General features: G+C 59.1%; 54 protein-coding genes and 2 pseudogenes (1 of these 56 running past the window's edge). 20 read left to right on the forward strand and 36 right to left on the reverse strand.

The window, feature by feature from the left end; all coding sequences use genetic code 11:
- Window positions 1-141 precede the first annotated feature (141 nt).
- From folD to J5M56_RS02100, 7 genes are all read left to right on the forward strand, one after another.
- Window positions 142-996, forward strand: coding sequence for a bifunctional methylenetetrahydrofolate dehydrogenase/methenyltetrahydrofolate cyclohydrolase FolD (gene folD, locus J5M56_RS02070; RefSeq protein WP_186476762.1), 855 nt, complete (start codon window positions 142-144; stop codon window positions 994-996).
- 152 nt (window positions 997-1148) lie between these two features.
- Window positions 1149-5951 (forward strand): DUF6543 domain-containing protein, encoded by a 4803-nt coding sequence (locus J5M56_RS02075; RefSeq protein ID WP_207869361.1) that lies wholly within the window; start codon window positions 1149-1151, stop codon window positions 5949-5951.
- Between the two features lie 322 nt (window positions 5952-6273).
- Window positions 6274-7578 (forward strand): C4-dicarboxylate transporter DctA, encoded by a 1305-nt coding sequence (locus J5M56_RS02080; RefSeq protein ID WP_060476757.1) that lies wholly within the window; start codon window positions 6274-6276, stop codon window positions 7576-7578.
- Window positions 7579-7622: 44 nt separating this feature from the next.
- Window positions 7623-8327 carry an FCD domain-containing protein gene (locus tag J5M56_RS02085; protein ID WP_186476760.1) on the forward strand — a complete coding sequence of 235 codons (705 nt, stop codon included), beginning with the start codon at window positions 7623-7625 and terminating at the stop codon, window positions 8325-8327.
- Window positions 8328-8343: 16 nt separating this feature from the next.
- Entirely contained in the window at window positions 8344-9024 is a 681-nt protein-coding gene (locus J5M56_RS02090; RefSeq protein ID WP_186476759.1) for a GntR family transcriptional regulator, read from the forward strand.
- A gap of 211 nt (window positions 9025-9235) precedes the next feature.
- A complete protein-coding gene (gene mcpA, locus J5M56_RS02095; protein ID WP_186476758.1) occupies window positions 9236-11122 on the forward strand; it encodes a methyl-accepting chemotaxis protein McpA in 1887 nt (628 codons plus the stop codon).
- A 212-nt stretch (window positions 11123-11334) separates the two neighbouring features.
- Window positions 11335-12120, forward strand: a complete 786-nt coding sequence (locus J5M56_RS02100) for a sulfite exporter TauE/SafE family protein (protein WP_060476753.1) — start codon at window positions 11335-11337, stop codon at window positions 12118-12120.
- An 18-nt stretch (window positions 12121-12138) separates the two neighbouring features.
- Here J5M56_RS02100 and J5M56_RS02105 read toward each other — a convergent pair whose 3' ends face one another.
- Window positions 12139-12678, reverse strand: coding sequence for a histidine phosphatase family protein (locus tag J5M56_RS02105; protein ID WP_186476757.1), 540 nt, complete (start codon window positions 12676-12678; stop codon window positions 12139-12141).
- A gap of 140 nt (window positions 12679-12818) precedes the next feature.
- Here J5M56_RS02105 and J5M56_RS02110 point away from each other — a divergent pair, with 140 nt between their 5' ends.
- Entirely contained in the window at window positions 12819-13424 is a 606-nt protein-coding gene (locus tag J5M56_RS02110) for a biliverdin-producing heme oxygenase (protein WP_207869363.1), read from the forward strand.
- A gap of 39 nt (window positions 13425-13463) precedes the next feature.
- Here J5M56_RS02110 and J5M56_RS02115 read toward each other — a convergent pair whose 3' ends face one another.
- The 5 genes from J5M56_RS02115 to J5M56_RS02135 all read right to left on the reverse strand — a co-directional run bounded on the left by J5M56_RS02115 (window position 13464) and on the right by J5M56_RS02135 (window position 20548).
- Complete coding sequence (locus tag J5M56_RS02115) at window positions 13464-15269, reverse strand: ABC transporter ATP-binding protein/permease (RefSeq protein WP_207869365.1); 1806 nt, start codon at window positions 15267-15269, stop codon at window positions 13464-13466.
- Between the two features lie 176 nt (window positions 15270-15445).
- On the reverse strand, window positions 15446-15649 hold the full coding sequence (locus tag J5M56_RS02120) for a formate dehydrogenase subunit delta (protein WP_186476754.1): 204 nt from the start codon (window positions 15647-15649) through the stop codon (window positions 15446-15448).
- Window positions 15646-18516 (reverse strand): formate dehydrogenase subunit alpha, encoded by a 2871-nt coding sequence (fdhF, locus tag J5M56_RS02125; protein ID WP_207869367.1) that lies wholly within the window; start codon window positions 18514-18516, stop codon window positions 15646-15648. Before fdhF ends, J5M56_RS02120 begins: the two co-directional genes overlap by 4 nt.
- Complete coding sequence (locus tag J5M56_RS02130) at window positions 18513-20072, reverse strand: formate dehydrogenase beta subunit (RefSeq protein WP_186476752.1); 1560 nt, start codon at window positions 20070-20072, stop codon at window positions 18513-18515. Before J5M56_RS02130 ends, fdhF begins: the two co-directional genes overlap by 4 nt.
- Complete coding sequence (locus J5M56_RS02135; protein ID WP_186476751.1) at window positions 20066-20548, reverse strand: formate dehydrogenase subunit gamma; 483 nt, start codon at window positions 20546-20548, stop codon at window positions 20066-20068. The genes J5M56_RS02130 and J5M56_RS02135 overlap by 7 nt, the downstream gene beginning before the upstream one ends.
- A 441-nt stretch (window positions 20549-20989) precedes the next feature.
- On the opposite strand from J5M56_RS02135, the gene J5M56_RS02140 reads away from it, so the two are divergent.
- Both J5M56_RS02140 and J5M56_RS02145 read left to right on the forward strand, forming a co-directional pair.
- Window positions 20990-22747, forward strand: a complete 1758-nt coding sequence (locus J5M56_RS02140) for a phosphoethanolamine transferase CptA (RefSeq protein WP_207869369.1) — start codon at window positions 20990-20992, stop codon at window positions 22745-22747.
- Between the two features lie 182 nt (window positions 22748-22929).
- Window positions 22930-23532: a phosphatase PAP2 family protein gene (locus J5M56_RS02145; protein ID WP_060476744.1), complete on the forward strand. Its 603-nt coding sequence runs from the start codon at window positions 22930-22932 to the stop codon at window positions 23530-23532.
- Window positions 23533-23692: 160 nt separating this feature from the next.
- On the opposite strand, the gene J5M56_RS02150 is transcribed toward J5M56_RS02145, so the two are convergent.
- Window positions 23693-24169 carry a nuclear transport factor 2 family protein gene (locus J5M56_RS02150; RefSeq protein WP_207869371.1) on the reverse strand — a complete coding sequence of 159 codons (477 nt, stop codon included), beginning with the start codon at window positions 24167-24169 and terminating at the stop codon, window positions 23693-23695.
- Between the two features lie 53 nt (window positions 24170-24222).
- Entirely contained in the window at window positions 24223-24798 is a 576-nt protein-coding gene (locus tag J5M56_RS02155) for a TetR family transcriptional regulator (protein WP_186476904.1), read from the reverse strand.
- A 573-nt stretch (window positions 24799-25371) separates the two neighbouring features.
- On the opposite strand from J5M56_RS02155, the gene J5M56_RS02160 reads away from it, so the two are divergent.
- The gene (locus tag J5M56_RS02160; protein ID WP_243430410.1) at window positions 25372-25965 is read left to right on the forward strand and encodes an MliC family protein; all 594 of its coding nucleotides are present in this window, start codon (window positions 25372-25374) and stop codon (window positions 25963-25965) included.
- A 116-nt stretch (window positions 25966-26081) separates the two neighbouring features.
- Here J5M56_RS02160 and J5M56_RS02165 read toward each other — a convergent pair whose 3' ends face one another.
- Together J5M56_RS02165 and J5M56_RS02170 are read right to left on the reverse strand one after the other, a co-directional pair.
- Window positions 26082-26837 (reverse strand): hypothetical protein, encoded by a 756-nt coding sequence (locus tag J5M56_RS02165; protein WP_207869373.1) that lies wholly within the window; start codon window positions 26835-26837, stop codon window positions 26082-26084.
- Window positions 26838-27042: 205 nt separating this feature from the next.
- Window positions 27043-27492 (reverse strand): helix-turn-helix domain-containing protein, encoded by a 450-nt coding sequence (locus J5M56_RS02170; RefSeq protein ID WP_207869375.1) that lies wholly within the window; start codon window positions 27490-27492, stop codon window positions 27043-27045.
- 98 nt (window positions 27493-27590) lie between these two features.
- Between J5M56_RS02170 and J5M56_RS02175 the strand changes: the two genes are divergently transcribed.
- Together J5M56_RS02175 and J5M56_RS02180 are read left to right on the forward strand one after the other, a co-directional pair.
- Entirely contained in the window at window positions 27591-28532 is a 942-nt protein-coding gene (locus J5M56_RS02175) for an aromatic alcohol reductase (RefSeq protein ID WP_207869377.1), read from the forward strand.
- A gap of 194 nt (window positions 28533-28726) precedes the next feature.
- The gene (locus tag J5M56_RS02180) at window positions 28727-29347 is read left to right on the forward strand and encodes a tyrosine-type recombinase/integrase (RefSeq protein ID WP_207869382.1); all 621 of its coding nucleotides are present in this window, start codon (window positions 28727-28729) and stop codon (window positions 29345-29347) included.
- A gap of 55 nt (window positions 29348-29402) precedes the next feature.
- Here J5M56_RS02180 and J5M56_RS02185 read toward each other — a convergent pair whose 3' ends face one another.
- The 5 genes and pseudogenes from J5M56_RS02185 to J5M56_RS26660 all read right to left on the reverse strand — a co-directional run bounded on the left by J5M56_RS02185 (window position 29403) and on the right by J5M56_RS26660 (window position 32542).
- Window positions 29403-29915 (reverse strand): GrpB family protein, encoded by a 513-nt coding sequence (locus J5M56_RS02185; RefSeq protein WP_207869384.1) that lies wholly within the window; start codon window positions 29913-29915, stop codon window positions 29403-29405.
- 80 nt (window positions 29916-29995) lie between these two features.
- On the reverse strand, window positions 29996-30538 hold the full coding sequence (locus J5M56_RS02190; RefSeq protein ID WP_207869386.1) for an AAA family ATPase: 543 nt from the start codon (window positions 30536-30538) through the stop codon (window positions 29996-29998).
- A gap of 144 nt (window positions 30539-30682) precedes the next feature.
- Window positions 30683-31465 carry a VOC family protein gene (locus J5M56_RS02195; RefSeq protein ID WP_243430412.1) on the reverse strand — a complete coding sequence of 261 codons (783 nt, stop codon included), beginning with the start codon at window positions 31463-31465 and terminating at the stop codon, window positions 30683-30685.
- Window positions 31466-31640: 175 nt separating this feature from the next.
- Window positions 31641-31951: pseudogene (locus J5M56_RS26655) on the reverse strand (site-specific integrase); the annotation flags it as partial.
- Between the two features lie 321 nt (window positions 31952-32272).
- Window positions 32273-32542, reverse strand: coding sequence for a hypothetical protein (locus J5M56_RS26660; protein WP_243430414.1), 270 nt, complete (start codon window positions 32540-32542; stop codon window positions 32273-32275).
- Window positions 32543-33127: 585 nt separating this feature from the next.
- Here J5M56_RS26660 and J5M56_RS02200 point away from each other — a divergent pair.
- From J5M56_RS02200 to J5M56_RS02220, 5 genes are all read left to right on the forward strand, one after another.
- Window positions 33128-34339, forward strand: a complete 1212-nt coding sequence (locus J5M56_RS02200) for an AAA family ATPase (protein ID WP_207869388.1) — start codon at window positions 33128-33130, stop codon at window positions 34337-34339.
- Window positions 34340-35008: an HNH endonuclease gene (locus J5M56_RS02205; protein ID WP_207869390.1), complete on the forward strand. Its 669-nt coding sequence runs from the start codon at window positions 34340-34342 to the stop codon at window positions 35006-35008.
- Between the two features lie 350 nt (window positions 35009-35358).
- Window positions 35359-35592 (forward strand): hypothetical protein, encoded by a 234-nt coding sequence (locus J5M56_RS02210; protein ID WP_207869391.1) that lies wholly within the window; start codon window positions 35359-35361, stop codon window positions 35590-35592.
- Between the two features lie 233 nt (window positions 35593-35825).
- Window positions 35826-36176 (forward strand): hypothetical protein, encoded by a 351-nt coding sequence (locus J5M56_RS02215; RefSeq protein ID WP_207869392.1) that lies wholly within the window; start codon window positions 35826-35828, stop codon window positions 36174-36176.
- 98 nt (window positions 36177-36274) lie between these two features.
- The gene (locus J5M56_RS02220) at window positions 36275-36547 is read left to right on the forward strand and encodes a hypothetical protein (protein WP_207869394.1); all 273 of its coding nucleotides are present in this window, start codon (window positions 36275-36277) and stop codon (window positions 36545-36547) included.
- 462 nt (window positions 36548-37009) lie between these two features.
- Here J5M56_RS02220 and J5M56_RS02225 read toward each other — a convergent pair whose 3' ends face one another.
- A complete protein-coding gene (locus tag J5M56_RS02225; RefSeq protein ID WP_207869396.1) occupies window positions 37010-37342 on the reverse strand; it encodes a hypothetical protein in 333 nt (110 codons plus the stop codon).
- A gap of 157 nt (window positions 37343-37499) precedes the next feature.
- Complete coding sequence (locus J5M56_RS02230) at window positions 37500-38096, reverse strand: hypothetical protein (protein ID WP_207869398.1); 597 nt, start codon at window positions 38094-38096, stop codon at window positions 37500-37502.
- A 269-nt stretch (window positions 38097-38365) separates the two neighbouring features.
- Between J5M56_RS02230 and J5M56_RS02235 the strand changes: the two genes are divergently transcribed.
- Together J5M56_RS02235 and J5M56_RS02240 are read left to right on the forward strand one after the other, a co-directional pair.
- On the forward strand, window positions 38366-38662 hold the full coding sequence (locus tag J5M56_RS02235) for a helix-turn-helix transcriptional regulator (protein WP_243430466.1): 297 nt from the start codon (window positions 38366-38368) through the stop codon (window positions 38660-38662).
- A 6-nt stretch (window positions 38663-38668) separates the two neighbouring features.
- Complete coding sequence (locus J5M56_RS02240) at window positions 38669-38944, forward strand: hypothetical protein (protein WP_207869402.1); 276 nt, start codon at window positions 38669-38671, stop codon at window positions 38942-38944.
- A gap of 526 nt (window positions 38945-39470) precedes the next feature.
- On the opposite strand, the gene J5M56_RS02245 is transcribed toward J5M56_RS02240, so the two are convergent.
- From J5M56_RS02245 to J5M56_RS02330, 19 genes and pseudogenes are all read right to left on the reverse strand, one after another.
- Window positions 39471-40265, reverse strand: coding sequence for a DNA adenine methylase (locus J5M56_RS02245; protein WP_207869404.1), 795 nt, complete (start codon window positions 40263-40265; stop codon window positions 39471-39473).
- 152 nt (window positions 40266-40417) lie between these two features.
- Window positions 40418-40945, reverse strand: coding sequence for a lysis system i-spanin subunit Rz (locus J5M56_RS02250; RefSeq protein WP_207869406.1), 528 nt, complete (start codon window positions 40943-40945; stop codon window positions 40418-40420).
- The gene (locus J5M56_RS02255) at window positions 40942-41493 is read right to left on the reverse strand and encodes a glycoside hydrolase family 19 protein (RefSeq protein ID WP_207869408.1); all 552 of its coding nucleotides are present in this window, start codon (window positions 41491-41493) and stop codon (window positions 40942-40944) included. The genes J5M56_RS02250 and J5M56_RS02255 overlap by 4 nt, the downstream gene beginning before the upstream one ends.
- Before the next feature lie 25 nt (window positions 41494-41518).
- Window positions 41519-42571: a contractile injection system protein, VgrG/Pvc8 family gene (locus J5M56_RS02260; RefSeq protein WP_207869410.1), complete on the reverse strand. Its 1053-nt coding sequence runs from the start codon at window positions 42569-42571 to the stop codon at window positions 41519-41521.
- A gap of 58 nt (window positions 42572-42629) precedes the next feature.
- On the reverse strand, window positions 42630-42836 hold the full coding sequence (locus J5M56_RS02265) for a tail protein X (RefSeq protein WP_207869412.1): 207 nt from the start codon (window positions 42834-42836) through the stop codon (window positions 42630-42632).
- A complete protein-coding gene (locus J5M56_RS02270; RefSeq protein ID WP_207869414.1) occupies window positions 42811-43656 on the reverse strand; it encodes a phage tail protein in 846 nt (281 codons plus the stop codon). Before J5M56_RS02270 ends, J5M56_RS02265 begins: the two co-directional genes overlap by 26 nt.
- A 9-nt stretch (window positions 43657-43665) precedes the next feature.
- Window positions 43666-46890: a phage tail tape measure protein gene (locus tag J5M56_RS02275; protein WP_207869417.1), complete on the reverse strand. Its 3225-nt coding sequence runs from the start codon at window positions 46888-46890 to the stop codon at window positions 43666-43668.
- Window positions 46891-47021: 131 nt separating this feature from the next.
- Window positions 47022-47327 carry a phage tail assembly protein gene (locus J5M56_RS02280; RefSeq protein ID WP_207869419.1) on the reverse strand — a complete coding sequence of 102 codons (306 nt, stop codon included), beginning with the start codon at window positions 47325-47327 and terminating at the stop codon, window positions 47022-47024.
- 30 nt (window positions 47328-47357) lie between these two features.
- Window positions 47358-47867 (reverse strand): phage major tail tube protein, encoded by a 510-nt coding sequence (locus J5M56_RS02285; protein WP_207869421.1) that lies wholly within the window; start codon window positions 47865-47867, stop codon window positions 47358-47360.
- Between the two features lie 13 nt (window positions 47868-47880).
- Entirely contained in the window at window positions 47881-49047 is a 1167-nt protein-coding gene (locus tag J5M56_RS02290; protein ID WP_207869424.1) for a phage tail sheath family protein, read from the reverse strand.
- 86 nt (window positions 49048-49133) lie between these two features.
- Window positions 49134-49829 (reverse strand): tail fiber assembly protein, encoded by a 696-nt coding sequence (locus tag J5M56_RS02295; RefSeq protein WP_207869427.1) that lies wholly within the window; start codon window positions 49827-49829, stop codon window positions 49134-49136.
- A gap of 9 nt (window positions 49830-49838) precedes the next feature.
- Window positions 49839-52748, reverse strand: coding sequence for a tail fiber protein (locus J5M56_RS27200; protein ID WP_347709412.1), 2910 nt, complete (start codon window positions 52746-52748; stop codon window positions 49839-49841).
- Window positions 52749-53546, reverse strand: a pseudogene (locus J5M56_RS26670) (phage tail protein); the annotation flags it as partial.
- The gene (locus J5M56_RS02305) at window positions 53539-54147 is read right to left on the reverse strand and encodes a phage tail protein I (protein WP_207869431.1); all 609 of its coding nucleotides are present in this window, start codon (window positions 54145-54147) and stop codon (window positions 53539-53541) included. The pseudogene J5M56_RS26670 and the gene J5M56_RS02305, both read right to left, overlap by 8 nt.
- Window positions 54147-55034 carry a baseplate J/gp47 family protein gene (locus J5M56_RS02310; RefSeq protein ID WP_207869434.1) on the reverse strand — a complete coding sequence of 296 codons (888 nt, stop codon included), beginning with the start codon at window positions 55032-55034 and terminating at the stop codon, window positions 54147-54149. The genes J5M56_RS02305 and J5M56_RS02310 overlap by 1 nt, the downstream gene beginning before the upstream one ends.
- Complete coding sequence (locus J5M56_RS02315) at window positions 55031-55357, reverse strand: GPW/gp25 family protein (protein ID WP_207869436.1); 327 nt, start codon at window positions 55355-55357, stop codon at window positions 55031-55033. The genes J5M56_RS02310 and J5M56_RS02315 overlap by 4 nt, the downstream gene beginning before the upstream one ends.
- 3 nt (window positions 55358-55360) lie before the next feature.
- Entirely contained in the window at window positions 55361-55570 is a 210-nt protein-coding gene (locus J5M56_RS02320) for a hypothetical protein (RefSeq protein WP_207869438.1), read from the reverse strand.
- A 41-nt stretch (window positions 55571-55611) separates the two neighbouring features.
- Window positions 55612-56172, reverse strand: a complete 561-nt coding sequence (locus J5M56_RS02325; RefSeq protein WP_207869440.1) for a phage baseplate assembly protein V — start codon at window positions 56170-56172, stop codon at window positions 55612-55614.
- A protein-coding gene (locus tag J5M56_RS02330) for a hypothetical protein (RefSeq protein WP_207869442.1) crosses the window boundary here: on the reverse strand, window positions 56169-56643 show its 3' portion. It continues 56 nt past the right edge of the window; the window shows 475 of its 531 coding nt (coding positions 57-531); its start codon lies beyond the right edge, outside the window; it ends in the stop codon at window positions 56169-56171. The genes J5M56_RS02325 and J5M56_RS02330 overlap by 4 nt, the downstream gene beginning before the upstream one ends.

The raw sequence follows: 56643 nt of genomic DNA on the forward strand, positions 1-56643 counted from the left end.
CCGTCAACACCTTTATCGAAAAAATTTAAATTATTTAAGGGCTTAGGGCATTTGGCCGACCACTCGCCTTTGCCCTTTAGCGATGACGTGCGAGAATGCGCCCTCTTTATTGTTCCTTTCTCGATGGTTAATCACGCGTCTATGACTGCACACCTAATCGATGGCAAGGCGATCGCCGCCAACCTGCGCAAGCAGATCGCTCAACGTGTCGAGGAGCGTCGCCAGCAAGGCCTTCGCACGCCGGGCCTGGCTGTGATCCTGGTCGGCACCGACCCCGCCTCCCAAGTCTATGTCTCGCACAAACGCAAGGACTGCGAAGAGGTCGGTTTCATCTCCCAGGCATTCGACCTGCCCAGCGAGACCACGCAGCAAGCGCTGACCGAGCTGATCGACCGCCTCAACGACGACCCGGCCGTCGATGGTATCCTGCTGCAACTGCCGCTGCCGGCGCATCTGGATGCTTCGCTGCTGCTCGAGCGCATCCGCCCCGACAAAGACGTCGACGGCTTCCACCCCTACAACATCGGTCGCCTGGCTCAGCGCATTCCGCTGCTGCGCCCCTGCACGCCCAAAGGCATCATGACCCTGCTCGAAAGCACCGGGCAAGACTTGTACGGCATGAACGCGGTCATCGTCGGTGCTTCCAACATCGTGGGCCGTCCGATGGCCATGGAGCTTTTGCTCGGTGGCTGCACCGTAACCGTCTGCCACCGTTTCACCAAGGACCTGGCCGGCCACGTTGGCCGTGCCGACCTGGTGGTGGTGGCGGCAGGCAAACCTGGCCTGGTGAAGGGTGAGTGGATCAAGGAAGGCGCCATCGTCATCGACGTCGGCATCAACCGCCAGGAAGATGGCAAGCTGGTTGGCGACGTGGTCTACGAAACAGCGCTGCCACGCGCTGGCTGGATCACACCGGTGCCAGGTGGCGTTGGCCCAATGACCCGCGCGTGCCTGCTGGAAAACACGCTGTACGCAGCCGAAGTGCTGCACAAGTAACACCGCGCAAAATGATAACGGCACCTCAGGCAGGTGCCGTTTTTTTGCTTGTGATTCAGCGCATGGCGCTGCAAAGGTGTGGTAGCCCTGCACCCCATGCCCATCGTTGCCTTCAATAGGCTCGCCGTTTTCCCGAACTGGAGAACGGCGCCATGTCCCAAGCCCCCTCGCCCCACTTGGCATTCATCCAGCGACGCATGCCTGGATGGCTGCAGTCGTGCACCGCGCAGCAGCGCCAGCAGCTCGAGCGACGCCTGCGCGACAGCCATCGCGCCAGCCACCGCCTGCGCAAGCAGCTAGCCCGCCTGCAGGCCCCAGAGACGTTCTGTAGAGCGCAGCTTGATCAGGCATTGGCTCACTGGTTTGCCGACCGCGAACTCCCTGACGTCGATCAGGGTTGGCTGTGGCATGTGGCACAACGGCGCGGTATGTCATGGCTGGAAGCGGCCATGCTGAACTTCGATGAGGCCGATCAGATTCGCTTGTACCTGCGCAAAGGAACAACTGCCGCTACCGCTATCGATACCGACCGTTTCGTGAAAACCGTACGCAATCTCGACCTCGGCGGCCGTTATCAGGCGCATGTGGCCGAACTCCTTGATTCACGCCTGACCCACCAACTGCAACAAGACCAAGATCGCGCAGCCTTCGCTGCAGAGCTGACCCTTGCCCTGCCGCGCGGGCGTATCGACAGCCGTGGCGCGACCTTGGGTGAGGCGGCCCTGGCAGGGGCCGAGCAGATCACCCTCCCCGATGGCAGCCAGCGCCGATTGCAATGCTGTTACCTGGCGCTGTTCGACTGCGCGCTGAATGGCCCTTTGCTCATCAGCCTGCAAGCACACGATGAAACCCAGCCATGCCTGCTTTACCTGCCTGGGCACCCAAGCGAACCAATGCGCCAGTACCCCTCGCTTGCAGCAATGGGCCAGGCGCTCACGCACATGCTTTGGGACGACCACGAACGGCAGTTTTTCGTGCGCTACGTAAGCCACGGGCAGCAATTGCAGTTCGCGTTGCGGCTACGTGAAACCCTATTTCCGCGCTACCCCTACCCCACATTGCACTCCGGCACACCGGTGCTCGAGAAAGGCCAACAGGTCAGCTTGATAACCCGGCTGTTCCCCAACCCTCGCCACATTTGGCAAGAGACGCTGGACAAGAATGCACGGCTGGCCTGGAGCGCTTCACCCTGGCAGCAGGACTGCTTCGCTGCACGCACCCGTACCCAGCTCGAACGCAAGCTGCAAGACGCAGCCGACATCGTGGTGCCCACCGCAAAACGTGATGCGCAAGCCCTCTGGGAGCGTATCGAAGGCTGGCTGCAAACGGGCCTGAATGTGCTGAATATTGCCAGCTTGTTCATTCCCGGCCTGGCGCAGGTCATGCTGGTGGTCGGCGGCGCGCAGTTGGTCGATGAATTCCTTGAGGGGGTGCATGCCGCCAACGAAGAGCAGGCCGACGCTGCATTGGTGCATCTGTTCGCCGTGTTCGAAAACCTCGCGCAATTCGCGGCACTGGGTGCTGCCGGGCGGTTTGCCGAACCCATTGGGCCGTTGCACGAATGGCAGCGTATTGGCAGCGGCGATAGCGAGCGGCTGTGGCATGGCGACCTGTCAGCGTTCGCTCAGGCCCGGCCATGGCCTGCGCAAACTGTGCCAAACGCCGAGGGTCTGCATACCTGGCAAGGCCAGCAGTGGTGGCTGCACGATGGCCAAGCGTACCCCCTGCAGCGCGAAGCGAAAGGCGGCTGGCGCCTGGCGCTCGGCAAAGGCCACCGCCATCAACCAAGGCTGCTTGGCAATGGCAATGGCAGCTGGCTGCTGGAGCATGAGCAGCCCCTGGCCTGGCGCAGCCCGGCGCTGGAGCGGCGGCTTGGCCCGGCGTGTGAAGGCCTGGAAGATACCGCAATGGCAAATGCCTTGCGCAGCAGTGGCTACGGTGACGACGCTTTACGCCGCCTGCTGCTCGATCACCGCCCATTGCCCGCTTTGTTGCTCGACACCCTTCAAGCCTTCGGCGCCACTCCCCTGCCGGTGATCGAGGCCGCCGACAGCACCCTGCTGGCCAGGGATTTCCCCTCGCTCAGCCCTCGTGCATGTCATGAAATCCTGGCAACAGCATCAGCGGCCGAGCTTGCGCAGATGAAGCGAACAGGCCGCTTGCCGTTGCCCATGGCCGAACAGGCCCGCCTGTACCTGCGTGAAGCCAGGCTCAACCGGGCACTGGGGCATCTGCGCCAAGCCACGGCCAGGAGCAGCGACCGCGACACCTTGGTGTTTGCCAATCTGCCAAGGCTACCAGGCTGGTCCGGTACGGTGCGCGTGGAGCTGGTCGAGCATGGCAGCCTGATCGCGGCGGCCGGTGAGCAAGGCGCTATAGTCAAACGCGTACAGCGCAGCGCCCAAGGCTATCAACCGCTCGATGCGGCCGGGCAAACCCTGGGGGGACAGGACGAGTTGCTCAACGCCATCTTGCGCGCCCTGCCTGACAGCGAGCGCGATGCGCTGGGGCTGGCCATTCACGATGCGCCCGCCCTGCGAGACGCGCTATTCGACCGGGCCTGCGCTAACCGTGAAGCGAGTGCTCGTGATCTGGGCATGGTGCCGGTGCGCCCGCTGTTCAATCCACCCAGTCGAATCCCCGGCAGCCAGCGCCTTGGCTATCGACTCAGTGGCCATGGCAACCCTGCGCAGACTGCCGACAGCCTGTTCGATCAGCTCTACCCAGCAGGCGACCGGCAGGAGCGCCAGTTGCTGCGTCAACGCCTGCAGCATGAAGCAGGCCCTGGGCCAGGTGCTTTTCTACGCCTGCTGGAGCGCCTGCGCGGTGAATATCGACGCCTGGACGACGAACTGCAGAATTGGGTCGAACAGGGCTCGGGATCACAACGCACCGCACGCGATCGCCAAGCCCAGCGCATACGCCACGCATGGCGCCGGCAAAACCCCGAAGACTTTGGCGCAGGGCATGATTCCGTCACCCTGGACATAGACGGCGCGCAACTGGAGACATTGCCCGTCTTACCCGTGCCCCTTTCTCACGTGCACCAGCTTCGCATCATAGGGCTCGCTGATCATGCCAACACCGGGCTGAACGGGTTTATCAGGGCCTTCCCCGAACTGCGCCACCTGGACCTTGAAGATAATGCTCTGCGCAGCCTCCCACCAGCATTGGCCGACCTCAGCGAGCTCGAGTCTCTGGACCTTTCGCACAATGTACTCGACCTCTCCCAGGAAGCCGACCTCTCGACACTGACAGGCTTGCGCAACCTAGAGCGCCTGAACCTTTCACAGTGCCTGCAGACACTTTCCGCCAGCACCCTACAACGGCTTGCCGACCTCCCAGCGCTGGGCTATCTGCAGGCAGACTTCAATACCCTACAGTTTGAGGCTGCACATTTTCAGGCGCTGCAACGCTGGCCGAGCCTGACCCACCTAGAACTTGGCCATAACCAAATCGTGCTTACCCAAGCAAGCCTTACGGCTTTGAACGGCCTAAACCGACTGCGCTTGTTATCGCTGCGTTACAACCCTCTGGTACTGGCACCAGACTTCAGCGGCTGGACTGCGCTGGAGCAGGTGGACCTGGAGCATACAGGCATCTTCGAGTGGCCAGCCGGGTTGACCACGTTGATGAACCAGCAGCCGCTCAACCTTCGTGAGATTGACCTGAGCCTCAATGAACTGAGCGATGCCCCCGCCCTGCGCGATACCCTATTCGCGCAGGGGTTGCGCCAAGGTGACCAGCAACTCCATTACGCATTCGACGACAATCCATTCAATGACCTGGCGCTGCAACGCCTGGAAGAAGCTGGGATGCCCGTCATTCAGGACGATGCTGACGCCCAGGAGTGGTCTGCCGGCTGGCCTGCCAACTTGCGCGAGCATTTGGCCGAATTCTGGGCCGACCCTAACTGGCAGCCGTTGTTCGACCTTTACCAACGCCTGCCCGATACCCAAGCCTATCGCGCCAGCCCGGCTGCCATGGATGCCCGCATGCGCCAAGTGCTGCAGACGCTGGTGGACGCCACCAGGCACGATGAGGCCGGCACGGGTATCGCCCAACTGCAGCAACAGGTCCGTGAGTTCTTGGTCGATGCCGGCCAAGCCTGTGTCGATCAGGCCAGCCTGCTGTTTCAACAGGTCGAAACCGACGTTACGCTCTGGCAATCGGTGGCCAACGCAGCGCCCAGTGACGGCCACGAGCAAGTTGCCATCGACAGCGCAGCTAGCCTGATGCGCCAAAGGTTGCTCGACGAGCAGATCGGCCAGATGTTCAATGCCCGGCGCGCACGGCGCCGGGCATTGGGTGAAGCCGGCAATGAAGCTGAGCGGCAAGCCGCGCCAGGGCTGTCCAACCTCGACGACCTCAGCGATGAGCAACTGACCGAGGCGAATTTCCTGCTCGATGAACTGGAAATGGCGCTTTACGCACGCATTCGCCTGCAGCAGCGGCTGCGGCTGCCGCCACAACCGGACGGCATGCGCTTCGAGTATCTGGCGCGCCTGAGCGACATCACTTTGCAGCGCCTTGAGCAGACTGTGTGGTCGCAAGCCACTGCCGATCGCCTCAAGGCCTGGGCGGGCGACCAGCCCTTCTGGCAACGCTGGTTGCAGCGTCTACGCCCCCAGGCGTTTCAACTGTTCGACCTACAGTGGGAAGGTGCCTCGCAATACTTCGACTCGCTCAATGACAGTGCAGCGCCTAGCGGCGCTTACACCGGCCCTGAGGTGCCACAGGTGTACATCGACAATTTGGAACAGCACATTGATCAGATTGCCTGGCGCCACGCAGGTGCGTTGCAACATGTCGATCTGACCGGCGACAGCGCTCTCTACCTGAGGGCCTCGCAGCTGTTACTGCAAAGCCGCGAACAGGCGCGCGAGGCTCTGCTGCGTACATTGACTGTGGCCTTGAGCGAGGCCAACCCGCACGCCTTCTCCCCCGGCGTGTGACCGCTCACCCCGTGTCAAAAGTCGGCACGGGGTGCCCCCATCCTGAAAACTTGGCAAGGCCATTGCTAAAACCCGGGCAGGCCTTGGTCAAGCTGTCGGCGGCAGGCGCCCGCGAACGTCTGCGTGCACCGAAGTAGAGCTGCTGCCTGACTAATGCCCCACAACTGGTCAGACCGGTAAGGCCAAAATGTCTTGCAATGTCGGATTTTTCGCGGTTTTATGATCTGGCGCTGAACAAACCGGTAAGACCACAATAATTAAGTCCTGCGCTCTTTCGCCCCGTGCGGCACCGAAGCAAGGACACCGATCTGAGATCCCTCCCATGCTCAAATGGTGCTCGCGTTCGATCTTCCTGCAAGTTGTGCTCGGCCTTGTCCTCGGCATCGCCTGCGGCCTCAGCTTCCCCGAAATGTCCCTACAGCTAAAACCACTCGGCGACGGCTTCATCAAGCTGATCAAGATGCTCATCGGCTTGATTGTGTTCTGCGTGGTGGTCAGCGGTATATCCGGTGCTGGTGACTTGAAGAAGGTCGGGCGCATCGGCCTGAAATCAGTGATCTATTTCGAAGTGCTGACGACCATCGCCCTGGTCATTGGCCTGGTGTTCGCCTTCAGCAGCGGCATCGGCAGCGGGGCCAACATCCATCTCGACCAGCTTTCCAGTGCCGATGCCAGCAGCCTGGCCGAGCGCGGGCAGCACATACACGGCGCGACTGCGTTCTTCATGGACCTGATTCCGACCTCGGTGGTCGGTGCCTTCGCCGACAACAACATTCTCCAGGTACTGCTGTTCTCGGTGCTGTTCGGCAGCGCCCTGAACCTGGTCGGCGAAGCGGCGGCCGGTATCTCACGGCTGATCAACGAACTTAGCCATGTGATCTTCCGCATCATGGGCATGATCGTGCGACTGGCGCCGATTGGGGTGTTCGGCGCCATCGCCTTCACTACCAGCAAATACGGCCTGGAATCGCTGCAGCACCTTGGTGGCCTGGTGGCGCTGTTCTACCTGACCTGCGCCGGCTTCGTACTGATCGTGCTGGGCACCGTGATGCGTGTGTCGGGCCTGAAACTGCTGCCGCTGATCAAGTATCTGCGTGAAGAGCTGACCATCGTTCTGGGTACCGCCTCGTCCGACGCGGTGCTGCCGCAGATCATGCGCAAACTGGAGCACCTGGGTATCGGTAGTTCCACTGTTGGCCTGGTGATCCCCACCGGCTATTCGTTCAACCTCGACGGCTTCTCCATCTACCTGACCCTGGCGATCGTGTTCATCGCCAACGCCACCGGCACTCCACTAGAAATGACCGACCTGCTGACCATCCTGCTGGTGTCATTGGTGACCTCCAAGGGCGCGCATGGCATCCCAGGCTCGGCACTGGTGATCCTCGCCGCGACCCTGACCGCTGTGCCGGCCATTCCGGTAGTGGGCCTGGTGTTGGTGCTTGCGGTGGACTGGTTCATGGGCATCGGCCGTGCACTGACCAACCTGATTGGCAACTGCGTGGCAACCGTGGCCATTGCCCGCTGGGAGAAAGACATCGACCTTGAGCGTGCGCAGAATGTGCTCGATGGCAAACCTGGTTTCGCCGTGCCGCGCAAGCATAACCCCCATCAACAGGAATTCTGAGCCCATGTGGCCGGCGCTGGCGCCGGCCCTTCAAGGAGCGAACCGTGATCAGTTCATCGACCGTCGTCAACTCTGTGGTTGAGAAGCTACGCACTGCCCTGGCCCGCGGCCAGTGGCGCCGCGGCGAAATGCTGCCCGGCCAGCGCGAACTGGCCGAACAACTGGGCATCAGCCGCCCTAGTCTGCGCGAAGCCGTGACTGTGCTGGAAACACTGGGTCTGGTGCGCTCGCTGCCCGGCAAAGGTGTGTTGGTGCTCGATGCCGAAACAGCCGTACCCGACCTGCCTGTCGAAAGCGCGGCGCAGGCCAGCCTGGCCGATGTATTGGAGCTGCGCTACACCCTTGAGCCGTTCATCGTCGGCTTGGTCGCGCAGTCGGCCAATAACCAGGAGATAGGCCAACTGCGCCTGACCCTGATGGACATGCGCGAGGCACTGGATGCCGAGGACAGCGAGGCAGGGGCCAAGGCCTACATCGCGCTTCACGAAGCGTTGTTCGCCCTGACCACCAACCCGATCTTCCAAAGCGTGGTGCAGCAAACGGGTGATGCCCTCAAGCAAAGCGCAAGCATGCTGCGCAACTCGCCTGAACACTTGGCCGCCCGGCTCAAGGAAAACGAAGCCGTGGTGCGGGCCATTCGCGAGCGCAACAGCGCCCTGGCCAGCGCCCAGATGCGCCAACACATCCTCGCCGAGGGCCAGCGCATGGGCATAGAACTCAATATCCCGGACGACCAGCCCGGCCAATGACCCCAGGAGAGCGACCATGACCGCCTGTGCCCAAGCCGCCCCCCAACTGCCTGCCCTGCTCGCCGTCGGCGAAACGCGCCTTTCGGCCGAGCAGATCTACCCGCGCCTGTTCGATGCCATCCTCGAACAGCGCCTGCCGCCGGGTAGCCTGCTTCCAGAGCAGGCATTGGGTAATGCTTTCGGGGTCAGCCGCACCGTAATCCGCCGAGTGCTAGGGCGCCTTTGCGATCAGCAGGTGGTGGTGCAGCGCCCAAGCCACACTGCACACCTGGCCGCCCCCGACCCCGAGCAGGCCCGCCAGGTGCTCAGCGCCCGGCGCCTGGCCGAAACCACCCTGATCAGCCTGGCGGCGCAGCGCGCCAAGCCCACGCAGATCCGCCAGTTGCGTCAACTGGTGGAGCGCGAGCGCCAGCACCATGAACATGGTGAGCGCTGCGCCGCCATCCGCCTGGGTGGCGAGTTTCACCTCAAACTGGCCCAGGTTGCAGCCAACGCACCGTTGGCACGTTTTCTCAACGGTTTGGTGCCGATGACCTCATTGATCATCGCCCGCTATGAATCGCCGTGTTGCGAGCACTGTGCCTGGGAAGAACACGCGGCGATCATCGATGCCGTGGAGGCCGGTGACGCCGAGGCCGCCCTTGCCTTGATGCATGAACACCTCGACCGCCTGGAACACAAGCTGGACTTCGACTGACCAATCCCAGGGGCTGCAACGCAGCCCCTCCCGCGCCCCTAGCCCCCGACTTTCCCGAGACACGCCCGAACACCGTCTGTCGACCTGCACGGAATAAAATAGGTAGTTGTTTCAACCTTTTACCGGCCACGCCGATAGTTCTGAGGTAAGGTTTTGCCATCGCGCCACAAGCGCGCGGCGCTCATCCCTCCCTGGCTCAAGGTCTCGAAACATGAACCTGAAATTTCGCCACAAAATTCTGCTCAGCGCCTGCGGTGTCGTGGTGCTGGCCTTTGCGTTGTTCACCCTCTACAACGACTACCTGCAACGCAATAGCCTGCGCCAGAACATCGAGTCTTCCGTGCAACAGGCCGGTGCCTTGACCGCCAGCAGCGTTCAGAACTGGATGAGCGGGCGCATTCTGGTGCTGGAAAACCTGGCTCAGGACATTGCCGAACAAGGGGCAGGCGCTACCCTGGGTGGGTTGATCGAGCAGCCCTCCTACACGCGAAACTTCCTTTTCACCTATTTGGGCCAGGCCAACGGCGTTTTCACCCAGCGCCCTGACACTCAGATGCCAGCCGGTTACGACCCACGCCAGCGGCCGTGGTACACCAGCGCGGCCAGCGCCGGTCAAACGCTGCTTACCCCGCCCTACCAGGGCGCAGTCGGTGGCCTGATGGTGACCATCGCAGTGCCAGTGAAAAGCAGGCAGAACGGCGATTTGATCGGCGTGGTCGGCGGCGACCTGACCCTCGACACCCTGGTACAGATCATCAACTCGGTCGACTTCGGGGGCATTGGTCATGCCTTCTTGGCCGACAGCAGTGGCCAGGTCATCGTCAGCCCAGACAAAGACCAGGTGATGAAGAACCTCAAGGACATATACCCCGGCAGCGGCTTGCGCGTAGCGCCGGGCATGCAGGACGTCACCCTCAACGGTGAGCAGCGGCTGATTTCGTTCGCCCCGGTCGCCGGCCTGCCCTCTGCACAGTGGTACATCGGCCTGTCGATCGACAAGGACAAGGCCTATGCGGCACTGACCCAGTTCCGCACCTCGGCGATCATCGCCATGCTCATCGCCGTGGTGGCCATCGCCGTGCTGCTGGGCCTGCTGATTCCAGTGCTGATGCGCCCACTGACTACCATGGGCCGCGCCATGCGAGACATCGCCGAAGGTGAAGGCGACCTGACCCGCCGCCTGGACGTACAGCACCAGGACGAATTCGGTGAACTGGCCAGTTCGTTCAACCGCTTCGTCGAACGCATTCACGCGTCGATCAGCGAGGTGTCGTCAGCCACTCGGCTGGTCCATGACTTGTCGGAAAAAGTGGTCAATGCCTCCAATGCCTCGATCATCGGTTCCGAAGAGCAAAGCATGCGCACCAACAGCGTGGCGGCGGCAATCAATCAATTGGGGGCCGCCACTCAGGAGATCGCGCGCAATGCGGCCGATGCCTCGCAACACGCCAGCGGTGCCAGCGAGCAGGCCCACGGTGGCCGCGAAGTGGTCGAGCAGGCGATCGGCGCCATGACTGCGCTGTCGCAACGTATCAGCGAGTCGTGTGAACAAATAGAAACCCTCAACGCCAGCACCGACGAGATTGGCAAGATTCTCGACGTGATCAAGGGCATCTCCCAACAGACCAACCTGCTGGCGCTCAACGCCGCCATCGAGGCGGCTCGTGCAGGTGAAGCGGGGCGTGGTTTTGCCGTGGTCGCGGATGAGGTGCGTAACCTGGCGCACCGCACCCAGGAGTCAGCCGAAGAGATCCACCGCATGATCACCAGCCTGCAAGTAGGCTCGCGCGAGGCGGTGCATACCATGAACACTAGCCAGGTCTCCAGCGAGCAAACCGTGCAGGTGGCCAACCAAGCCGGCGAGCGCCTGGCCAGCGTCACCCAGCGTATCGGCGAAATCGACGGCATGAACCAGTCGGTCGCAACCGCTACCGAGGAGCAGACAGCAGTGGTCGAGAGCCTCAACCTGGACATCACACAAATCAACGCGCTGAATCAACAGGGGGTGGAAAACCTCAACCAGACCCTGCAGCATTGCGACGCGCTGGCTCAGCAGGCCGGGCGCTTGAAGCATTTGGTGGGCAGCTTCCGCATCTGAGGCCTGCAAACGGTCATTCAAAGAACCCTATCGAGCGCTATGGTTGCGGCGCTCGGTAGAAGGTGCACGCATGGCCGTTAAACCTGCAACCAACCTTTCGAATACCGCCCATGGTTATAACCTAATAACGAACAAGTCTATTTGGCTATAAAAAACTCCCTATATGCTGGCACCCATCCGATAACGGGCAAAGCTGGGCAGTCGAGTAGCGTATGGATGTAGGATCTTTTGGTTTCACCATTGCCGGACTGGTTGTGGGTTTCATCGTAGGCATGACTGGGGTTGGCGGCGGATCGTTGATGACCCCGATCCTGCTGTGGTTCGGCATCAACCCGGCCACTGCCGTAGGCACCGACCTGCTATACGCCGCCATCACCAAGGGTGGTGGTATCTGGGTTCACGCCCGTAACAAGAACATCGACTGGAAGATCACCGGCCTGCTCAGCTTGGGCAGCGTACCGGCAGCGGCCCTGACGCTGTGGTTTCTCAGCACCCTGCATACCGATACCACGGCGCTGAATGCGATCATCAAGCAGGGCCTGGCGATTGTGTTGATCCTCACCGCCCTGGCCATCCTGTTCAAGTCGCGCCTGCAGGCTTTCGCCAGCCGGCACGCCGGCGATCACTATCACCTCAGCGACCGCAGCCTGAACACCCTTACCGTAATCACCGGTGTGGTGCTGGGCATCATGGTCACACTCACCTCGATCGGCGCTGGCGCTTTGGGCACCGTGGCGCTGTTCCTGCTGTACCCGTTTCTTGCCACGCGTCGGCTGGTAGGCACCGAAATCGCCCACGCCGTGCCCCTGACCCTGGTTGCCGGTATTGGCCACGCCGGCATGGGCAACATGGACTGGTCGCTACTGGGTTACCTGCTGCTGGGCTCGCTGCCGGGCATCTACCTGGGTAGCCACCTCACCGGGCGTATTTCTGACCGTGTGCTGCGCCCTTGCCTGGCGACCATGTTGCTGCTGATTGGCTACAAATTGGCCTTCTGACCCGCAGCCGGCGCTTGCTTAGCCCAGCCGCAAGCGCCATCGCCCAGCGCGGCTGAGCGCAAGCTGCGACAGAGGCATTACATCGATATGCTGCGCGCTGACCATGGGGCACTCTAGTACGCTGACCAATGCTGCGCGAATAACCCAAGGGTGAGTCACCGCCCACCAATCACCGGGCCTGTCGAAGGCGCTCAACCAGGCCCCCACTCGTTCGCACACCTGGACGAACGGCTCCCCGTGAGGGGGAGCACATAATGGGTCCGCAAGCCACTGCGCCAGTGCCTCCGGCTGCTCGGCCTGCACTTGCTTGAGCGGCAAACCCTGCCAGTGGCCCAGTGCACCATCAGCCAACGCGGGCTCGATGTGCACGCTTTCACCCAGCCAGGTCGCGGTCTGCACCGTGCGCCGCTCCGGTGCGGCAAGCAGTTGTGTACCCTGTGGCAACGCCAGCGGATCGCCCGACACAGGCACAATGCAGTCGTTGGGCTGCGCCAAGTACCCCTGCTTCTGGGCCTGGGTCAGGGCATGGCAAACCAAGGTCAAACGTACGGCTCTCACCAGGGCATTCTTCTTTGCAAGTCGGGCCGACTGATTTAACACGCCGGGGACATTTTTACCGCTACAACGTCGCGCCCACACGGAACATCAGGTTAGCATCGTCACTCCTATTTCGGCTGAATGCCACCAGAGCGAGATCGATGCCCGCCAATCCCCCCAGCCCCATGCTCCTCGCTTTGCGCGAAAGCACCCGCGATTGTCACAAGGCGCTGGAGGCGCGCCTACCGTTTTTCAGCCCCCGGTTCGATGAGGCCGCCTACCGTCGCCTACTGCAGGCCTACTACGGTTTTCATGCCCCACTGGAACATCTACTGGGTGTTTATCAGGAGCCGGAACGGCGCAAAGCACACATCCTGGCTCGCGATTTGAGGGCATTGGGCCTGAGCGACGCCGATATCGACGCCCTGCCCCTGTGCCAAGCACTGCCCTTAGCCGAGGACGAGGCCTGCGTGCTGGGTGTGATGTACGTGGTGGAAGGCTCGACCCTGGGCGGGCAAGTGCTCAAGCGAGCGATGGCCGAGCGCCTGGGCATCGGCCAAGAGCGGGGCGGGGCCTTTCTCGACGTGTACGGCGAGCTCACCGGTAGCTATTGGCGAAGCTTCCTCGACCGGCTTGGCAAGGCATCAGGTGCTCAAGCCACCACCGTACAGGCCGCTATCGACACGTTCAGCTGTTTCCAGGCCTGGCTGGAACAGCGCAACGTTCTCAATGAATGCTCGGGCGGCCAGCCTGAGGGCCAAGCTTAAATGAACACGCTCGCGTAGGTTAAAGAGGCCTGCGCAGAGTCAGGCCAAAACCTCTTGCTGGCGCAACGACCAACCGCCCTGCCCGTCCACTTCCAGCCGGTGGGTATGGAAATCGGCCAGCGTGCTGCGATGTCCGACACTCACCAGCAAGGTTTCGGGCATCTGCTGGCGCAACAGCGTATACATCGCATGTTCCAGCCCCTCATCCATCGCCGAAGTGGATTCGTCGAGGAACACCACCTGCGGCCGGTTGAACAACACTCGTGCAAATGCCAGACGCTGCTGCTCACCGACCGACAGAATGTTCGACCAGTCCGCACTCACCGCCAGGCGCTCGGCAAGGTGTGCCAAATTGACCTTGTGCAAGGCCTCCTGCATCCGCACCTCATCACCGGGCTGAATGTCGGCCGGGTAAGCGATTGCGGCACGCAGGTCGCCCAAGGGCAGATAAGGCCGCTGCGACAGGAACAGCGCTTGAGTGCCTAACGGGCGCCGCACTTGGCCTTCGGCATAGGGCCAAAGGCCTGCCAAAGCGCGCAGCAAGGTAGTCTTGCCGCTGCCCGACGGCCCTTTGATCAGCAGCGCCTGACCACTGTGCAGGCGCAGGTTGAGGTCGGCGATCAGCGCATGGCCGTCCGGACGCATTACTTGCAGGCCAGTGATGTCCAGCGCCCGCGCCTGGTCTTGGGTCGTCACGCTTGGCAGCGCGGCAGCCTGGTCGTTGGCATCAAGGAAACCGGTCAAACGATCAAGGGTGGCACGGTATTGGGCGAATGTGTCGTATGACTCACGGAAGAACGATAACGCATCCTGCACTTCGCCAAATGCCTTGGAGGTTTGCATCACATCGCCCAGCTTGATCGCCCCACTGAAGAAACGCGGCGCTTGCAGGATGAAGGGGAACACCACCGCCATCTGGCTGACCCCAAGGTTGAAGCCGCTGAACTTCAGGTTCCGGAATACCAGCGCCCAGACGTTGGCGATCAATGCACCAAAGCGGCCCAGCAACGTCGCCCGCTCAACCGACGCGCCTTGGTAAAAAGCGATGTTCTCGGCATTCTCGCGCAAGCGCATCAACGCGTAGCGAAAGTTGGCGGTGAGTTTTTCGTTGAGGAAATTCAGGCGAATCAGCGGCTTGCCGAGGCGAAAGGCAATCCACGTGGCGATCAGCACGTACACATAGACGGCAAACACCATCGCCCGAGGGATCTCGTACCCAGCAATCGTCAACGGCGCCGACAGCCCCCAAAGAATGCCGGTGAAAGCCACCAGCGACACCAATGCACTGACAGCCCCCAAAGCCAGGGATACCGAATTGCCGACGAACGCGTTGACGTCCAGTTCGATACGCTGGTCAGGGTTGTCCACCGGCTCAGGCAGGAAGCGGCCCCGGTAGTAGGCATCGCCTTTCATCCAGTCACCGGTCAAGCGCTCTGTCAGCCAGATTCGCCACTGAATACTGAAGGCCTGGGTGACGTAGAACGTGAACAGCGAGCGCAGCACGTGGATGGTGGCCAATACCGCAAACACCCCCAGCAGGTACCAGAATGCCTTCTGGTCCAGTGCCTGCAAGGCGCTGTAGAAGCCGTTGTACCAGAACGAGAACAGCACGTTCAGGCGAACCGAGAACAGCGTCAACACCAGCAGCAGGCCGAACACCAGCAGCGGGCGCCAACTGCGCCGGAACGTGAAATATGGCCCTGCCAACTGCCAGAACTGGCTGCCCCAGCGCGTGTAGCGCACCGCCAGGGTGGCGGCGGCAAGAAAACCGATGAGGGTGATGAACGAGGCGATTGCAAGCCAGCCTAGGCTCGCTTGCAGGGCCTGGTGCCAGTTCATGTCCATAGCCGTTATCCATGACGAGTGATGCCGCGAGGTTAGCATCGCGGCGGGTTTCGCCCTGCATACATGACGGACATTTCATGTTGCTACATCTGCGCCCTCGCGGGTGAACCCGCGCCAACCAGGGCGTGCCCCCGCCGGAGCGGCTTCACCCGTGAAAGCCATCAATCAGGCAGGTGCTAGCCCAACGCCTCCACCACCTTGGCATCCAACCCGTCATGGCCGTGGTCAGTGATCCATTGGGTGAGCTGCCGGCGCATCGCTGGTGTCCAGAAGTTCTGGATATGCTGCCTCACACCTTGCACCGCCAGAGCCCGGTTCGGCTCGCTGTCGAAGTAGTGGGCGATCTGGTTGGCCATCTTGACCAGGTTTTCACTGCTCATCGGCGTACCTCGGCTTTTTCCGCACTACGGCGTTCCTTGAGCAGGCGCCGCTGCTCGTCGCTGAAGTCCTGGTACCGCTTCTGCCACTCTGAGGGGTGGAACACTTTGCTGACTTGCACCGCCGTGACCTTGTATTCCGGGCAGTTGGTGGCCCAGTCGGAATTGTCGGTGGTGATCACATTGGCGCCAGACTCAGGGAAGTGGAAGGTGGTGTACACCACCCCAGGTGCCACTCTTGCGCTGACCCTGGCACGCAGTACGGTCTGCCCCGCACGGCTGCCGATACCGACCCAGTCGCCCTCCTGGATACCCCGGCTTTCGGCGTCGCTGGGGTGTATTTCCAGCCGGTCGGCGTCATGCCAGGCGGTGTTAGCGGTACGTCTCGTCTGCGCGCCGACATTGTATTGGCTGAGGATCCGCCCGGTTGTCAGCAACAGCGGGAAGCGGCTGTTGATCTTCTCGTCGGTGGGCACATAACCGGTCAACATGAAGCGCCCCTTGCCGCGCACGAACTGGTCGATGTGCATGGTCGGAGTGCCATCGGGGGCGGTTTCGTTGCACGGCCATTGCAGGCTGCCGCGTCGATCGAGCTCGGCATAGCTCACGCGGTGGAAGCTTGGAGTCAGGCGGGCGATCTCGTCCATGATCTCGGCCGGGTGGCGGTAGTTCATCGGGTAGCCCAAGGCATTGGCCAGGGCCACCGTGGCCTGCCAGTCAGCCTTGCCTGCCAGCGGCTCCATCACCTTGCGTACGCGCGAGATGCGGCGCTCGGCGTTGGTGAACGTACCGTCTTTCTCAAGAAATGAGCTGCCCGGCAGGAACACGTGGGCGAACTTGGCCGTCTCGTTGAGGAAGATGTCCTGCACCACTACGCATTCCATCGCCATCAAGGCAGCGGTCACATGTTGGGTGTTGGGGTCGCTTTGGGCGATGTCTTCGCCTTGGCAGTACAACGCCTTGAAACTGCCGTCCAGCGCCGCTTCGAACATATTGGGGATACGCAAGCCCGGGTCAGGTTGCAGGGTCACGCCCCAAGCCTGCTCGAACTGGGCGCGCACACCTTCGTTGGAGATATGCCGATAACCGGGCAGCTCGTGGGGGAATGACCCCATGTCGCAGGAGCCCTGCACGTTGTTCTGCCCGCGCAGAGGGTTTACACCTACGCCTTCCCGGCCAATGTTGCCGGTGGCCATGGCCAGGTTGGCGATGCCCATCACCGCCGTACTGCCTTGGCTGTGCTCGGTCACACCCAAACCGTAGTAGATCGCGGCATTGCCGCCAGTGGCATACAACCGTGCAGCGGTGCGGATCTGCTCGGCAGGCACGCCGCACACAGCCGCAAGGGCCTCTGGAGCATTTTCTGGGAGGCTGACGAAATCGCGCCAGCGGGCGAAGTCCTCGGTCTCACAGCGCGAATCGATGAACTGCTGCGCCAACAAGCCCTCGGTGACTATCACATGAGCCAGGGCGTTGAGCATGGCCACGTTAGTGCCCGGGCGCAGTTGCAGGTGCAGCTCGGCACGGGCGTGGGGCGAGTCGACCAGGTCGATACGCCGCGGGTCGATGACGATCAGCCGCGCGCCCTGGCGCAGGCGACGCTTGAGCTGCGACCCGAATACCGGGTGGGCATCGGTGGGGTTTGCGCCAATCACCAGGATGACGTCGGCTTTCATCACCGAGTCGAAGCTTTGGGTACCCGCCGACTCGCCTAGGGTCTGCTTCAGGCCGTAGCCGGTTGGCGAATGGCAAACCCGGGCGCAGGTGTCGACGTTGTTGTTGCCGAAGGCGGTACGTACCAGCTTCTGCACTAGGTAGGCTTCTTCATTGGTGCAGCGGCTGGAGGTGATGCCACCGATGGAATCGCGCCCATACTTGAGCTGGATGCGGCGCAACTCGCTGGCGGCGTAAGCCACCGCTTCTTCCCAGCTCACCTCCTGCCACGGGTCTTGCAAGCGCTTGCGGATCATCGGTTTGGTGATGCGGTCTGGGTGGGTAGCGTAGCCCCAGGCGAAACGGCCCTTGACACAAGCGTGGCCATGGTTGGCGCCGCCGTTCTTGTCTGGGACCATGCGCACCAGTTGGTCGCCCTTCATTTCGGCTCGCAACGAGCAGCCAACGCCGCAATACGCGCAGGTAGTGACCACTGCACGCTCCGGCTGGCCAAGCTGCACCAAGGTCTTCTCAGTAAGCGTTGCCGTTGGGCAGGCCTGCACGCAGGCTCCGCACGAGACGCATTCAGAGTTCAGGAAGTTGTCGCCACCGGCTGCCGCCACGCGCGATTGGAAACCACGCCCAGTGATGGTCAGGGCGAAGGTACCCTGGATGTCTTCGCAGGCACGCACGCAGCGGCTGCAGACGATGCACTTGCTCGGCTCGTAGTCGAAATACGGGTTGGAAGTGTCTTTTTTGTCCGCCAGGTGGTTTTCACCGTCATAGCCATAGCGCACCTCGCGCAGGCCAACCTGCCCGGCGACGCTCTGCAGTTCACAGTTGCCGTTGGCTGAGCAGGTCAGGCAGTCCAACGGGTGGTCGGAGATGTACAGTTCCATCACGTTGCGCCGCAGGTCGGCCAGGCGTGAGGTTTGCGTGCGCACCACCATGCCTTCGGTAACCGGAGTGGTGCACGAGGCCGGGTAGCCACGCATGCCTTCGATTTCCACCATGCACATACGGCACGAGCCGAAGGCCTCGAGGCTGTCGGTGGCGCACAGTTTGGGAATGCTGGTGCCAAGCATGGCGGCGGCGCGCATCACTGAGGTGCCGGCCGGTACGCTGATGTTGCGCCCGTCGATGTTCAGGCTTACCTGCACGTCGCTGTCGCGAGCCGGGGTACCCAGATCGGTTTGCGGGTCGAAATGATTGATCATTGCGCGGCCTCCGTGGTGGTCAGCCCGAAATCGGCGGGGAAATACTTCAGCGCGCTGGCCACTGGGTAGGCGGTCATGCCGCCCATGGCGCACAGCGAGCCGTACTGCAGGGTGTCGCACAAGTCCCGCAGCAGCAGGGCATGGTCATGGCGCTCGGTCAGGTCGTCGCTGGCGATCAGCCGGTCGACGACTTCCATGCCCCGGGTGGAGCCGATTCGGCATGGCGTGCACTTGCCACATGATTCCTCGGCGCAGAACTGCAAAGCAAAGCGTGCCATGCTGGCCATGTTCAGGGTGTCGTCGGCCACCACTACGCCGCCGTGGCCAAGCATCGCCCCCATGGCGGCAAACGCCTCGTAATCGAGCGGAGTATCGAAATGCCCAGGCGGCACCCAAGCGCCAAGCGGCCCGCCGACCTGGGCGGCCTTGAGCGGCCGACCGCTGGCGGTACCACCACCATAGCCTTCGACCAACTCGCGCAGGGTCAGGCCAAAGGCCCGTTCCACCAGCCCACCGTGACGGATATTGCCGGCCAACTGGAAGGGCATGGTCCCCAGGGAGCGGCCCATGCCGAAATCTCGGTAGAATGCTGCGCCTTCGGCCAGGATGGTCGGCACCGAGGCCAGGGTAAGCACGTTGTGGACCAGGGTCGGCAAGCCAAACAACCCTTCCAGAGCAGGCAGCGGCGGTTTGGCACGCACGATGCCACGCTTGCCTTCGATCGATTCGAGCAGCGCCGTTTCTTCGCCGCAGATATAGGCACCAGCACCGACCCGTACCTGCAGGTCGAAGGCCTGGCCGCTGCCAGCCACATCGCTGCCCAGGTAACCGGCGTCACGGGCAATGGCCAGGGCCTGATTGAGCACCCGGATGGCGTCTGGGTATTCCGAGCGCACATAGATGTAGCCTTGGTCGGCCCCAACAGCGAGGCCTGCGATGATCATGCCTTCGATGAGTAGGAAGGGGTCCCCCTCCATCAGCATCCGGTCGGCAAAGGTGCCAGAATCGCCTTCATCGGCGTTGCACACCACGTACTTCTGCCCTGCCCTAGCGTCGCGCACGGTGCGCCATTTGATGCCAGCCGGGAACGCCGCCCCCCCGCGCCCGCGCAGCCCAGAATCGAGCACAGCTGCCACCACGGCGGCGCCATCGAGCGCCACCGCGTTTTCCAGGCCTTTGAAACCACCATGGGCACGGTAGTCGTCCAGCGACAGCGGGCGGGTGATGCCCGCACGCGCGAACAACAAGCGCTGTTGGGTTTTCAGGTAAGCGATGTCTTCGACCAGGCCCAGCGCTAACGGGTGGCCCTCAGCCTCCCCGACCAGCGCTTCGAGCAACGACGGCACGTCGGCCAGGCTGACCGGGCCGAAGCCTAGGCGCCCTTGTGGGCTTTCACACTCTACCAGCGGCTCCAGCCAGTACAGGCCGCGTGAACTGGTGCGCAGGATCTGGACCGGCAACTGGCGGCGCGCGGCTTCTGCCTCGATGGCCGCAGCAACCTGATCGGCACCGACCGCGCGCGCCACCGAATCACAGGGGATACACAACTTCAGCATGTTTCGCCCTCCAGGCAACCATCGACCAGCGCCCGCAGGCGATCGGGAGTGAGCCGCGCATGCACCTGGCCGTCGAGCTCCAGTGCCGGCGAACAAGCGCAGGCACCCAGGCAATACACCGGGCGCAGGCTTATCGCCCCATCGGCACTGGTACCATGGTCATCCAGCCCCAACTGATCTCGCAGTTGCGCAGCCAGCGCTTCGCTACCACGGCTTTGGCATGACTCGGCGCGGCATAGGCGCAAGGTGTGACGTGCAGGCGGCGTGGTGCGAAAGTCGTGATAGAACGAGATCACCCCGCGCACCTCGGCCAGGCTCAGGTTCAGGGCATGGGCAATTTCATCGATGGCGGCCTCTGGGATGAACCCCAAGGCTTGTTGGATGGCGTGCAGGATCGGCAACAGTGCACCGGGGGTGTCCTTGTCGCGGTCGAGGATGTTCTGGATTACCGGCAGGGGAAGCAATTGATCAGGCATACAGCGGACCTCGGCATCACGGACCCCGCCTGAATTGTTGTGGAGGGCAGGTGTCCAGCGTGTTCTGCTGCGGCACACCGGCCACGACACGGTGGCGTGGGCACGGGAGCCTCCTTGCCGATGGCCGTGCGTCTGCGCGCACTGGGCTCATGGGCATCCCTAAGCATGGCACTTATGGCGCCAGGGGTTTGCGCACGAACGACCAAGCGTATTCTGAAACCGACCTAGCCCTCGCTGGCCGGTAAAGGGCTGGGGCGATCAACGGGGCAGGGCTGATAAATCGGTTTTTTAGCGACCGCAGCCGCTTGGCCAAACCTAGCGCAATGATTTGTTAAGATTTTTTCGATTATTCGTTAACGCAATTTTCACGGCCCGCCCTCTAGCGTCTCAGCCTTCCCGGCAGCCCCTCTCAAGCTGCCGCCATGGTTCTACGAGGCACACGTGGCAAACACCGCATCTCCATCCGCGTCCAAACGCGTGGACTGGGCCGGCCTGGGCTGGCTCCTGCTGTTCTTCTGGTACTTCTCCGGCGTCACACAGGCACTGTTGCTCTTCAGTGGCACGACCGGCTTCGCCGGTTTCCGCGATGCCTTGTTCCTCAGCACCTTATGGTTCGTGCCTGTGCTGTTGTTGCCGCGCCTGACCCGAACCCTCGCCGCGATCATCGGCATAGTGCTGTGGGCGGCTTCGCTGGTCGGCTTGAGCTATTTCGGCATCTACCACCAGGAGTTTTCGCAGAGCGTGATCTTCGTGATGTTCGAATCGAACACCGCCGAAGCGGGCGAGTACTTCAGTCAGTATTTCAGCATTGCGCTGATGTTAGGCCTGCTGGCCTACACCGCAGGGGCCGTGCTGCTGTGGACACGCATACGCCCTGTCACCTTACCCCTGCACAGCCGTGTTCCAGCGGTGGTACTGGTGCTGGTGGTCAACCTGGTGCTGCCGTTCTACAAGCAACTGGTGACCCAGCAGCGCACCTTCGCCGACGCCGCCGAGAAGGTCCAGCAACGCATGGAGCCTGCCGTGCCCTGGCAATTGGTGGTCGGCTACCGCCAATACCTGCAGCAACTGAACAACATGCAAAACCTGCTGGCCCAGAACGCCGCCCTGCCCCCGCTGCAAAACCTCAAAGACGCCAGCGGCGACGCCCCACGCACATTGGTACTGGTGCTGGGTGAGTCAACCACCCGCGAGCACATGCACCTGTACGGCTACAACCGCGACACCACCCCCAACCTGGACGCCCTGGCTGCCTCCGACAAGAGCCTGACGGTGTTCCAGAACGTAGTTACCCCGCGGCCCTACACCATCGAAGTGATGCAGCAGATTCTCACCTTCGGCGACGAACAGCATCCTGACCGCTTCCTCACCGAGCCGTCGCTGATGAACCTGATGAAACAGGCAGGCTATAAAACCTTCTGGATCACCAACCAGCAGACCATGACCAAGCGCAACACCATGCTCACGACCTTCTCACAGCAGACGGACGAGCAGGTGTACTTGAACAACCAGCGCAACCAGAACGCCAGTCAGTATGACGAAGTGGTGTTGCCGCCCTTCGAAAAGGCCCTGCAGGACCCTGCCCCGAAGAAGTTCATCATCGTGCACCTACTGGGCACCCACATGGACTACCGCTATCGCTACCCGGACGCCTACAAGCACTTCACCGACCGCAAGGGCGCGCCGGCAGCGCTGACGGATGATCAGGTGCAAACCTACAACTTCTACGACAATGCAGTGCGCTACAACGACTTCGTGGTATCGAGCCTGATCAAGCAGTACTCGGCCAGCACACCTAATGGTTTCTTGATGTACCTGTCCGACCATGGTGAGGAGGTATACAGCTCCGGGGACCACGACCGCCTTGGGCGTAACGAAGGCGCGCCGACCCGGCCGATGTACACGGTGCCGTTCCTGCTGTGGACTTCACCCAGTTGGCAAGCCACGCACCCAAGAGACTTGAAGGCGATGGCCAATCGGCCGTACAGCAGCGCGCACTTGATCCATACCTTGTCGGACTTGGCGGGGCTGAGCTATGACAACTACGAGCCGTCCAAGAGCCTGGTCAATGCACAGTTTGCCGTGGCACCTCGCTGGATTGGCGACCCGTACCGCAAGGGCGGGCTGCATGAGTTCGACCTGTTGCCTCTGGACAAGCCAGACCATGCCCAGGAGACTGCCGCCACCACGCCGCAGTAGCGCTGCACCCAGGGCGACGACAAGGCCGATGGCGAGATCACCTACCCCGCCATCGGCCTTTTTCATGCCAGTCACCATCGCGCGTGGATGACACAATCTTCATCCCTGGATGATCACTCGAACCAAGCCAGCCGCTTTACTTGAAGCAATCAGCGCTTGCACCAACAGCCGGGACATAAATCATGGGCGAACTCGAAACTCTCAATCGCAGCCTTTTCATGCTGATAAACGCTGGCGGCGACACGCCGCACTGGCTGATTCAGTGTGCCATTGGCATAGCCGCTGGCCTGATCTACCTACTTCCGTTGTTGCTGGTGGGTTTCTGGTTATGGGGCAATCCAGCAGAACGCAGGCTGATGCTCAAAGCAGCGCTGGTGACCGTAATCGCATTGCTCGCCAACCAGCTGATCTGGGCAGTCTGGCCCCATCCCAGGCCGTTCGTGATTGGGCTGGGGCACACTTGGATGATGCATGCCCCGGACTCATCGTTCCCAAGCGACCATATGACCGTGTTCGCCTGCATCGGATTGACCCTGCTGCTCGATGGCCTATCAGGCTGGGGGGTGATCATCCTGTTGACTGGGCTGAGCGTAGCCTGGGCACGGGTGTTCCTGGGCGTGCACTTTCCGCTCGACATGCTGGGCGCGATGCTGGTTTCGCTTCTGGCCTATGCTGGGCTTTCGCCAGTTTGGCGACGGGTCGGCTTGCTCACTACTGACTGGGTAGTGCGGCTTTATCGCGGCTTGTTGGCCAAGCCGATACGTGCGGGCTGGCTGCGCAATTGAAGCTGAACATCAGCGCTCATTCGAACATGATGACGCTCTGGGCAATGGCCACCCTTACGTCGGCAGTTCTAAGAGCATTACAAACCGCAATGGCGGTGACGTAACGCGTCTGAACGAAAAACCTGATCCTTGAAGGCAAAAGGATCAGGTTAACGATGACTTACAGGCCAAGCTCAGTCAGGCCTGGGTGATCATCCGGACGGCGGCCCAGTGGCCAGTGGAATTTACGCTCGCTTTCTTTGATCGGCATGTCATTGATGCAGGCGAAGCGACGATGCATCAGACCGTCCGCTTCAAATTCCCAGTTCTCGTTACCGTAAGAACGGAACCAGTTACCGGAATCATCATGCCACTCGTACGCGTAACGGACTGCAATCCGATTGTCTGTAAAAGCCCAGAGCTCTTTGATCAAGCGATAATCCAGCTCTTTTTTCCACTTACGGGTGAGGAAACTTTTGGCCTCTTCACGGTTGGTAGCGAACTCAGCGCGGTTACGCCATTGGGTATTCAGCGTGTAGGCGAGCGAGACTTTTTCCGCGTCGCGGCTGTTCCAGCCATCTTCAGCAAGTCGAACTTTTGCAATCGCTGTTTCGCGAGTGAAAGGAGGAAGTGGCGGGCGAGTTTGGGCATTGGACATCGTGGCGACTCCAGTCTAGTTGGATGAATTAATGTGGGTAGTGCCTCTGAAGCTCAAGCTTTAGGAACAAGCTCTTTCAGCAACATCTGTGCAACTTCCTTTGCATTATCAGCCGCGTGATAATCACCCATGACGCGCGCCGTGGTGATTGCGCCTTCCATCAAGATAAACAACTGCCTGGCCAACACGAGCGGTTGAGCGGCGTTCAATTGCTCAGTAAGTTCAAGGGTATAGTCCAAGAGCTTCTGCTTGTGCAGCTTTGCGATCTGCCGAATGGGGCTATCGGGGTCGCCTACTTCACCTGCCGTATTAATGAACGCACAGCCGCGAAAACCCTCCGTCTCGAACCAACCCTTCAAGACAGTGAACATGCTCAGGATGCGATCGTACGGCGTTGCTGCTTTGTCGCATTCAGTCCGGAACCAGCTCATCCAGCGTACGTCGCGGGCGTTAAGAGCCGCTGCTGCGACATCATCTTTGGTCGCGAAGTGGTTATAGATACCCTTCCTGGATACGCCTGAAGTTTTCACCAGGAGGTCCATGCCCGTGGCATGAATCCCATTTTCGTAAATGAGTTTCTCGGCGGTGGCTAGGATCTGGGCTCTGTGATCTATCGTTGGTCTGCTCATGGATTCAATGTAGAACGATCGTTCTCTCACGTCAATGGCCATAGGGGAATTCTTCAATTCAAGGTGGGCGCCTTTCGATAGACAGCGTTGGGGGAGTCGCCACGACAGCGCTCCTGGCTAGGGCGAGGCCTGCAATAAGGATGGCCATTTCATTCTCTTGTCGCTTGGCCAACGCTGGCGCTAGCTGCTTGCGGGCGGACACTTGGGCTTCTCGGAAAACTGGGCGCCCGATTTTCGTTGAAGCGGATCTGGACGGTGTAGCTGAGCGTCCCATCGGCTTCTCTCCCTGCTCTGTTGGTTGCCATGATTTTCGTTGGTACAAGCGTGATTGACGCTGGCACAACCCACCACTGTGAGGCCAAAACGCTCACAACCGCCAAAAAAGGCACAAACCGGTAGCGGCCGGCAGCTTCGGGTCGATAGCGGCCATTCGCGACTGGCTGGTTCCGACCCTTAGCGATCAGTCGCGGAGGACAGCAATCGGCCAACAGCAGTCATAGATGCCGAAAAGCTAGGCTACCCTACGCGTCATTCAGCGCCGAGCTAGACTGAGCCCAGTATTCTGAATCGCTAATGATGGTTCCCATGAAACACTGGCTTCCCCTGCTGCTCACCCTGCCTCTGTCGCACACTCAAGCTGCGGGACCTGCCTTCAACTGCACTCAGGTCGAGGCCGGCAGCATCGAACAACAGATCTGCCAGAGCGAACCGCTCTCGGCGCTGGACCGGAAAATGGCCGAGGTCTACACAGCCGCGCAGAAGAAGGCCGGCAATGAACATCCGCCGATGCTCATGACCGAGCAGCGGGGCTGGATCAAAGGCCGCAACGATTGCTGGAAAAGCGCGGACCAGCCCGCCTGCATCGCCGACAGCTACCGCCTGCGCATCGCCGCACTGCAGGCGCGCTACGGGCTGGTCGAGGCCACCGGGCCGGTTTTCTACCAGTGTGACGGCAACCCGGCCAAGGAGGTGGTTGCCAGGTTCTTCCGCACCGAGCCGCCCACGGCCATCGTCGAGTTCGGTGACCGCAGTTCGCTGATGTACCTAGAACATACCGCAAGCGGCGCGCGCTACCAGGGACAAAATGAGAGTTTATGGGAGCGACATGGCGAGGCCATCGTGGTGTGGGGGTATCAGGGGCGGGAAATGCACTGCACCAAGCGTTGAAAGCCGCCGTTATGACCCATTTCAGGAATTCTCCAGGGGTAGCTATCGGCCAATATCGAACTTCGATGTGGTCCGCCACGAAGTCATCATCCAGAACACCAGCGCGCCCTGCTTCGTTAAAGCTGCATTACGGCGAGCGCCCTGCGCAGAGGCTCGTCGGATATTTGGATAGGACCGTGAAATGGCACGTCCATATCCAATACCAGATACACGGAAGCCGCGATAAGCATAGAAGAAACGACGAACATTCCTATCACCATTGAATTACGTGGCGCTCGGTATCCAAAACTGGCGAAAATGAGCGTCAACCAAGTAACAAGCATCCCAATGAGTGGGCCGGGAATTGCCCCCTCTGACTGCTCGACGATCCTCCAACGTTGCTCTATAAGCGAATGATATTGCTGACGAATATCCTGAAGCATAGTTTCATGGTAGCGGTCTTGCGGCTTTATGGCAGCCAAAGACTTTCCTATGTCATCCAGGTATTTAGCTGCCTCGCTGTTACGATGTTGCAGCGCCTCGTCCCCCCGGTACGGGGTCTTAATAGCGTGCTCTAGATAGGTGACCAGTCGGTTGCGGGTGTCTTGTGCCGAATCGCCATAGCCCCGCAGTGTCCGATCAAATATGATCATGCTGGTTGCATACCCATGAAAGTTCGCGTCAATCGACTCGAAGGTATTTTTGGCAGAGTTGATCATCAATCCAAAGACCAGCGATGTCATAACCACAAAAATATTAGCTACCAGGCGAATTACTGTATTTGTGTCTTCATCTCTATGGTGGGATGCCAGCTTAGGGTACCACTGCATCATGAGAAGCGAGGCGGCAACCAAGCACCCAAAAATGGCCACTGCGATCCAGAGAGAATTCATGCATCAACGCCTCGATTAATCTGACTCAAGTCTTAGAAGATAGACCGTGACCGACCACTTTGGGTCCAAAGCAGCCGGTCGAAAGCGTCTGCTATCGACCCAAAGCTGTCCTTCGCGAAGGACGGCTGTAGGCCAAAGGCATGCGTTCGATTTTTGCTAGGTCATATCGAGTGCTACTTATCTGAATGAGGATGTACGCTATCGATTACTCTGAGTCAAAGAGTGCCGTGGTGGGGATTTGCCAAGCAGGCTTCTTTTCACCTTGACGGTCGAAAGCGCGACGCGCTTCGCGGAATTCCTCAGCGTTTTCGACCACCCACATCCAAATGGGGGACATCCGAACCAACAGCTCCATACCCAGCGGCGTCAGCTCGTATTCGACGCGCGGCGGAATTTCCTCGAACTCTCGTCGAAGCAGTAATCCATCCCGCTCCATGGCGCGCAGCGTCTTGGTGAGCATTCGCTGGGTCACCCCAGTCATCTGTCTTTTTATCTCGGCGTGGCGCATCGTGCCGTACACGCCCAAGGCATGTAGGATGCCCAATGACCATCGGCTACCTGCGTGAGCGAGGACTTCCCGCCTGACGCCATCATCGTCTTCTCGGAGCGTTTGGCAGATGGCTTCTGCCTGGCTCAGAGCCTCTTGGTTGGTCATTTATTCCTCCTAGGTATCACGCGTGTGCCTTCTTACGAGTACTGCCTGATCATGCCAGCATTTGCTTATGTTATAGGCATCACGCCTCAGGAGGAATCATGACCGAAACAACCCCACTTGCCCCTCAATCCATTCTTGTTCTCGGCGCCGGGGAACTTGGTCTCCCGGTTTTGCGCAATCTCGCGCGAGTGGCAAAACGCGCCCCCGGTTCCCAAATCAGCGTTCTTCTCCGAGAGTCGACCATTAACACCCAGATACCGGAGAAAAAGATCGAAATCGATGAGCTTCGCGGGCTGGGCATTCAGATGGTGGCAGCCGACCTGGTTAACGATTCAATTGAACAGTTAGCTGAAGTGTTCGCCCGGTTCGATACCGTCATAGGCTGTGCCGGTATGGTCGCGGGTCGAGAAACCCCCATGAAACTGGCAACCGCAGCGCTAAGGTCGGGAGTGAAGCGCTATTTCCCGTGGCAGTTTGGCGTGGACTTCGAAGTGATCGGTCGGGGCAGCCCCCAAGATCTTTTCGATTCTCAACTCGATGTACGCGAGGCGCTTCGTGCGCAAGACAAAACTGAATGGGTCATTATCTCGACGGGCATGTTCACCAGCTTCCTTTTCGAGCCCGTATTTGAGGTCGTCGACTTCGACAATGACACCGTTAACGCTCTCGGCAGTCTTGAGAACAGCGTGACGCTCACCACACCAGACGACATCGGCGCTCTCACGGCGGAAATCGTCTTCTTCGAACCTCGCTTCCGCAACGAGATTGTCTATCTCTCAGGCGACACGGTGTCGTATGGACAAGTCGCGAACATCCTCGAACATGCGCTGGGTCGTCCGTTCAAAACCAACGTGTGGACTGTTCCTTTCCTGATGGATGAGCTGAGAAAAGACCCTACCCATCACATCAAAAAGTACCGTGCTGTGTTCGCACAGGGCAGAGGTGTGGCATGGCCTAAATCGGGAACCTTCAACGAACAGCATTCGATTCCAGTAACCACCGCTGAGCAATGGGCTCGAGCGAACCTTGGGGGCAAGTGAGCGCGACGACAGATAGCTGACTTGTCGAGAAATTCCTAGGCTCGACAGTGGACGCTGATAACTAGGTTGAGTGTTTAGAGGGCGACAAGCTGTCTAGACTTCAGCGTAGGACCTCAGTGTCCGCAAAGGGTCGGTTAGCGACCGTCCATCGCATCGAGTTCACCCTTGTCCTCCTCTAACGCGGAGGAGACCTCATGAAAATCGCTGCTATCTACACCCATCGCCCGTGGAACAAGGGAAAGCTAGTCGGGCAGAAAGCCCCGCTCCGACTCAGAGATATCTGGCCCATCCGGGTAAGGCTCCAGATCGCGGAGACATCCAGGGATCTGGCGTTGTTCAACTTGGCAATCGACAGTAAGCTGCGAGCCTGCGACTTAACCAAGCTTCGTGTACGGGACGTAGCCCATGGAGAGCATGTGTCGTCACGAGCGATCGTGATGCAGCAGAAAACTCACCATCCAGTGCAATTTGAGATCACCGAGCAAACCCGTATGGCTTTGGAAGCCTGGATGCACCAGGCTAATCTCCGTAGCGAGGACTGTCTATTTCCGAGTCGGCTACACGGTTCAGCTCATCTCTCCACCAGGCAATACGCTCGAATAGTGAAAGCCTGGGTGACAGCCATTGGCCTTGATCCAGCGCTGTACGGCACCCACACGCTGCGGCGAACAAAGGCCTCGTTGATCTATCGTAGAACCAAGAATCTGAGGGCAGTCCAACTTTTGCTTGGCCATACGAAGCTTGAAAGCACCGTCAGATATCTGGGGATTGAGGTCGACGATGCCTTGGAGATGGCAGAGCAGACGGAGGTCTGACCATCCAAAGCGACGGTCGAGGGCAGACCGTCGCTAACCGATCCATGGCGGACCATCACCCTCGCCCCTTATCGACCTCAAGCAACGCCGCGATAATGAACGGCGCCTTTTTCTCCAGATACTCGGCCATTCCGCTGATATTGGTGGCTTCCAGTTCCATCTTGAGATCTTGATATCGCTGCCGAAGGGAGGCGTCGCTCCTGAGCAAATCTCTGAACGTCAGCATCTGGATAACTGAATGGTGACCACGCCTGCAAATGTGAATCTTGTGGGTCCGTATCGCGCCAACATTGCGGCGGTAGAAGTGGTGTCCTTCCGACAGGTCACTGCCGCGCACATACCCCAGCGTCAGCAACACCTCGTCTCGCGCTGCCTCATTGCGATGCGCTGAAACCTCTATCAGCACATCGATCTCAGGCTTGGCCGCAAGTTGCGGGACAGCCGTGCTGCCTACATGGTGCATGGCGACAAGCTCATCGCCGAATGCCGAGGCAAGCAGCACTTTGTCCGCCTCGTACCGTTGCGGCCATGCAGAGTTGTAGGCCGTGATCTTGCTGGTCAGCGCCATGGGGTTTCCTTGGACAAGTGAAAACGTTCTGATGCGACTTCACGACAGGCGCCTGCCGCCAATCGAGCGCGATCTAACATCTAATGCCCTTGCACAACCTGATCAGGACGCATGCCCATGCTCGCGAGAAAAGCATCGGTATCCCGATTGGACCGCAGGCAGATGACGCGACAGCCCGACGGGACCGTCGCCACGAATCGCTTCATCGCCTCCCGAGACGAGGTTTTCGTTCGCCACATGAACCTGAAAAACTCCGGCAGGTTGGCCAGCAGCTCCGGACAGTTGTCCGGCAAGTCAGGCCGGGATTGACCGCGGTTCAACACCGTTCTGAGGAACACGCGCCAAAATCGAAGCGGTGCTGAGCGATCAATCCATATCAACATGTCAGCGCGAGCCAGCCGGTTATGCCATGTGGTCGAATGCCCGCCTTCGAAGATCCAGCGCTCACGGACCTCGACCTCATGACAAAGACGCGTCTTCTCGTCCCGACTCCGCTCGACCCACCCTGGCTGCCAATGAATCGTGTCGATATGCACGACCGGCAAGCCTGTGCGCTCGCCAAGCTTGCGCGCCAGGGTACTTTTCCCAGATCCTGGCTGACCAATGATCATCACCCGCTGCATAGAAGCTCCCTCTCGACATGCCTACTGAATTTCGGGCGCGCGATTCTACGGCAATGGGCGACGCGGTCAACTGCAAGCGCACTCGTGCTCTGGGCGGCCGTTGTTACGGGACAGGCCCACCTCAATGTTCGTCACAGACTGCGTTCAGGCTAAGAACGGTGGTTGGCGTTTGGCAAAGAGGCCTGTTCCGGTCGAAAGCGGTCGGGCGCGAGTGACAGCAAACGACCCATGGCGGACGTTCAGCGATAAGATCTCCTCATCACACGCTGCCCAATTCTGCCCGGCCATAAAATCGGCAAAAGACAGGTTGCTGGTTACAGGATGACTAAGGCCATTCGGTGTATTGATATACGCTTTCAATGCATGTCGCTCGCTGCGTAATACACTCACCGCGCCAATGAAACCTATAGACTCCAGTTGCCGTTCCAACAGACGGGGATCCGGTAAAGCACTTTCCAAGTATTCCAATTCGCAGCCTTGATCACCGAGACTCTGAGCTGGATGCTCCGATTCGCCCCAATCGATCAAGCTCGGGACTGCCCCATTCAGAGGTAGATGCCCATCAGGCTGAATAGTTATTTTCCACGAAAGTGCTTCCCTGCTCATCGGTTCAATCTCGCCAACAACATCTCGGCGTGCTCCGTCTGCGGTATCCAGATGCTCTGTACGCGCGACCCAGTGGGCTAGATATGGCGACGCTTGCTCGCTCAGTCCATCCAGACCTAACCACCTAGCCCTCGTAGGCAACGGCGCCTTGCTGTCCGGAGCTATCACTTCAAGATATAAAGACTCTCCTAACCGCAGCAGCAGGTTGTGAGTGCTCATGCGCGGATGCTCACCACCTGTCTGCAACCGTACTCCAAGCTGACGCTCAACAAATTGCGATCCCGAAGGGAGGGTCGGTGAAACAATGACCAGATGATGCAAGGTTGAACGCCTCAGGGTCTTTTATCTCCCTAATCAGAAAACCTCGTTTGTTGCATGCTCTTCATCCGGCTCTCTCGATCTTAATTCCACTTACCCAAGCTCGATCAGTTCACGCGACAACGGCGAATACAGAGGTGCCGAGTATTCAGCCGATCTGTGCCAGACACTCCGTCATGGCCAGGGACAGCACCGACCCCAGGTGCGCCAGATCATTACCGGCCGTCTGCGGTCTGATGCCTCCATCTACGGGACTCATCCGCCAGAGCGCGTAATCCACCAGCACCTGCTGGCAGATTTCGGAATCAACCTTATCGCGCAAGGAACAGCGAGCTCGGTCTCTCGTCGCTTCGCCCAGGCCCGGGCGGCCTGCTTGCGGGCGAATGTCTGAGCTTCTTGATAAACTATGACACCCTTTTTCTTCGGACGGATCTGGACGCAGTAATTGAGCGTCCCATCGGCCTTTTTCCTTGCTCTAATCGTTGCCACGATTTCGGTGGTACAAGCGTGGTTGGCGGTGGTACATACCCCAATGCCAGGCCAAAACGCTCAAAACCCCCAAAAACGGCACCAAAATGCGTAGACCAGAATGCCCCTAGAATCAGCTTCAAAGCCACAAACCATGCCGCCTGAACCGTCACGCCGCTTCAGCGTTGCCCCGATGATGGATTGGGACGGTACTACTCAGAGGCCTTAATCCACGGTGGCTTTAATGCACCACTCTACAATCCGTACCAATTTTGTACCAACCACCCTCGCGTTGACGGCCACAAAAAAGCCCAGCTCTCGGCTGGGCTTCTCAAAGTACCTCTATGCAGCTTCCATCACCGCCTGGCGAGCTAGATCCACGCCCCAAGCCAGCGCAGTACTCATCGTCTCCCCTGGCCGATTGTCAAATGACTCTTCGTGAATGACGTTGCCACGCGGCGAATACACGCCTATGAATAGCTGCGTACTGCCAGTTCGAGATAGACGTACTTGAACGTCGATGGATGTCCCGTCGTCCAGCACTTCTACGTGATCACGGTGATGCAAAATCGGGTCAGCCCAATCCCAAAAGACCTCGCCTCGAGTTCTCATAAGGCCTCCTTCGGCCTGCGATTCCTTCCCATAGTGATCCCACCATAGACCCATGGCGCCGGCTGCCCAATAGCGGGTGCGACACTTCCTGATCGACGGGCGATAATCCTATACAAAATCGAGTGCTTGTATAGATTTCAGTTTGCCCTGTCCTCCGCAATTGCGTGGCGACCGGAACTAGTCTCATCTGGGCCGAGCTGCCTGTTTTAGACCAGCGGTGATAGGGATTTGAATCCGCCCGTGTCGGTCATCAGGCTTGAATAAGCCAGCAAGCCGGGGTGACTGCTTATCTTCCCTCGGGCTGCTTCGGCGCTAAGCGGCCCGGTAATTGCCCTAAATATGCCCAATAATCCCCCCCAACCAGGGTATGCAAAGGGCTCATTGGCCGGGCTTGCACTGGGCGACTAGCTGATACTCGAGACCCAAATGAGTCTACACCAGCACGACGGCCACGCCACCCCGCACTGACTGCTCATTGATTCCAGCCTAGGTCGAAGGCGAGAATGGCACATTGATCCTTAGGACATATGGACGCCCCGTTCCGGCAGATCCGCACAAAGCGATAGAAACACAAAGGATTAAAACATGGGAAATGTGCACGCAGTTGCTGGCTTCTTAGTTAACACTCAAAAGAGATACCGCTTTAGGCTCAATGGACAAAACTGCATAATCATAGGCAAGAATGGTGCAGGAAAAACATCTCTACTCACCTGCATTCACGAAAGACTAAAAAAACTAGTCTCGCACGAATTCACACAAGACGAACTTCGAAAAGATCAGATCAAAAGTCTCATAGAGCAAATCAATTTATATCCGCAATACGAAGAAAATTACCGGAACCAAATCCAATCAACTCGCAATTTACGCAAACAGGAATTTGACAAAGATCCATGCCTTGTACGAATTCACAATGGAGAAAATCTGCTGGAGGACTATAAGAGCAACAAGGCTGTCGTTCGCCTATACACCGCATACCGACAGGCAGAAATTAAAGCCGTTACATCAGCAGAGGCATATAAGAAGACAGAAACACGCTATTTTCCAGATCACAAGTTTGGCAAAGAATTTGAACAGCACTTGGTAAATATGCAAGTCAGACTTGCATTAGCAACCGACCGAAGATCACACATAGAAACAAAAATCAAAAATTGGTTCGATAGCTTTAATGAAAATCTACAATATTTGTTTGAGGATGAATCTGTTAGGGCAGTTTTCAATCCCGACGAATTAAGATACTACATTCACCAGCAGGGCAAGAAGCCTTTCACATTTCAAAACCTTTCATCCGGCTACGCTGCAATATTTGAAATATATTCCGACTTATTCATTAGAGCAGAATATCATCGTATCATCCCCACAGACCTGACCGGCATCGTACTTATCGATGAAATAGATGCTCACTTGCACATCTCACTTCAGCGAAAGATATTGCCATTCTTATATAAATCATTCCCTAACATTCAATTTATTGTAAGCACTCACTCCCCATTCGTCATAACCTCCACAGACGATACGATAATTTTCGACATCTCTTCCAACCAGGTCTCTAAAAACCTTTCCATGTATTCAATAGAGGCTATCGTTGAGGGACTTCTCGGCGTACCAGTGATTTCAAAAAATCTAGAGGACAAAATAGGACGACTCGTAGAGCTCACATCAAAAGAAAGCATATCAGATGAGGCCATGATTTTAGCTAAAGAGCTTAGCCCCTTTAGAGGCGGCATGGATAGCGAATCAGAGATGCACCTAGAAATCGCCATAAACAAAATTCTCAAACATAAACGTGGCGACATCTAAATGTTCAAAGTAACTAGAAGCTTCCCGCCTCCGGCATCGTTGGCTGCGAGAAGAAACTATGCAGGTGATGACGTTCTCGAAGCACTCAATCGTGACTTCCTTGGTAAGTGTTATATTTGCGAGACACAAGAACCACTCTCCTTGAACGTCGAGCATTTTGTAGCACATGAAGGTGATGAGGAACTCACCTATGCGTGGGAAAATTTATTTCTATCATGCGCACGATGCAACAACTTCAAAAGACATCATTACAACAACCTATTGAACTGCACCGACGATCGCATCGACATATTAAGGGCGATCGAACATATCGCCCCAGCGTCACCCGGGGCAAAAGTTAGAATTATTGCTAGATTACCTGACGAAAGCACGCAGTCTACCGCAGAACTCATACATAGGATATTCAACGAAGATAACACCGGAAACAAAAAAGTCACCTCAGCATACATGAAGAAGCGGCTATTTTCGGAGTATGCAACTTTTGTTAGGTACATCAATAAATACATCGACCCAAATACAATCGAAGAAGACAAGGCTCAAGCCGTATTGCATATACGACACATGGTGAGGGATGCTCAGCAATACTCTGCCTTCTTGCGCTGGGTCGCCCTAAATGATCCTACGATTTATGCACTCGTAGATGATATTATCCCGGTAGCTGGCGACTGAGCAATCAAAGCCATAGTCCGATATGAGGCGAACTTAAAAGTCATCAAAAAACCACAGAGGACTCCCACAATCCGACTCTACTGACACGTAATGAACATCACACACCGACTGTGCTGGAGTAGGGATAAGAAAAGGCGTCCAAGCCCCAATAAATAGGGGCTTGGGCGCCTTTTTTGTACCTACGTATCAACGTCTAATTGGGCATAATTTGGCATGGAATGGCCTACGGCTTGCCCCATTTTTGCCCCACGGATCCCCCCTACTGACGACGAGCTAGCCACTGATCATGATTCGGAGGAGGGGTGATCTGCGCGGGCTATAATCCTCGAGCTGGCAAAAGGAGTTTGTCGATGAAACGCGACCGAGCAATGGAAGAGCTACGTGCCCTGGTACTGGCAAATAACCCCCAACTCACATCAGCCGAGCTCGACAAACTCACTGATCTTCAGGTCCTGGAACGGGTCAGGAACTCGTTCATAGTGGATGATCAAGGCAGGCCAGGTAATGACTGGGAGGTAGTCCAGATGCGGGCGCGCCTTGATCGTCTCATTAAAAAGTACCGCTCTATGTCTCACCTGCACTGATCCATCCCATCCACCAAGGATAGGGATTTGAACCCGCCCGAGTGCGCTGCGGAAGGACAAGGAAAAGACGCCAAATGGGCTTAGGTTCGTATGGAATGTCTTATGGCTCACCCTCCCCCTGTAGGCCCTGACTGTAGACACTCTGACCTTTACTGAGTGATCTCAAAACAGTGGCACTCAATGAGAAATGACATTTTATACATCCCAAACAATCAAAATTGAATGGAGATCACATGGAAATAACAGCACTCACAGGACTAATACTGCAAATCAATAAGGTAATTGATTCTGGCAGACACAACAACATCACAATTTCTGATATACATAGCGCAATTGAATCGGGAAAAACATTGCGCTTCCTTAAAGAACAATGCGGCAATGATATAGATCTGAGCTTCCTGCTAGACAGCTCCGTCTATGGAGACTTTGAAGCTCTCTACGAAGAACAAATTTCGCAAATTTATAATGGTTACGCTGGGGATGAAAGACGCAGATGGGGCGTTCAGAATCTGGGACTTTGCCTTGTTCTCGCTTGGACAAACGAAATAATTCAACAGGGCCAATACAACAGCCCCAAAAACTAAGAGCCTGAGCTTAAACTTGGACTAGAAGACTTAATAGACATAACCCCTGAATACTCAGCGCTGACATTCAAAAAACGCACTATAAATAAGGAACACAAATGAGCGAAGAAAGTGCAATACTAGAGCAGTTACTTAAAAACGGCGATCTTGACCACTCGGACGATAAGGTTAGCGGTATCGCTAAGTTGGCTCTTGATAAAGGATTTGACAAACTCAGCACAGCTCAGAAAGCAGTACTCAAACCTCATTTGCACCGAGAGTGTGAGGGGGTAGAGGATCCTGGCGGTCATCATAATGAGTGTCAGGCAACCCTAGAGGGCAAAGATCTATCAGTGGCACTAGAACAAGCAGGCTATTACGGCAGCGTTTAATGCGAAAATTGCGTGAACGAAACCGAGCGGTACTCGCAAGAATGGAATCGAATTCAAAAAGAGTAAACTTCAGCGCAACACACCAGTTGTGCTGCCGTAGGACCAGAGAAGGCGCTCAACCCCATAACTTCAGGGCGTAAGCGCCTTTACAACGGTTTGCACCAATCTCGCCCGAATGGTTCAGCTAACTCGATCCTAGGATCGGCTCACGTGACATATGCGCGTCAGTGAAGCGGCTTCTTTGGTAAACCACCCAAAGCCTCACCTATCGATAGGTATTCGCTCCGAAGTTTTCTCATCGACTCCAGAGCCCGCACTCGCGCCCCTTCGGTAGCCGGACCACCCGTGACCGGAAGCATTTCAACTGTAGCTATCGAAAACTCAAGCTCTGCTAGGAGCTGCGCCATACGGCACCTTGTTTCTTCCAGAAACTGATCTGCCACGCCATGGGCTCTCTTGTTATTAGTTAATCGCCAAAGAAGTCCAGAGATTCACGAGAATCACAGGATTACCCGGGACCGTGAAGGGCAACGGCCATTGCTCCGGCTCCGCACCCACATGAGTGGCAGTACCAAAGGTCACACCCACACCCTTCCAGATTGGCATGTGCAGTACGCCATCATTAATCTCACTCGCAGCTTGCGCTGTTTGATATTTTTTCTTAAAGAGATCAACAGCTGCGTCTTTTACGTACTGAACGGCAGCCGCCTGCTCCGGGTACTTGGCCACAAACGTTGGCGAGGATTCAATCAACGCAGCAGCAGTATCATCGGCATTCAGAAAAACAAATTGCATCTTTAACTCCTTTTAAGTGTACTGACCCGACCAGGGCCAATGGAGTGAAACTATGCCTCGAAGTCAGCATGGATGTCCAGCTCTCTGCGCGTAGCTCGCCAAGCTCTACGGCGGGGCTTCCATCGAGCCTGCGTAAAACCCCCACACCATGATGGTGCTAAGCCTTACGTGTCGAGAACATCGGAAGTAACTCTTCGTATGCCGACATGTAATCTAGCTCAAGCGCAAGATGACCAGCCAGAAAGGTGTCGATATCTGAAATCCCCTCATCAAACTTTACAGTGCATATCTCTACCGAACTACCGGCAGGAAGCACATACTCAAGATAGAAAAACTCATGCTCCAGCAACTCACAACCTGGCACCCCATCAAATACTTTGATTACGAGAGGCGGCCCCTCCCCCTCTACCAGCACACCGTTGCGATAAACTCTGGCACCGGTAATAATCGCCGGACCAAGCCCAACATTACGCAGCTCGAATTTATAAACACCTTCATCATTGTAGGTGCTATGACCTGCCAAATGCGGACGCACACTTAACTTGTTGTGAGCTCGCGAAAGATGTGCTTGCCAGACAGTAGCGCCTAGCGCTAGAAGCGATATAAATATAGCTACCCATGGAGCTAAATCTAACTTTGAATCGCAGGGAAATTGTACATATTCCAGTACCACAAACAACGTCCAGCCTAGGAAACCAATGGCCAAGAAGCCCCACAGGGCCCAGGCCGTTGCAACCTTAATGTTGTCGGACATCCTCATTTTCCTCATTGCATCTCACGTGAAAAATTCAGAGCTTGCGTTGAAACTGTCAGGCGGTCGAGCAAAATTCGAGAGCGAGAGCGTATGCGCTCAACGCTGATGACTGGCTGAACGTGTTCACTCCACTTTGCCGCGTCGCCAGCATAACCTATACTGTATAAATATACAGATATCATAGTGACATCATGATGACTGAAGTGCTCGACCGGCAACCGCTTCGCCTCAACCTGGACGATAATCAAATTGAAGCTATCGCGTGGCTCATGGACCATCTGCCACTCAGTTTTAGGGACGTTCATTCTGCGCCTGCCCGTGAACTGCTGGGCTGGAGCATCGAAGACCTCAGTTCAGCATCCGGCGTTAGCCCGCAGGCCATCCAGCGGCTAGAGGGCGGTGCAAGCCTCACAAGCCTCAGAACGGTGAGCATGCACGCACTGGCGTTTGCGCTTGAGGCTGAGGGCCTAGTGTTTTTCCCTGGCCACCCGCCACTTAGGGGCATGAACTGTCGCGGCTCAACGAAAGACCCCCAGAGCCGCAGCGACTTCCACCTACTCGAGTAACCAGCCATGACGCAGCGCTACCGATTCCCAAGCGGAGAACTGGTACCTGGCATGGTGCTACCAGACGAGATCCAGCGGCGCCTTCGTCTGCTCCTCGCATCAATTGAAGCTGCCAGCAGCCCCGTAAACTGCTTGATTGCCCAAGCCAACGCGCAGGGGGCCTGCCTTGGCCTGGACATGGGGCATGTTCTGCTTCGCGCCGATATCGAGCGATTGGAGATTTTGGTCGACAATGTCGCTAGTCAGCGGTTGGCCGAGCTGGCCTGTGACGCGCAGCTGTGACCTGAAATATAAATTATGGTTTCTGTAACTGCGTAGATTAGGTTTCTGCTGCTACCTAAATTAGGTTGCAGCAGTTACCTAAGTTAGGTTTCAGCAGTTACCTAAATTAAGTTTCTGTAGTTACCTAAATTAGGTTTCCGTAGTTACGTAAATTAGTCTTCTGCAACACCGCAAGTAAAGCCTTGTCGTAGTACGAACAAGGCTTCCACTGTGGTACAAATCCCGTGACTCCTGTAGTACAACTCTCGCCCTCGCTGTAGTACAGCCACTTCGAAAGCCAGGTAATTAAAGCGCTCAGCCGCTTGGACAGTGATTAAGAACCCCCTAACCACCAGCCCAAAAACGCTCCAAATAAAATAACCATTGACAAGAAACAAACTTCCCCGGCTAAATCACCGCTTCTGAAGTATTAACGCACTCGCCACCTAGCCGAGCGGGCACACTCAACCCGGAGAAAGCTATGCACACTATCGATCTAATTATCACTCTCTGCATTGAAGTTGTGCGCTTGCTCCAATATATGCAGTTAGAAAAGCTGCTGCAGCTCTGACGGAAGCCAGTTCATGATCACCAGCTCGCCGGTCACCTCCGCCTTGCCCTGCCGCTGGTTGGTGTTGCTGTAGCGGATATCCAGGCACTCGAAGTGAAAGCCGTCGAAGGCGCGGCGGATGTCCGGGTGGTCGTTGATGCTGACCATCACCCTGCCCTTGCACCGGCGCATGAAGTCGGCCATGCGCTCATACTCTTCGAAGGGGAAGTCGACGCCATAGCCTGCGGTCTGCCAGTAAGGCGGGTCCATATAGAAGAACGTGTGCGCTCGATCATAGCGTTCGGCGCAGGCGAGCCAGGACAGGTTCTCGACGTAGGTACCGGCGAGGCGCTGCCAGGCGGCGGAAAGGTTCTCCTCGATGCGCAGCAGGTTGATGGCTGGCCCCGTGGTGGCGGTACCGAACGTCTGCCCGGTGACCTTGCCACCGAAGGCATGCTGCTGCAGGTAGAAGAACCGAGCAGCGCGCTGGATATCGGTGAGGGTTTCGGGGCGTGTCATCTTCTGCCACTCGAAGATCTGGCGAGAGCTGAGCGCCCATTTGAACTGACGCACGAACTCCTCCAAGTGGTTCTGCACAACGCGGTAGAGGGTGACCAGGTCACCGTTAAGATCATTCAGCACCTCCACCGGGGCGGGCTGGGGACGCATGAAGAACAACGCGGCACCGCCAGCGAAGACTTCGACATAGCATTCATGAGGGGGAAAGAGGGGGATCAAGCGGTCGGCCAGGCGGCGTTTGCCACCCATCCAGGGGATGATTGGAGAGGTCATAGGTATGCAAGTCTTTACTGTATAGATAAACAGGTGTTAGGCTCGCCGCGCTTTGTGCACAAGGCAGAGGCTGCGGCTGGACTTGCAGGAATGGTCTGCGGGTTCCGCGGGCCGGGCTGGATGTTGACGCATCCGCCCGGCTCGCCTCTTTTCTACTGGGTGACTTCGCGGACGTAGGCCTGGCAGGCCTGCAGCGCGATCAGTCCCCGGTCGCCTTCGTCGGTGATGGCGACAATTCGTTGAGCATGCGCTCGGTCAAGTTGGGCGCGTACGGCGCCATGTACCACGCCTCCGGTGCCGGCGGCGTCTCGCACCCCACCGTCACAACCCGAGCCGGCAAGGGCTCCGACGTCGACCAGGACTGACAGCCGCAGATCAGAGGTAGCAAGCCGGTCACGTAGGCGAGCTTGAGTTTGTTGAGCATCTTCCATCTCCTTCCAGTGCGTTTGTGCCTGGGCCTGTAAGCGGGCCTCCAGGGCGCGCCGCGCATCCTGTTCTTGCGCCAGCTGCTCGAGGGCTACCGCTGCAGCCCGCTCTCGCTCCAGGCCGTACTCATCGGCCTGTTTAGAGAGCTGTGCCTTGTACGCGTTGGCCTGCCACACCCAGGCTGCCCGTGCTCCGCCAGCGCTGGCGGCCAGCAGCAGCGCCACAGCGACCAAGCGAATGGCCCAGGTGCTCACCGCAGCACCTCAAGCGCTCGCTTGTAGATGGCTTTGCGATCCTCCAGGCCGTTGGTACCGCCGTTGATCCGCTTTGTGATGGTCAAGATGTCACCCTTGTCTGCCAAGGTGTTCAGGCCCTCCTTCTGCCAGAACCAGCCGGCCGACATCGAGGCGTAGACAGGTTGCTCGAGCAGCTCGGGGGTATTGAGCAACCGGCTGTCACCGAACAGGGCTTCGCTGCAGGCCTCGTAGTTGAACCGGCCCGTCACCTGGATGAGCCCACGGCCACGGTAGAGCTGGCCATCACCGTCCGCCTCCGGCGTGTTACCCAGGCGCTGCGCGAGGTTGCCGGTGTCGTACTTCGACAGATACTTGTCACTGCCCAGCTCGCGGACGTACTGCAGCTGGCCCGACTCATGCCCGATCTGAGCGAGGAACGCGGCCATGCGCAGGCGCGTGATGATGGCGAACTTGCCCATGGTGGCGTTTAGGGCGGGAACAAAAACGCCGGCTTTACGGCCGGCGTTCGGGAGGATCTGCTGCAGTTGTTTCTCGTTGATAGGCATCGCGTTGTTTCCTGTGAGTAGTTGGTTACGCCGGGGCTACATCCACCGTGCGCAGGGGTCTGTTCTGTTTTTTCTTCTTGCCCTTGGCCTTAGCCTTGCCCTTTTTCCCGCCGTTGCACTCGACCGTGGTCGACCATCCTGGGGCTGTGAATACGTGCTCCACACTGTCGACCAGGTACTCGCCATCCAGGCCGACCTTGAAGCCCTGGGCATTGATCGATCGCTCTGCAAACAAGTCGGTGCGCCCGACCATTTCCAGACGCACACTCGCCGTGCTGCGGTTGAACGCGGCCAAGCGGGCCTTAGCGGCTTGCTCGGCAGCAGTCTTGTGCGGGTAAATGTGTCGGTCGGTGTGTATTGCGGGCAGGCCCTCAGGAGCCTCGTCATTGCTCAGCTCAACCACTTTCAACACGCCAGATTTCTTATCCTGATGCTGGGTCTTCACCGCCTTCTGCGTGCTGCGATCACCGAGCCGGAACGAGTAACGACTCACGTCGCTGCGATTGATGGTGACGGCACCGAACGTCTTGCCTCCAGGGGTGGTGCCGCCCTGACGAGGCATCACCAGTAACTGGCCATCGCCGACCTTGGCAGTGCAGTCGTACTGCTTGGCCAGGCGGGTGATGAAGTTGAAGTCCGATTCGTTGCGCTGATCGACGCGGGGCACCTTGGTCTGCACCGTACACCCAGGCTTCCAGCCATTGCGTGCGGCGACTTCGCTGACAATCTGCGCGAGCGGTACGCCCTCCCAGCTGCCGCTGCGGGTGGTCTTCCCGCTGCCACGCATGTCGCTTGCCTTGCCTCGGAGGGTGATGGTGTCCGGCGGGCCGGTGACCTCGATCTCGTCGACTGTGTAGCTGCCCAGGCGGGCCAAGGACTTACCCTCATAGCCCAGGAAGACTTCAATCTTGGCGCCGCGCTTGGGTAGCGTGACGGCCTGGTTGCGATCATCGATGCGCAGCTCGAACTCGTCCGACTCCATGCCGGGCTTATCCGATGTCCGCAATAACAAGAGCCTGTCGTTGATCAGCGTGGTGATGTCCCGATTGTCCGCGACGATTCGAAAAGTGGGTTTCATGGGGACTCCAGAATGAAAAACTCCGCTCAGGGCGGGGTTTGTTGCACGGGCTCAAGGGTCAATCCCAAAGGGTGACTTCCTCCGCATCAGATGCAGGCCTTTCGGGGAAAGTGATCAGCACCCCGGCGCGGAAGGGCTGAGGCTCATCAGCCAGCCCCTGGTTGGCTTCCATCACGGCCTCAACCGTGCCAAGCAGGTGGCCGTAGTAAGCCTGGCAAAGGGTGTCGAGCAGGTCACCCTCAGACGTTCTGCAGGTCATCACCATACTTCGTGAACTCCAGGTTGAAGCCTTGTTTGCGAGGAATGCCCCCAGCTAGCAGCGCCGATTGGTCTTCCTCCACCTTCTGCAGGCACCAGTTACCCAACACCGCGCCATACCCGGTAGTCAGGCTGACCGGCAGTAAAAGCTTCCCGATGGTGCGGAGCGCGTCCAGTTGACTGATGCCGCCCTTGAACAGCGGGAACACAGCGCCCTTCACGGTAAGCGTGTCCTCGCCCTGCCCTACGCCCTGCTGGGCGATATCACGGGTCAGGCGCTCCTGGGACGCCCAGCGGAACGCTGTACGGCGCTGCAGTTCGTCGAACGCTGCCGTGTCCAGGTTGAAGTAGAACGGTTGGGAACCCGCCTTGAGCGGCTGCAAGATCAGCAAGTGAGGAAACGGCTTTACCGCCTCGGCTGCGGGGGTGGCATCCGCAGACAAGGCGGTGCTGGGAAAGATGTTGCCCAGTGAGGGACTGAGCTTGCCGGCCATGCGGTTGATCGCCGCCCCGGCCTTGCTGGCCTGCTCTCCGAGCGAGCCCAGTCGCTCTTGCACCTGTTTAGCAGCGCTGGTCACTTGGCTGTACTTAGCCGCTACGATGCCCACTGTCGACTGTGCAGCGTTGATCGCACGCATGGTACGTTGCAGTTTGGCACCCACCGCAGGGCCAATGATTGGCAGTGTCTCTAACTCCGAGGCCGCACCGGTCATGTCACTGACGGCACCGTTGAGCGGCCCCAACATGCCGTCGAGGCGGGTGCGACCGGCCTCGCCTGCCGCCACCAGAGAGGACAGCGTGGACTTCATTTGCTCCATGTAAGCCATGGCACCTCCTTAAACGTGAGAAGCATCGAATAGCTGGACGTTTGCTTGACGGCTAGCCAACTCTCCCTGAACCCTACCGATGAGGTCGCGTAACGGTGCTTCCATGGCTCGCACCACCTGATACGGATCTTTCACATCTCCTTGCACCGTCACCGGCATGCTCACTGACAAGTTGAATACCTGCTCAACCTTGGGCGCCTCAGGCTTCGCCTTCTCAATGCCCTGCACCGCCGCCGCCGTTGCCGGGACCGGCGCCTGCACCGACTCGACCAGCGACTTCACAACATCACCCACGGCGCTACCTTTGTCGGTCTGCTGGACCTCGAGCAGGCCGGGCTGGCTTCGCTCGACGACTCGGTTGATCACAGGCGCAATAGAGGTGGACACCTGGGGCACCTGCTCAATGGCACGCATGGCCATACCGAGTGCCTGTTGCTGATCGACGGGTGGAGACTCGACACGCGGCTTAGCAAGTAGCGGCTGGAGTGACAGGCCCGGCGCGAAGTCACGGTCCAGCCCGCCGTCCCCTTCGCCAAAACCGCCTACACCCTCAAACGGATCGCGCCGTGCGAACGCTGGCAACCTGCTGTAAGCCTGTTCGACTTCCTCGTCCGTCATCTGGTCGACGGACTTACTTGGCGCATGGGGCGGACTGGTCGCCGGGGACGCTTGCTGTGTCGGCTCAAGACCCTTGACCACCGGATCCGGCGACTTCACCACCGGGGTGGGAGATTTGGCGACAGACATCGCTTCGGGCGAGCCGACATCAGAAGCCGGTGGCTGGATTGGATCGAGACCTTTCACCACTGGATCCGGAGGCTTCGAAACGGATGCGGGGGCTTGCGCAACAGGCTCTGAGACGACCGCTACAGAAGTTTCCTGGGGGGCCTTGTCGTCCGGCTTCTCCGGCTGCTCAGCCTTGTCATCGCCGAACCAGGCTTTACCCAACCAGCCCCCAATAGAATCGCCGCCAAGACCACCGAGGACCATGCCAATGGCGCCGCCGATAGCGGTACCGATGACGGGAACCACCGAGCCTATGGCTGCACCGGCCGCTCCCCCGGCCCAAGCGCCCGCCACACCACCGGCGGCGCTGCCATAGCCCTCGGCCTTCTCATCGCGGGTCTGTGCATTCAAGGCTGTGTCTAGCACCTGTGGAACGGCATCAATAAACTTGCCACCGGGCAACTTGCCCGCCAAGCGCGTCACGCCACGCACACCACGAACAACGCGCCCGAGCTTGCCGGCCCCAGTTGCGACATCTGCCGTGGCCGTCACCCCCTTAACCGGTGACGGACTTGGTACTTTTCTGACAGGCGACGGGCTCGGTACTGCCTGAGTATTGCCCACAGAGCGAGCCTGTCGGCGCCGACGCCGCCGAGCTCGACGGCTTCCACCTTGTACGCCCTGGCCAGAGTCACCGCCGCCAGACCCGATGCGGCGGAAGGCATCGGCATTCACCACGAAAACCCGTTGAGGCGCGCTGCCAAGCGGCTGTCCGCCGTCATTGCTAGCCGGCGAGCCCAGCACCTTCCCTAGTGCTCCCAGCCCAGCGTCGATTACCGGATTTCCGGTCCCTGGTGAAACTGCTTCAGCAGGGTTGGCCTCAACTTGGCTACGACGCCGACGCCCCATTCCGCGACCACGCGCTACGTTGAAAACACCGCGACCGATCTTGGCCGTGCTGCGTACCGCAAACAGCGCAGCAATCCCCGCTGCCAGCCCAGCAAAGCCCATGGCAACCTCGGGGAATTTGTCCGACAGCTTGGTGATACCCTGCACCACTGCCGTGGCGCCTTGGGCGAACGCGTCAGTGGCCGGCCGGATGGCATCACCGATACTGCGCATAGCATCGTCAGTGGCCTGCCACAGCTCCGCCCAGCGCTGCGAAGACGTCTCTCGACGCTCCGCCAGGTTCTTGTCGAGAATGCCGGTCGCCTTCATAGAGTCGGCTTTTAGCTTGTTGTACAGCCCGCGGTTCTGCCCATAGGCTGTCAGCGCTGCCTTGACCTGCATGTCGGCGAACAAATCGCCCGTACGCAGTGTCTTCTCCAGGGCCTCGAGGGCCGCCTTCGCCTTCTCCGGGTCGACTTCCTTGTCGATGTTGGCCTGGGCGTCCTTGATCTTTTTCGCCTTGGCCGGGTCGGTAGCCTCGACGTACTGCATGGCCAGCCCCATCGACGCCTCGATGACGTTCATGCCTTTCTGCAGGCCAGTGTTGAGTGACGCCTGGTAGTCGATGCCTGCGTCCTTGTAGGCCTTGACCACGTCGCTTGCGCCGATTTTCTCCATCCAGTTCTTAAAGTTGTTCGCCGCTTCGTCCGAGCTGCCGGCGGTCTTCATCTGCACCTGCAGCATCGAGCCCAGGGACGAGACGGCATCCAACCCGGTGATGCCATTCTTCTCCATGCCCGCGAGCAGCTGCGGGAACCACTTCGCCATGTCGCTGGCCTCGAAGCTGCCCGCCTGCCCCTGGTAGGCAATTGCCTCCAGCGCCTGCTGCATCACCTTCGGGTCGGTGATCTTGGCGTTCTGCTGCAACGCCATGATCATGCTGGCTGTGTCGACACCGGAGGCTCCCTGGCCAACCGAGAACTTCGCGGCAGTGGTCGCATATGACATGGCTTTGTCCAAGTCCATGCCAGCACCCACAAGCTGGTTGATCAGATCGGCCACATCGTTACGGGCCATGCCCGTATCTTTAGAGGTCTGAATAACCGAGCGACTGAGCTCTACCTCCTGCGGCTTGCCGGCCGCGTCGGCCTTGATCGCGATGTCACGGATGATCGCCTGGTAATCCGCACTGACCTTGGTGGGAATGGCGGTCAGGCCAACACCCACCGCCGCTGCACCCACAGTTGTTTTGAGCGAGGACTTGCCAGCTGCTATCTGCTGATGCCCCTTGACTTGCAGGTCAGCGACCTTTGCATCACGGGCTAGCCGTTGGTACTCGCGACCCAGCCGGCCAACCTCGACGCCCTGTTTGCGCAGCACTTCAAGGTTGCCGTTGAGCTTTCGCAGCAGCTTGTCAGCGGCTGCAGAGCCAGTGTCGTGGGCCCGCTTCCACTCCGATTGCAGTTTTATCGTTTCGCCAATGGTGCTCTTGAGCACCTTGGCCTTGTCGCCTTTTTTCGCCAGCTTGTCGATATTGCTTTCGACAGTGCGGAAAGCCGCACCGACCGACGACGCCACCACGCCGCCGATCTCTAGCGATAACGCCAGTTTGCTTGCCATCGGTTACCCCCTTAGCGGCTCAATCCATGAGCCACCAGACCATGTCCTCCCAGGGCATGGTCATGATTTCACCAGACGAAAAGCCCAGTTCCTTGGCCAACCGCTGGGCCAAGACCTTCTGGACCTTGGCATCAAATCCCGTCGTCGTGCACCAGGCGAAAGTATCCAGTCTGCAAGCGGGTGTAATCTTTCAGCGCCATGCCCTCCAAGTCCTTAGTGCCGACTTCGGCGAGGCTCGCGAACAGGTTCAATTCCGCCTGCTCTTCATCGCCATTGGCAGTGGTCGACGCTGCGCGGATGTCCCGAACGGTCGGTGCGCGCAGGCTGATGGTGTCCGACGTTACGCCATTGAACTCGGTCGGTTTGCTTAGCGTAACGACAACACTGGCGGCCTCGAGGCGCAGATACTTTGGCAGCGGTGACAGTGGCTTGGTCATGGTTCGTTTCCTTAAGTTCGTTAGATGGGGTTACAGACCGAGGGCAGAGCGCTGCGCGGCCAACTGGTCGACGCCGTCGATGACACGCTTCATGCCCAGGGCATCGATTTCGTAGACCATGCGGCCGTCGACTTCGAGCTTGTAGTAGGTGGGGCTGATGCCGTGCTTGATCTCTGCCTTGTCGCCTGGCTTCCAGTCACCCATGTCGATTTCTTTAAGGGTGCCGCGCAGGGTAACGACGACGGCTTTGATGGCTCCCTTCAGGCCCTTGAATGCGCCCCGGAACGTGCCATTGAAGGCGGTACCGTCGGCTAGGCCAAAGAACTTGAGCGCCTCACGGCGCACACCCGTGGTAGTGAAGCTGGCCTCCAACTTATCCATGCCCATGTCTAGCTCGACGGGAATGTCCATGCCGCCCGGCCGATGCTCCTCCATCTTCATAGTGAGCTTGGGCAGGGTCAGGCTGGGCACATCCCCCTGAAAGCTGATGCCATCGACGAACAGGTTTAGGTTGGCCAGGGTTTCGGGAATCATTGCCATGTAAGTTCGCTCCTTAGGCGGCGTTGTCGAGAACTTCGGTTAGCCACTGATTGGTGACCTCAACCCGGAAATTGGGGTTTTCGGCAGGCGGCACGTCGGTGAAACGTATGTTCCAATACACCTTGCCCTGCTCAAGCTGGCTGGCAGTGTTCAGCTCGGTGTCCGCGTACACTTCGAAGTTGATGATTGCGCCCTGAGCTTTCAGGTCGCGCATAAACGCTTGCAGGCCTTCAGTCACGTCCTTGACATAGGTCGCGGTAATCGAGCGGTCGACCGCCCATTTGTGGCCATACAAGATCGCGTCCATCACGATATCCATAGTTCGCACGCGGGTGACAAATGCCCATTTCGGATCGCTGGACAGCGTGCGGTTGCCCCATAGGCGGAAGCCGTCGTCGCGGATGATGGTGGTGATGTTGGCGTTGTTCAGCAGGTTGGCCCGGCAGGTGTCGTCGCCGTCGAGAAATTCAATAGCGCGGCCAGTGCCGGTGATGCCGACAAACTCTTTGTTCGACGGCGAGGCCCAGAAGCCATACTCGCTGTCGGTCCAGGCGAACAGGCCGGCGACCCAGGCCGAGCTAGGCGCGTCGACCGTTGCATCGGCGGTGGTGTCCCAGTACTTCACGCCGGGGTCAACCAGGAAGGCGCGCTTGGCACCAAAGCCGGCCGCATAGGCGGTCGCCGCCTCGTCAGTGGTGTTTGGGCCGTCGATGATGGCAATGCCGCGTAGCTTGTCGGCCAACGCTACCAGAGCGGTGCCCACAGCTTGCGTCGCACTGTGCTTGGGGGTGACCAGCAGGCGCGGCTGGGCGTTGAATCGGCTTTTGCCATCGAGCAGCGCCTGTAAGCCAGTGCGGGTGCCATCGGCCAGCACACCACCGATAACGGCCGAAGCCTGCTCTGCCGGATCTGCGAGCTTGGCCACGCCACAGGCGACAATCACTGCCTTAGCGCGGGTGTAAATTGCCCGGCAAGCCTTGGTAATCGCCGAATCAGTGCCGAAGGCCGCCACCGCTTCGCGCTCGCTGGTGATCAGAACCAGGTCGTTTACTTTGGCCGTGGCATCGGGGCCAGGGGTGAAGGTATCCACCAAGCCAATGATCGAGGACGACGGCAGTGCAATGCTACGGGCGCCGGTGTCGACGCTCGTTACGGTAACGCCGTGAAAAAAACCACTCATAAAGTCATGCTCCAGATATGAGAAAGCCCCGCATGCGGGGCCTTGGGGTACAACGGATAAGAAAACGCCCCGGCAGTGCGGGGCGCTTATTCAGTTTGCGAAGCCAGCCAGGCGGCTAGTGCTTCGTCGTTGGGACTGGCAGGCCAGTCATCATCGGCCGGTGCCATGGTGGTGATATCCATGCGGTTCAATTCGACCCGGTAGACCTTCCAAGCAGTAAGCGCGGCCGCTTCTGCCTCGGTGGCCATGTCGAGGTCGACAGCATCTTGCAGCGTGTTGATGCGTGCGGTGGCGAACTGGGACGCAAGCGACTGCGTTCGGTACGCCACAATGCGCGCCGCCTCGACAATCGCGGCCTCGTCGGGCACCCACTGCTCGCCTTCCCACTTGTCGAACTCCGTCGACGGGGCGTGCAGGGTGTAGCCCTCGGGCAATTCGCCCAGTGCCAGCCACTGCCGGGGCTCGCCGGTGTCGGTGGTGTAAACCGTGGCGCCGCGATGATCAGCGACGAGTTCCCAGCCGGTGTTTTCACGATTGATCAACGCGGCGATACCTGCTTGCAGCACGGGCGGGTCGATCTGGTAGCTATAGGCAGGGAACAACCACACGCCAGGCTCCAACGGGCTGGGGTCAGCTTCTGATACGCAAAGATATTCACCTGTACCCCGATGCACATTGCACACCTTTGGCGGCTCTATGCCCGGCTGCTGCCACCAAGGCAGCACCTCGGCCAGCTCCAGCGGTGCCGGCACTTCGATCAGCTCGTCAGGGTCGTTAGCCATGAATGTTCCTCAATACTTGATGCAGGCCAGATAGGCCCGGTTGGCCATGCGGGTTTCATTACCGCCCGTGGCATTGATCGACAGGGTGTGCGAGTGCGTACCGGATGACGAAGTTGTCGTCGTATCAGTGCCCTCGCGAATTTCATCGCCGTACACGGCGTTGACGCTCGCGGTGGTGACCGAGTCGACGTATTCGCGCTTGTTGGGCACGGTGTGGGTGTGCGCCCCGCCAGAAAGCGCGGTGCCGGTGTGGATATGAGATTCGAGCTGGCCCGCCTGGGTCGAGAACAGCGCCCGGCCTGCGTCAGCCGAGTTAAGGCCATCGGTCCATGAGCGATCAATCAGCTCCCGGTCATCCGGCACATTGAAGGTGGTCGAACCGTCGCCAGCGCCGAACGTCGTCCCTATGACTGCGAACAGCGCCGCATATGCCGTGCGCGATACGGCCGCCCCGTTTCGCTTGAGCCATCCTGCTGGTGGTGTGCTTAGCGCGAAGTGCGCAACCTGCCCCGCAGGCGCGGCCATATCGACCTTCTTTTTGACCCAGGCGCTATTAACCACACGGGTGCTGTTGTCGTCATCCGCCGGCGCGGCGACAGTGGCGCCATGATTGAACCGGAGCTGGCCTGTTGCAAAATCCAGCTGCAAAGGCCGTAAGGCGTTGTAGCTGCCAGTTGGACTCCCAGAGTCGGTTACCAACAGGTAGTAACTGGTATTGTCGACCCGACTGATAAGCCCATAGGTTTCCGCTTGGTTGATATAGCGCAGAACGTTGCCACCTTTGACGACCACCTCACCGGTAAAGGTTGGACTATCGGTAAAGGCACTCTCACGCCATACCCCCCACTCGTTATTGTAGGCCGTCCGCTCAAATGCCCGAGCGACCAAGCCCTCCGTAACGTGAAACACCTGCGTTACGCGCGTACTGGTCGCGCTATTGGTGCGACCTTTTACCTCAAGCACCCCGTAAGTTTGGTTCGCCGGCTTAACACCCAAGGTGGTGGTTCCTACAGCGTAGATACCATTCTTGAGCGTAACGTCATCCACGGTGGCAATTGCATCCAGCCGGGTGACACCCCAGCCAGCAGCAGCGATCAGCGCATTAACCGTAGTGAGATCAGGAACCTCCTCCCATGCACTCCAATTCACCACACCACTGGTTGCGCCGCTTGAGCAGCGGTGGAACATCCGGTTTACGCCTTGCGGGAAAAACAGCTGATGCGTGTAGTTCTGGGCATTAGTACCCACTACAAATAGCACGCCAGTGGGGAACCCGGAGGGTCCATTCAGCGCCGAATTGACCTGATAGGAACCCCCTGCGTTGAGGGTGTTCAGATCGACACCGCTGGCCAGATCGGCAAGATCACTGGTCCCCCAGCCCAGCGAGCCCAGCAGGTTGGCAACGAATTGCGTGCTCGCGGCATTGGCCGAGCGATCCGCCGTTGCCCGCGTGGGCACGCCAACATCACCGCTGAAGGCGGGGCTAGCCAACTTGGCGGACTCTTCCCAGGGCAGCCAGGCTCCGGCAGAGCCAAGCGTGCGCGAAAACTCTCTCCCTTCTCCGCCCCCCACCGGGCTGAAGGTTTGCCGTATGTTGGCCGCCGCATAGCGTTCTACCAACACCGTACCGTAGCGCGACACGCCAGCAGGCAAGGAGCCTGTCGGCGATGAAACGCGGTAGAACCCTGTCGGGGTTGTAGCGCTATCCATATCGGCCAGAGCAGGCGGAACCCCTGTCACCCCGATGCCAACAGCGGCTAAGGCGGATTGCAAAGCGGTCAGAGTGGAAGTCTCCTCCCACGCGGTCCAGCCGCCGTTGAAATAGGTGCGGAACATCTGACGAGCCACCGCCGAGTCTGTCGCCAAGAACGTTTGCATGACGCGGCCATTTGTACCAGGCGTGTTGCTGCGGCCCGCCACAAAAACGGTGCCCCACGTCTGCCCTGCTGGCTTTACCCCTGCCGTGGTCGCCAGGGTTACCGCGTACCATCCGTTACCCAAGGTCGGATCATCAATATCAATAATGACCCCTGCATAGCGCTCTCCCAACCCGTACAGCTTTAGGAGCGCCTTTACAAACTCGGTGTTAGCGGCGCTCTTGCTGTTGTCGTCCGTTGCCGTGGTCGGCACCCGTGGATTACCGGTAAACACCGGCGAATCGATCTCGGCGACCTCCTTGAGCTTTCCACGTCCGACGACAAACCAGGAAGAGCTGGACGCGGCCACTTCCAGCCATTCCGACGGCTTGATCAACGTACTGGCTACGGTACTGCCTGCCTCGACAATGGACCCCGACGAAGCTACGTTGAGCGTCTGCGTGGCAGTCGTAGAGGGGTTGCGCAACATGAACGAAGCGCCGTTCCCTGTGTCTGCAACCGCCGGCAATGTCAACGTAAGCGGCCCGTTATTGAACTGCACCGCGTTACCCGCTTGCGCGGCTGTCAGCGTGAGGCTTGTAGAAACGCCAATCGCTGCTGCTTTGAACGAACGAGACGCCGCCGATAGGGCCGCGACCAGAGCTGCCATGTTGGCCGCTTGCAGGCCGGTGCTTCCTGCCGTCGGCGTAGGCACCTCTGGCGAGCCGGTGAACTTGGGTGATGCCAGCGGCGCCTTCTCAGCCAGCTTATTGAGCATGGTTACCGAGAAGTTGGCATCGTCGCCAAGGGCAGCGGCCAACTCGTCTAAGGTATCAAGCGCGCCCGGCGCAGAAGCCACAAGCCCATTGACTGCAGCGTCAACAGCGGTCTTGATCGCCTGATTGGCCTCAGCCTTGGTATAAGTCTCTGACTTGGTATAAACATCCGTGATGCCGTATCCCGCGACGGTAGTCGGATTGGTCGCAGCAACCACGCGCCCGTACTTGTCGACCTGCACGCTGCGGTATGTACCAGCAGTCACGCCCGTGCGACCGAATGCCATTTCAAACGTCAGCGCCGTTACGCCAAGGGTGATCGGCGCGTCGGTAACTAGCTGCCACGCGCTATCACTGTTCGTCGTGCCCTTCTCCACCAAAACCAGCAAGCCGGGGGTTACCTTGGCGTTGCTGTTGGCGTCCGCGCTACGCGTCCACGCCGCGCCCGCCACGACCTCGTATAGCCCATTTTCCTTGGCTGCGGTCTGGTTTTTGACCAGAACACGGGCGCCAGCCGTGAGCGCCACGCCGTCGATGGTCTGCAGACCGCTCAAGGTGATGTTGGCCGTGGTGGCCGCCACTACCGAGTGCTTGAAGTCCTGACGGGCCAGTTCCTCGGTAACCCACTCGCGGGTGGCCAGCACCACACTGGGGTCAATCTTCAACTGCACGTTCGCGGTACTGCTGACAACCAGGCTCATGCGCAGCACCTGTGTGCGCCCCGAGCCCTGCGATAGCACCGGCTTGTAAGTCGGCGCGCAGTTGGCCACCGCTACCAAGTCGCCGGATTCGTCGTATAGACCGATCTCGCGAATCCACTTGCCGCCGATATCGGCCGGAATCACCTGCTCGGCGACGATGATCGAGCCGTCTTTTTCATCGACCTTCAACTGATTGAGCGGCGCCCGGCGCCATTCATTGATCAGGCTAGTCTGCGTGGCGTTTGGGGTCGGATCGGTGCCGTTGGCATCCCCCACCCCCATCTGTGTGATTTTCCAAGCAATGCCCAGGGCATCAGCGTTGGCCTGCTTGGCCGCGCCCACATTCGTGAGGATCGCGTAAAACTGCGTGTTCTGGTCAACCATGTGCAATGTCCAGTGTGTCGATAGTGGTTTCGCGGCCGCCGCGTCCAATCACGCCAGTGACCACAATGTCGCGCGGTATCGGTGGGTACACCTCCAAGGTGTCGCCCTCGCTCACGCTCACGCCCAGGTAATAGTGGCCGTTGGCTTCTAGGCTGATTTCCAGGCCGACCATATGCCGGCTCACCGGCCTGGCGTCATCTAGGAGCGCTGACAGCTCGCGATAGGTGTCCTCCCCAATGCCGGTATCGGAAACCCCCACCTTGAGCGCGAAGGTGCCGGGCACGCCTGCGGGTGCCATCTGCCACCACTCGACCACCTGAATCAGATACCCGAACGGCTCCACCACGCGGCGCAGCGCGCCGATGGTTCCCTTGTGCTTGTGGATGTAAAACGACGACTTAATGACCGAACGCTTAGTCGCCTCGGGCCACTCGTCATCCCAACGGTCCACCGACCACGCCCACGCCAGCTGGTACAGCAGGTGCGCCGGGCAGGTGTCGGGGTTGTACAAGGTGCGCAAGGTGATGGCGGTTGATTCGGTGTCCGCGCCTTCCACGGCGCGCTCCAACAGCGTGCTGTTGTTGGGCAATAGACTGGCCATCACGTACCCCGCACGACGGTAAAGCCCTCACACCAGGCTGCCTGCGCCTTGGATGGCTTGATATCAGCCCAGCCGGTCAGCTCGACACGGGTCACCCCGTTGATGTGCAACTGGGCGTCAACCCCGGAGCGGGCTACCTCCACGCCCAAGCGGCGGCGCGGGTTGACCCATGCCTGCAAGCGCTCGCGGCAGGTCGCCAGAATCGCCTCGTTTTCCGGGCCGTTACCCGCCATGTACACCTTGGCACTGATGGTGTACGGCAGTATCTGCGCGCTCTGCACGCTCAAGCGATCCGCCACCGGGCGCACATCATCGTCATTCAAATAGGCTGACACGGCATCCAGTAAGTCAGCCTCGGCTGTGCCGTTACCTTCGAGCGATAACACGGTGACCACCACCGCCGCCGGCGAGGGGCTTTCGGCCGTGGCATCTGCCACCAGGCCCGAGGCGTTGCGTGCGTGCAGAATGTAACTGTTGCGCGGCCCGGCGGTGGTCAGCCCCTCGTAGACCAGCTGCACCCGCTCGCGTAGGGCATCGTCCTCCTCGAGCACGGCCAGCACGGGCGGCACTGCGGTTAAGTCCTCAGCCTGCACCACCAGTCGCTGCAGGCTCACATTGGCCGCCAGCTGGTCAAGGTCTGCCCCCGTGGCGTAGGCCAATAGCAATGCCTTCGCGGCGTCATTCACCCGCGCCCGGTTGAGCAGGCGCCGGTAGGTGCCCAGTTCGATCAACTTGGTGACCGGGTCGCTTTCCAGCGGGGCTGACCACTCCTGCCCGTCCGTCTCCATCAAGGTTCTGAACGTGGCCAGCTCAGCCTGATACGTGTCCTCGAAGTCCAGCGTCTCCAGTACAGCCGGCGCCGGTAGCGCGGTTAGATCGATCGTCATGCGCTTACCTCCAGTATCGCGCTGTCGCCCAGGTACACCCCGGACAACTGCAGGGTTATCTGCCCACCGACGACCGAAACCACCTTGACCCGCTCCAGTTTCAGGCGCGGCTCCCAGCGCCCAAGGGACCGAGCCACCTCGGCCTGAACGGCGCTTTTCCACCCTTCATTTACCGGAAGGTCGACGTACCGGCGCAGGCTGCTGCCGTACTCAGGGCGCATGCGCCGCGAGCCAATTGGCGTGGTCAGAATGTCCTCTATGGACTGCCGCAAGTGGGCCAGGCCCGACAGCGGCTTTCCCGTGCGGCGATCCATACCGATCATGGGTTACACCGCCTGGCTCAGCTGCTCGAAGTCACGCCTACGCCCCAGATAGGCCAGCGCATCCTCGTCCCCCTCCGCGATCAGTAAGTAGCCGCCGACCACCTTCAATTCGCGTCCGCCAGGCATGAATAACGACCTTGAGGTATGGGTCTTGTCGCGAAAGGTCACACCTGCCGAAACGCTGGGCGCGGCATTGGGCTTCTTGGTATTCATACGCCCCTCCGGGCAAGAAAAAGCCCGCGCTGGGCGGGCTATCAGTGTTTGTGGTTGGCCGTGTTGCCGGCTGTGTCGATAATCCTGCCGCCACCATTGATGTCACCCGTGACCATCAGAGTGCCAGTGATCTTTACCGCCCCGGTCAGATCGATGGTGCCCGACTTAGCGGTGATAGCGTTGTCGGAGATCACCACCTCGGTGCCACCCACCTTTACTCGGGCGGTGCCGCTGGGGAGCGTGATGGTGTAGCTTTTGGCCTGCCAGTCGTAGATCAACGAGCCGCCGTCGTCGAAGCGCCAGGTTTCGACGTGGTCGCGGTTGTCCGGCGGGGCACCGGCATCTCCGTACAATCCCGAGATGAAGGTGCCTTGCGCCGGTTCACCGCTCGGGCTGACCAGCACACCCTGCTCGCCCAGGCTCGGCGCACGCCAGTGGCGAGCCTTGCCAGCGGCTTGGGCATGCCAGCGGACCCATGCACTGCTCCAATCGCCTCCATCGGAGACTCGCACCATAGCGGCCATCAGATCGACAGCAACCACTCGGCAGGGAATAACTAAGCCAGCCAGCATGCGGTCGTGCTGGGCCGCAACGTAGCTCATGCCATGTCCCCCGGCGCTGTGTAGTCGCCTTCGTGCCCGCGTCCAGTCTGCGGATCAAAACCGAACAGCACTGGGCCGGGCTCCTTCGGCCACGGCCAGTCTTCCTCCCCTAAGTGGATAACCTGGGTCCACTCGACCACCCAAACTGCGAAGCTATCCAGCTCAGGTCGGCTCCAGTCGCGCTCGGCTCGCAAGAACTCAGCAAACCCGAACGGCAACCCCCAGGACTGCATCCTGAGCAAGACGGCTAACTGGGCAGCAACGAAGGCTGCCACTTGTAGACAGTCCTGATCCTCTCCAGGAACTAGAACACGGGCCTCAAAGCGGGCATCTACCGCAGCCTGGCCGGTACCTGGGTCCTGATCAGCGGTTTCAAAACCTGCCAGCTCAAGCACAATGGCCGGAGGGGGGACAACTTCGATACCGCTTGGCATGGTGCCAACGTATTCCAAGCCTGGAATGGCGTCCCTG

This window comes from Pseudomonas sp. 51_B, from assembly GCF_017491595.1.
GTDB classification, from domain to species: domain Bacteria; phylum Pseudomonadota; class Gammaproteobacteria; order Pseudomonadales; family Pseudomonadaceae; genus Aquipseudomonas; species Aquipseudomonas promysalinigenes.

Excerpts from the sequence above, each read along its gene's own strand:
- J5M56_RS02160 (WP_243430410.1), top strand. The coding sequence starts at position 25,372 with ATGATGGTTCCCATGAAACACTGGCTTCCCCTGCTGCTCACCCTGCCT.
- J5M56_RS02220 (WP_207869394.1), top strand. The coding sequence starts at position 36,275 with ATGAGCGAAGAAAGTGCAATACTAGAGCAGTTACTTAAAAACGGCGAT.
- J5M56_RS02325 (WP_207869440.1), bottom strand. The coding sequence starts at position 56,172 with ATGAGCTACGTTGCGGCCCAGCACGACCGCATGCTGGCTGGCTTAGTT.
- J5M56_RS02170 (WP_207869375.1), bottom strand. The coding sequence starts at position 27,492 with ATGACCAACCAAGAGGCTCTGAGCCAGGCAGAAGCCATCTGCCAAACG.
- J5M56_RS02190 (WP_207869386.1), bottom strand. The coding sequence starts at position 30,538 with ATGCAGCGGGTGATGATCATTGGTCAGCCAGGATCTGGGAAAAGTACC.
- J5M56_RS02200 (WP_207869388.1), top strand. The coding sequence starts at position 33,128 with ATGGGAAATGTGCACGCAGTTGCTGGCTTCTTAGTTAACACTCAAAAG.
- J5M56_RS02320 (WP_207869438.1), bottom strand. The coding sequence starts at position 55,570 with ATGAATACCAAGAAGCCCAATGCCGCGCCCAGCGTTTCGGCAGGTGTG.
- J5M56_RS02100 (WP_060476753.1), top strand. The coding sequence starts at position 11,335 with ATGGATGTAGGATCTTTTGGTTTCACCATTGCCGGACTGGTTGTGGGT.
- J5M56_RS02260 (WP_207869410.1), bottom strand. The coding sequence starts at position 42,571 with ATGAAACCCACTTTTCGAATCGTCGCGGACAATCGGGACATCACCACG.
- J5M56_RS02075 (WP_207869361.1), top strand. The coding sequence starts at position 1,149 with ATGTCCCAAGCCCCCTCGCCCCACTTGGCATTCATCCAGCGACGCATG.
- J5M56_RS02205 (WP_207869390.1), top strand. The coding sequence starts at position 34,340 with ATGTTCAAAGTAACTAGAAGCTTCCCGCCTCCGGCATCGTTGGCTGCG.
- J5M56_RS02115 (WP_207869365.1), bottom strand. The coding sequence starts at position 15,269 with ATGGACATGAACTGGCACCAGGCCCTGCAAGCGAGCCTAGGCTGGCTT.
- J5M56_RS02135 (WP_186476751.1), bottom strand. The coding sequence starts at position 20,548 with ATGCCTGATCAATTGCTTCCCCTGCCGGTAATCCAGAACATCCTCGAC.
- J5M56_RS02175 (WP_207869377.1), top strand. The coding sequence starts at position 27,591 with ATGACCGAAACAACCCCACTTGCCCCTCAATCCATTCTTGTTCTCGGC.
- J5M56_RS02245 (WP_207869404.1), bottom strand. The coding sequence starts at position 40,265 with ATGACCTCTCCAATCATCCCCTGGATGGGTGGCAAACGCCGCCTGGCC.
- J5M56_RS02295 (WP_207869427.1), bottom strand. The coding sequence starts at position 49,829 with ATGGCTAACGACCCTGACGAGCTGATCGAAGTGCCGGCACCGCTGGAG.
- J5M56_RS02150 (WP_207869371.1), bottom strand. The coding sequence starts at position 24,169 with ATGTCCAATGCCCAAACTCGCCCGCCACTTCCTCCTTTCACTCGCGAA.
- J5M56_RS02265 (WP_207869412.1), bottom strand. The coding sequence starts at position 42,836 with ATGGTGATGACCTGCAGAACGTCTGAGGGTGACCTGCTCGACACCCTT.
- J5M56_RS02185 (WP_207869384.1), bottom strand. The coding sequence starts at position 29,915 with ATGGCGCTGACCAGCAAGATCACGGCCTACAACTCTGCATGGCCGCAA.
- J5M56_RS26660 (WP_243430414.1), bottom strand. The coding sequence starts at position 32,542 with ATGAGAACTCGAGGCGAGGTCTTTTGGGATTGGGCTGACCCGATTTTG.
- J5M56_RS02090 (WP_186476759.1), top strand. The coding sequence starts at position 8,344 with ATGACCGCCTGTGCCCAAGCCGCCCCCCAACTGCCTGCCCTGCTCGCC.
- J5M56_RS02180 (WP_207869382.1), top strand. The coding sequence starts at position 28,727 with ATGAAAATCGCTGCTATCTACACCCATCGCCCGTGGAACAAGGGAAAG.
- J5M56_RS02255 (WP_207869408.1), bottom strand. The coding sequence starts at position 41,493 with ATGCCTATCAACGAGAAACAACTGCAGCAGATCCTCCCGAACGCCGGC.
- J5M56_RS02235 (WP_243430466.1), top strand. The coding sequence starts at position 38,366 with ATGGACCATCTGCCACTCAGTTTTAGGGACGTTCATTCTGCGCCTGCC.
- fdhF (WP_207869367.1), bottom strand. The coding sequence starts at position 18,516 with ATGATCAATCATTTCGACCCGCAAACCGATCTGGGTACCCCGGCTCGC.
- J5M56_RS02290 (WP_207869424.1), bottom strand. The coding sequence starts at position 49,047 with ATGAGTGGTTTTTTTCACGGCGTTACCGTAACGAGCGTCGACACCGGC.
- J5M56_RS02315 (WP_207869436.1), bottom strand. The coding sequence starts at position 55,357 with ATGATCGGTATGGATCGCCGCACGGGAAAGCCGCTGTCGGGCCTGGCC.
- J5M56_RS02240 (WP_207869402.1), top strand. The coding sequence starts at position 38,669 with ATGACGCAGCGCTACCGATTCCCAAGCGGAGAACTGGTACCTGGCATG.
- J5M56_RS02215 (WP_207869392.1), top strand. The coding sequence starts at position 35,826 with ATGGAAATAACAGCACTCACAGGACTAATACTGCAAATCAATAAGGTA.
- J5M56_RS02270 (WP_207869414.1), bottom strand. The coding sequence starts at position 43,656 with ATGGCTTACATGGAGCAAATGAAGTCCACGCTGTCCTCTCTGGTGGCG.
- J5M56_RS02145 (WP_060476744.1), top strand. The coding sequence starts at position 22,930 with ATGGGCGAACTCGAAACTCTCAATCGCAGCCTTTTCATGCTGATAAAC.
- J5M56_RS02110 (WP_207869363.1), top strand. The coding sequence starts at position 12,819 with ATGCCCGCCAATCCCCCCAGCCCCATGCTCCTCGCTTTGCGCGAAAGC.
- mcpA (WP_186476758.1), top strand. The coding sequence starts at position 9,236 with ATGAACCTGAAATTTCGCCACAAAATTCTGCTCAGCGCCTGCGGTGTC.
- J5M56_RS02275 (WP_207869417.1), bottom strand. The coding sequence starts at position 46,890 with ATGGCAAGCAAACTGGCGTTATCGCTAGAGATCGGCGGCGTGGTGGCG.
- J5M56_RS02285 (WP_207869421.1), bottom strand. The coding sequence starts at position 47,867 with ATGGCAATGATTCCCGAAACCCTGGCCAACCTAAACCTGTTCGTCGAT.
- J5M56_RS02230 (WP_207869398.1), bottom strand. The coding sequence starts at position 38,096 with ATGTCCGACAACATTAAGGTTGCAACGGCCTGGGCCCTGTGGGGCTTC.
- J5M56_RS02280 (WP_207869419.1), bottom strand. The coding sequence starts at position 47,327 with ATGACCAAGCCACTGTCACCGCTGCCAAAGTATCTGCGCCTCGAGGCC.
- J5M56_RS02305 (WP_207869431.1), bottom strand. The coding sequence starts at position 54,147 with ATGGCCAGTCTATTGCCCAACAACAGCACGCTGTTGGAGCGCGCCGTG.
- J5M56_RS02155 (WP_186476904.1), bottom strand. The coding sequence starts at position 24,798 with ATGAGCAGACCAACGATAGATCACAGAGCCCAGATCCTAGCCACCGCC.
- J5M56_RS02080 (WP_060476757.1), top strand. The coding sequence starts at position 6,274 with ATGCTCAAATGGTGCTCGCGTTCGATCTTCCTGCAAGTTGTGCTCGGC.
- J5M56_RS02120 (WP_186476754.1), bottom strand. The coding sequence starts at position 15,649 with ATGAGCAGTGAAAACCTGGTCAAGATGGCCAACCAGATCGCCCACTAC.
- J5M56_RS02310 (WP_207869434.1), bottom strand. The coding sequence starts at position 55,034 with ATGACGATCGATCTAACCGCGCTACCGGCGCCGGCTGTACTGGAGACG.
- J5M56_RS02225 (WP_207869396.1), bottom strand. The coding sequence starts at position 37,342 with ATGCAATTTGTTTTTCTGAATGCCGATGATACTGCTGCTGCGTTGATT.
- J5M56_RS27200 (WP_347709412.1), bottom strand. The coding sequence starts at position 52,748 with ATGGCATTCGGTCGCACGGGCGTGACTGCTGGTACATACCGCAGCGTG.
- J5M56_RS02210 (WP_207869391.1), top strand. The coding sequence starts at position 35,359 with ATGAAACGCGACCGAGCAATGGAAGAGCTACGTGCCCTGGTACTGGCA.
- folD (WP_186476762.1), top strand. The coding sequence starts at position 142 with ATGACTGCACACCTAATCGATGGCAAGGCGATCGCCGCCAACCTGCGC.
- J5M56_RS02130 (WP_186476752.1), bottom strand. The coding sequence starts at position 20,072 with ATGCTGAAGTTGTGTATCCCCTGTGATTCGGTGGCGCGCGCGGTCGGT.
- J5M56_RS02165 (WP_207869373.1), bottom strand. The coding sequence starts at position 26,837 with ATGAATTCTCTCTGGATCGCAGTGGCCATTTTTGGGTGCTTGGTTGCC.